Below are 53,960 nucleotides of genomic sequence, written 5' to 3'. Positions count from 1 at the left end.
CGGGCACCACCTTGGCAATGGCATCGATGGCATTGCTGAAATGCATGGACCTTTCCCTGTCAGTGTACCTGACAGGGAAAGGTCTCATGATCAGCTTATTGAAGGTAGGCTTAACTGACTGGCATTAGAGCATATGCCCGACTTTTCAACGTTCGAAGAGGGAGATAACTCAGCCGCTGACGATGACCTGCTCTCTCAGCTCCTTCGGCATGGAGAAGGTAATGTTCTCCTCGCGGCCCTCGAGTTCTTCCGGGACTTCGGCGCCCAGCGCGCGCAGCCGCTCGATCACGCCCTTGACCAGCACCTCGGGGGCGCTGGCGCCGGCGGTGATGCCGATGCGCGCGACACCCTCCAGCCACGCCGGCTCGATCAGGCTGGCGTCGTCGATCAGCCTGGCCGGCGTGCCCATGCGCTCGGCGAGTTCGCGCAGGCGGTTGGAGTTGGAGCTGTTGACGCTGCCCACCACCAGCACCAGATCCGAGTCGGCGGCCAGCTCGCGCACCGCGTCCTGACGGTTCTGGGTGGCGTAGCAGATGTCGTCCTTGCGCGGTCCCTGGATGGCCGGGAACTTGTCGCGCAGGGCATCGATCACCCGCGCGGTATCGTCCATCGACAGTGTCGTCTGGGTGACGAAGGCCAGCCGCTCGGGGTCCTTGACCTCGAGGGCGGCGACATCGGCCTCGTCCTCGACCAGGTAGACGGCGCCGCCGTGCGAGGTGTCGTAGCGGCCCATGGTGCCCTCCACCTCGGGGTGGCCGGCATGGCCGATCAGAATGCACTCCTGGCCGCGCTTGGCGTAGCGCAGGACTTCCATGTGCACCTTGGTGACCAGCGGACAGGTGGCGTCGAAGATCTTCAGCCCGCGGCGCTCCGCTTCCTGCTGGACGGCGCGCGACACCCCGTGAGCCGAGAAGATCACCGTGACGTCGTCGGGCACCTCGTCGAGTTCGTCGACGAAGATCGCCCCGCGCTCGCGCAGCGAATCGACCACGAAGCGATTGTGCACGACTTCGTGGCGCACGTAGATGGGCGGGCCCAGCACGTCGAGCGCCCGGTTGACGATATCGATCGCCCGATCGACGCCCGCGCAGAAGCCGCGGGGATTGGCCAACTTGATCTGCATGTCTGCCTCGCTCGATACGCGCGGTATCAATGGCGGTGTATGTCTATGAAAAGCGCTACGCGACGGTTCAGTGGGTCGTCGCCGGCCGCACCTCGATCACCTCGACGTCAAAGGTCAGGGTACGCCCCGCCAGCGGGTGATTGAAGTCCACCTCGACGCGCTTGTCGCCGATCTCGGCGATCACCCCCGGCAACTCGCCGCCCGCCGGGTCGGCGAACGACATCACCAGGCCCTCCTCCAGCTCGTCGGTGCCTTCGAAACTGTCGCGCGGCAACGACTGGATGTTCTGCGGGTTGTGCTGGCCGAAGGCGTGCTCAGGGGAGATCGTGTAGCTGCCGGTCTCGCCGTCGGTCAGGCCCGTCAGCGGCGCCTCGAAACCCGGCGGCAGGTTGCCGTCGCCGACCTGAAACGTTGCCGGCTGCTTGTCGCGGGTGGAATCGACCACCGTGCCGTCCTCGAGCTTTAGGGTGAAGTGCAGGGTGACTTCCATGCCCTCGCCGATCCGGTATTCACTCATCTCATCGCGCTCCGCTTTGCATATTCGGCCACATTGGGGAGTATCAGGCCTTTTGACGCCGGGCATCACGCAGGGTTTCGAGAATCAGCCCGATCGCCCCCAGGGTGATGGCCGTGTCGGCCAGGTTGAAGGCGGGGAAGTAGTTGTTTCCCCAGTGGAAGGAGAGAAAATCCACCACGTAACCATGCACCAGGCGATCGTAGAGATTGCCCAGCGCGCCGCCGATGATCAGCGCCAGCGAGCCGGCCAGCAGCACCTCGCCGCTTTTCAGCCGGGTCAGCCAGATGCTCAGGCCGACGCTGGCGCCCACCGCGAGCAGCGCGAACAGCCAGCGTTGCCAGCCATCGTGGGTGGCCAGAAAGCTGAACGCCGCGCCCATGTTGTGCAGCAGCGTCAGGTTGAAGACCGGCAGCACCTCCACCGGCTGGCCGTAGCTCAGCAGGCTGCTGGCGAGCGCCTTGCTGCCCAGGTCGAGCACCACGACCAGCAGCGACAGCCACAGCCAGCGCAACGGCCGGCGCATCGGCGCCGCCTGCTGGTCGCCCTCGGCCGTATCCGGCTCAGGCCGCATGTCAGGCATAATGCCGCGCCTCCCCGGGGCCGTCCGGCAGGTTGCTGATGCAGCGACCGCACAGGTCCGGGTGCTCGGCGTGGCTGCCGACATCCGGGCGATGCTGCCAGCAACGCTCGCACTTGGCGTGGGCGCTGGGCGCGACCGCGACCCGCAACCCCTCGAGTTCGCTGGTCTCGGCCTGCGCCGCGCCGCCAGCGTCCCGGGAGGCCAGATGCACCTCGCTGGTCAGCAGCACGAAGCGCAGTTCGTCGCCCAGCCGGCCCAGCGTCTCTCGCAGCTCGTCGCTGGCGTAGAGGGTGACCTCGGCGGCCAGGCCGTTCTTGATCTGCTTGGCGTTGCGCGCGTCCTCCAGGCACTTGTTGACCGCCTGCTTGACCTGCAGCACCCGCTCCCAGAAGTCGCGGCCGAACTCGGCGCCCTCGTCGAGCGTGGCCAGCCCGGTGTAGAAGCGCTCCAGCAGCACGCTGTCGCGGCGCTCGCCGGGGATGTGCTCGTAGACCTCCTCGCCGGTGAAACTCAGGATCGGCGCGATCCAGCGGGCCAGCGCCTCGACCACGTGATAGAGCGCGGTCTGGCAGCTGCGCCGGGCCAGGGAATCGGCCTGGGTGGTGTACTGGCGATCCTTGATCACGTCGAGGTAGAAACCGCCCAGCTCCCGCGCACAGAAGGTGTGCACCTGCTGATAGACATCGAGGAAGCGGTATTCCTCGTACGCCTGCTCGATACGCACCTGCAACTGGGCGGCCCGATCGACCACCCACTGATCCAGCGCCAGCATGTCGCCGAAGGCGATGGCGTCGCGCGCCGGGTCGAAGCCGTTGAGATTGGCGAGCAGGAACCGCGAGGTGTTGCGGATGCGTCGGTAGACGTCGGCGGTGCGCTTGAGGATCTCGTCGGAGACCGCCATCTCGCCGGAGTAATCGGTGGAGGCGACCCACAGCCGCAGGATGTCGGCGCCGAGCTTGTCCATCACTTCCTGCGGGGCGATCACGTTGCCCAGCGACTTGGACTGCTTGCGGCCCTTCTCGTCCACGGTGAAGCCGTGGGTCAGCAGTTCCTTGTAGGGCGCATGACCGTCGATAGCGGCACCGGTGAGCAGCGAGGAGTGGAACCAGCCGCGGTGCTGGTCGGAGCCTTCCAGGTACAGGTCGGCGATCGGTCCTTCGGCGTGGCCGTGAGGGTGCGAGCCGCGCAGCACGTGGCGATGGGTGGTGCCGGAATCGAACCACACGTCGAGGGTATCGGTGACCTTCTCGTAGTCGCCGGCCTCGGCGCCCAGCAGCTCGACGGGGTCGAGACGGAACCAGGCGTCGATGCCCTCCTGTTCTACGCGCTTGGCGGCTTCCTCCATCAACTCGAGAGTACGCGGGTGCAGCTCGCCGGTAACCTTATGCAGGAAGAAGGGAATCGGCACGCCCCAGTTCCGCTGGCGCGAGATACACCAATCCGGGCGGTTGGCGATCATGCTGTGCAGGCGCGCCTTGCCCCAGGCCGGGGTAAAAGCGGTTGCCTCGACGCCCTCCAAGGCCTTATCGCGCAGCGTGCGGCCGTCCTTGCCCGCCACGTCCATGCCCACGAACCACTGGGCGGTGGCGCGGTAGATCACCGGCGTCTTGTGCCGCCAGCAATGCATGTAGCTGTGGGTGATCTTGTGGTGGGCCAGCAGCGCACCGGCCTCCTCGAGCTTGGCGACGATCTGCGGATTGGCCTTCCAGATCATCTGGCCGCCGAAGAACGGCAGATCATCGACATAGACGCCGTTGCTCTGTACCGGGCTCTCGATCTCATCGAAGCTCATGCCGTGGGCACGGCAGGTCACGAAATCGTCCATGCCGTAGGCCGGTGCCGAATGGACGATACCGGTGCTGCCCTCGTCGGCGCCCACGTAATCGGCCAGGTAGACCGGCGAGCGGCGATCGTAGAAGGGGTGGCGGAACTCGATCAGGTCCAGCGCCTCGCCCTGGGCAGTGGCGATCACTTCGCCATGCAGACCGAAGCGCTCCAGGCAGCTCTCGACCAGATCCTCGGCCAGCAACAGCAGGCGATCGCCGACATCGACCAGCGCGTAGCTGAACTCCGGATGCACGTTGAGCGCCTGGTTGGCGGGGATGGTCCACGGCGTGGTGGTCCAGATCACCGCCGCGGCGGGCTTGGCCAGCGCGCTCAGCCCGAACGCCGCGGCCAGCTTGGCGTCGTCGGCACTGGCAAAAGCCACGTCGATGGCGTCGGATTGCTTGTCGGCGTACTCGACCTCGGCCTCGGCCAGCGCCGAGCCACAATCGAAGCACCAGTTGACCGGCTTGAGGCCCTTGAAGACGTAGCCCGCCTCGACCATGTCGGCCAGCGCGCGGATCTCACCCGCCTCGTTGACGAAGTCCATGGAGCGGTAGGGGTTGTCCCAGTCGCCGATCACACCCAGCCGGATGAAACCCTGGCGCTGATCCTCGATCTGCGCGGCGGCATACTCGCGGCACAGCGCGCGGGCCTGCTCGGGCTCGAGATGTTTGCCGTGGGTAGTCTCGACCTTGTGCTCGATGGGCAGGCCGTGGCAGTCCCAGCCCGGCACATAGGGTGCATCGAAGCCGGCCAGGTTCTTCGACTTGACGATGATATCCTTGAGAATCTTGTTGAGCGCATGCCCCAGATGAATGCTGCCGTTGGCGTAGGGAGGGCCGTCGTGGAGCACGAAGGATTCGCGCCCCCGGCCGGCCTCGCGCAGCCGCTGGTAGAGATCGAGCTCCTGCCAGCGCGCGAGGCGCGCCGGTTCCCGCTTGGGCAGATTGCCGCGCATCGGGAAATCGGTTTCTGGCAGGTTGAGGGTGTGCTTGTAGTCGCTCATAGCCTTGGAGTCAGCCGTCGTCGTTGTCGGCGGCTCCGGCCGCCGGGGATTCGGAATTCGCCGGCATCGCCGCCAGCGGCGCCGATGCCAGAAAGGAGTGCCACGTCGCGTCGTCCGCCGCGCCCGGCGAGGCGTCGCCCGGCAGCGCGATGTCGCGGAAATAGTCCCGCGCCCGCGCCTGGTCGCGATGAATCTGGCGCTTGAGCGCCTCGAGCCCATCGAAGGTCAGTTCGCCGCGCAGTCGCGCGCAGGGCACCACCGAGATGCGCTGGCCGTAGAGATCGCCATCGAAGTCGAACAGATGGACTTCGAGCACCGGGCGCGGCGTGCCCACCGTCGGCCGCCAGCCGATATTGGCGACGCCCGTGAACTCGCGACCATCGGCGAGCCGGGTGAGCACGGCATACACGCCGCGCAGCGCCATCGGCCCGGGCAGCAGCGGCAGGTTGGCGGTGGGCACGCCGATCGTGCGACCCAGTTGCCGGTCGCGCACCACGCGCCCCGCCAGCCGATAGGGCCGCCCCAGCATGCGCCGGGCCTGGGCGAAGTTGCCGCTGGCCAGCAGCGTGCGTACCCGCGAGCTCGATACCCGCTCGTCGTCGAGCGCGAAGGTGCGGGTATGCTCGACGGCGAAGCCGCGTGCCTCGCCAACCTCGCGCAGCAGCGCGAAATCGCCGACCCGGTCGCAACCGAATCGAAAATCGTCGCCCACCACCAGATGACGGACGCCCAGCCCGCCGATCAGCACGCGATCGATGAACTGATGCGCGGTGAGACTCCTCAACGCCTCGTTGAACGGCAGGCAGACCACCCGCTCGGCACCGTACTCGGCGAGCAGCCGCACCTTGTCGCGCAACCGGGTGAGGCGCGGCGGCGCCTGATCGCCGGCGAAATATTCGCGGGGCTGCGGCTCGAATATCACCACCGTCACCGGCCGCCCCAGCGCGGCGGCGCGATCGCGCAGCTGATCGAGGATCGCCTGATGCCCGCGGTGCACGCCATCGAAGTTGCCGATGGTCGCCACGCTGCCCCGGTGCTCCGCCGTCAGGTTGTGCAAGCCGCGAATCAGTTCCATAGGTCCTTCAATATTCCGAGAGAGGTCCGTCACGCACCGGGAAAGCCTTCGATTATAACGAAGGGGGGTGGCCTTGACAGCCGCCGCGCCGCAGATCGACTGCACGGTCAATGCCGCGCATCATCCGCGCAGCCGGAAGTGGCGCAGGCGCACGCCGGTAGCCGCCAGCCAGGCGAAGTACACCGCGGCTCCGCCCGCCACCAGCGCGGCCAGCGTACCGGCGCGACGCCACACGTCCCATTCCAGCCAGACCTGCCAGTCCGGCGCGAACCACCACAGCGCCAGGGTCATCAGCGCACAGCCCCCCAGCAGCTGCAGCGCATAGCGCCCCCAGCCGGGCTGAAACACCAGCACCCCGCGGCGGCGCAGCCCGCGCGCCAGCAGTCCGGCATTGAGAAACGCCGACAGCGCGGTGGCCAGCGCCAGCCCGGCGTGGGCCAGCGGCAGGATCAGCGCCAGGTTGAAGACCATGTTGGCGACCATCGCGACCACCCCGATCTTGACCGGCGTGGCAGTGTCCTGGCGAGCGAAGTAACCCGGCGCCAGCACCTTGATCAGCATGAAGGCGACCAGCCCCAGGGCATAGGCACGCAGGCTCATCGCCGCCATGGCGATATCGCGATCGGTCATCGCGCCGTAGTGGAACAGGCTGACCAGCAGCGGTTCGGCGAGCACCTCCAGCGCCAGCGCCGCCGGCAGCCCCAGCAGCAGCACCGCGCGCAACGCCCAGTCGAGCATCTGCGCGAAGTGCTCGGGCGAGCGTTCGGCGTGACGCTTGGACAACGCCGGCAGGATCACCGTGCCCAGCGCCACGCCGAACACCCCCAGCGGCAGCTCCACCAGGCGATCCGAATAGTAGAGCCACGACACGCTGCCGTCGGCAAGCAGCGAGGCCAGCACGGTGTCCAGCAGCAGGTTGATCTGCGATACCGAGACGCCGAACAGCGCCGGCGCCATCAGCCACAGGATGCGCTTGACGCCGGGGTGGCGGAAGTTCGGCCAGGGCCGCGGCAGCAGCCCCAGCCGGGCCAGGAACGGCACCTGGAACGCCAGCTGGGCGGCGCCGGCGATCAGCACGCCCCAGGCCAGCGCCATCGACGGCACGCTCATCCAGGGCGTCAGCGCCACCGCCGCACCGATCAGCGCGAGATTGAGCAGCACCGGGGTGAACGCCGGCACGGCGAAGCGATTCCAGGTATTGAGCACGCTGCCCGAGAACGCCGTCAGCGAAATCAGCAGCAAGTAGGGAAAGGTCAGCCGCAGCATCTCGGCGGTCAGCGCCAGCTTGTCGGGGTCGCGGGCGAAACCCGGGGCGAAGACCAGCGCCAGCCAGGGCGCCAGCACGATCGCCAGCGAGGTCATCAACGCCAGCACCACCGCCAGGCTGCCGGCCACGGCGTCGAGCAGTTCGCGAACCTCGGCGCGGGTGCGCTGGGAGGCGTACTCCGAGAGCACCGGCACGAAGGCCTGATTGAACGCGCCCTCGGCGAACAGCCGGCGCAGGAAGTTGGGGATCTTGAAGGCGACGAAGAACGCATCCGCGCCACTGCCGGCGCCGAACAGCGCGGCGATCGTCACGTCCCGCGCCAGGCCCAGCACCCGCGACAGCATGGTCATCGCACTGACCACCATCCCCGAGCGCAGCAGACCGCCGCTCGCCGGCGTCGCGCGACCCGCAACGACGCCCGGCGCCGCGTCGCCGGGCGCGGCATCGCCACCCGCCGGGGCGTCCAGCGAGGCATGATCGTCCTGCGCATCCTGCGCCGCTCTATCGGCGCCGGGCTCGTCGTCGGGCTGCACCGCGCTATCCCTTCCCGTGTCCTGGCTCGCCATGTGCTGGCCCCATCACGCTTGTTCGGTAAACGGCATGCACAAAAAAACCGGCCGCAGCCGGTTTTTCTCGGTCCCCGCCGCCCGTTCGGGCCGGGCGGGGCACCTCAGCGACGTCCGGCTTACGCAGCCAGCGCCTTGACCCGCTTGTTGAGGCGGCTCTTCAGGCGCGCGGCCTTCTTCTTGGAAATCGCGTCCTTGTCGGCGATGCGGTCGATGACCGGCTGCGCCGCCTTGAAGGCGTCCATGGCCTGGGCATGATCGCCGCCCTGCACCGCCTTGATCACGCGCTTGATGTAGGTACGCACCATCGAACGCTGACTGGCGTTGTGCTTGCGACGCTGTTCGGCCTGACGGGCACGCTTCTGTGCTTGCTTGGTATTCGCCACCGTAATCTCCTTGGAGAACCATAAAATGCGGTGTAAGTGTTTGATCCGATTCGGTAATCAGATGCTTCCAAACCGGTCTGGCCATGCAGCAACGAACGCGTTGGTCACGGGCCATGTCTGAGAGGATGCGATATTCTAGCACGCGCTGCCGGGGCTTGCCACAGGGCGCGTGACGGCTGGCCTGCGGAGGCTAGAGGACCACCAGGTTGTCGCGGTGAATCAGCTCCGGCGCCTCCATGTAACCGAGGATCGCCTCGATCTGGTGGCTCGGCTGACCGACGATGCGCGCCGCCTCTTCGCTGCCGTAGTTGACCAGCCCCTTGGCGACCCGCTCGCCCTGCTCGTCGATACAGACCACCATGTCGCCACGCACGAAGGCACCGCTGACCGCCTTGACGCCCACCGGCAGCAGGCTCGAGCCGCGATCGCGCAATACGCTGACCGCGCCGGCATCCAGCGTCAGGCTGCCGCGCACCTGCAACTGCCCGGCCAGCCAGCGCTTGCGCGCCGCCAGCGGCGCACGCTCCGGGCGCAACAGGGTGCCCAGGCGCTCGCCGTCGATCAACCGGGTCAGCACCGCATCCTGGCGACCACTGGCGATCGCCGTGACCGCCCCTGAACGCGCCGCCAGCCGCGCCGCGCGGATCTTGGTGGCCATGCCGCCGCGTCCCAGTGCGCCGCCGCCGCCGGCGACCGCGGCCAGCTGCGGATCGCCGGCACGGCCTTCGCGGATCAGCCGCGCCGACGGATCGTGGCGCGGATCGGCGTCGAACAGGCCCTCCTGGTCGGTGAGGATGATCAGCGCCTCGGCCTCGAGCAGGTTGGCGACCAGCGCGCCCAGGGTATCGTTGTCGCCGAAGCGGATCTCGTCGGTGACCACGGTGTCGTTCTCGTTGATCACCGGCACCACGCGCAGGTCGACCAGCGTGCGCAGCGCCGAGCGGGCGTTCAGGTAGCGCTTGCGATTGGACAGGTCGTCGTGGGTCAGCAGCACCTGGGCGCTGCGCAACCCGTGGCGCGCTAAATGACCCTCGTAGCATTGCGCCAGGCCGGTCTGGCCCACCGCCGCCGCCGCCTGCAACTCGTGCACCGCCGACGGCCGCACGCTCCAGCCCAGCCGGGCCATGCCCGCCGCCACCGCGCCGGACGACACCAGCACCACCTCGATGCCACGCGCGTGCAACGCGGCGAGCTGATCGACCCAGCCGCCGATGGCGGTTTCGTCGAGGCCGCGGCCGTCGTTGGTCAACAGCGCGCTGCCGATCTTGACCACCACACGGCGCGCGCCGGTCAGCGCCTCGCGTCCCGGCGCCTGCTCGTTGCTTTCCATCCTACCCTCCGCTCAGGGGGCGTACTCGACCTCGACGTCGTAATCGTCGTCGTCGAAGTCGTCGTCATCGTCCTGGTCTGCCTCGACCGGCTTGCGCTTGCGGCTCAGCCGCGCCTCGGCACGCGCCACCGCCTCGGCTTCCATCCGCGCGCGCATCTCGCGCTCGTGCTCGGCGACCACCTCGTCCTCGGCCTCGAGCCGGCGCTGCTCGGTCAGCCAGCGATAGACCGCCTGGACCAGCGGCGCGGTGCCCTCGCCGGCGATCGCCGAGGTACGAAACACCGGCCCCTGCCAGTCCAGCGCATCGACGATCCCCCGGGCGCGCGACTCGCGCTCTTCCTCATGCAGCAGGTCGAGCTTGTTGAGCACCAGCCAGCGGGGCCGCTCGGCCAGCGCCGGGGAGAACTGCTCGAGCTCCCGGGCGATGGCGCGGGCGGACTCCACCGGGTCCGATTCGTCGAACGGTGCGACATCGACCACGTGCAGCAGCAACCGCGTGCGGGTCAGGTGCTTGAGGAAGCGCAGCCCCAGCCCGGCACCGTCCGAGGCCCCCTCGATCAGGCCCGGCACGTCGGCCATCACGAAGTGCTCGTGGGTGCCCAGCTTGACTACCCCCAGGTTGGGCACCAGCGTGGTGAACGGGTAGTTGGCGACCTTGGGCTTGGCGGCCGAAACGGCGCGAATCAGCGTCGACTTGCCGGCGTTGGGCATGCCCAGCAGGCCGACATCGGCCATCACCTTCATCTCCAGACGCAGGTTGCGGCGCTCGCCCGGCGTTCCCGGGGTGGTGCGTCGCGGCGCGCGGTTGGTCGACGACTTGAAATGGATATTGCCCAGCCCGCGTCGCCCGCCCTGGGCGACCAGGACCACCTGGCCGATCTCGGTGACGTCGGCGATCACCTCGAGGGTGTCCTCGTCGATCACCGTGGTGCCCACCGGCACCTTGACATGCAGCTCGTCACCGGCCTTGCCGCTCATCTGGCGGCCCTGGCCCGGCTGGCCGTTCTGGGCCTTGTAGAAGCGCTGGTACTTGAAATCGATCAGGGTGTTCAGCGCGTCGTCACCGATCAGGTAGACGCTGCCACCATGACCGCCATCGCCGCCATCGGGGCCGCCCTTGGGCACGTACTTCTCGCGGCGGAAACTCAGGCAACCGTTACCGCCGTTGCCGGCTTCCACGATGATCGAGGCTTCGTCGACGAACTGCATCTGGCATTCTCCTGGCGGCGACGGCCGCCATATACGAAAAGGCCCCGCGCTGGCGGGGCCTTTTCAGTGCTCGTTCGAGAGAGGTCTCAGGCGGAGACGACGCTCACGAACTTGCGGTTCTTCGGACCCTTGGTCTCGAACTTGATCACGCCTTCGTCCAGTGCGAACAGGGTGTGATCCTTGCCGATACCCACGCCGGTGCCGGCGTGAAAACGCGTGCCACGCTGACGGACGATGATGTTGCCCGGGGCCACGGCCTGGCCGCCGAACAACTTGACGCCCAAGCGCTTGGATTCGGAATCGCGACCGTTACGTGTACTACCGGCTGCCTTCTTGTGAGCCATTGCAAATACCTCGCAGGTTCAGGGGAGTGCTACCGCTCAGGCGGAAATCCCGGTGATCTTGACTTCGGTGAACCACTGGCGGTGGCCCTGGCGACGCATGGAGTGCTTGCGACGACGAAACTTGATGATGCGAACCTTCTCGCCACGGCCGTGGGAAACGACCTCGGCGGAGACCTTGGCACCATCGACCAGCGGCGCGCCGACCTTGACGTCGTCGCCGTCGGCGACCAGCAGCACCTGGTCGAAATCCAGGCTGTCGCCGGTGGCCACTTCAAGCTTCTCGAGCTTCAGGGTCTGGCCTTCCTGGACGCGGTATTGCTTACCGCCACTCTTGATAACAGCGTACATACTTCGTCTCCGGACACTCATCGGGGATTGGCTCTTCATCGGCCTGCGGCGAGTGGCGCCCCTTCCGGCAGCCATCTGACAGGGAGCATGATGAGTCAGGGTCGCGGATTATAACCACCGGCGCCGGAGTTCACAAGGGGATCGCGCATGTACACACCGCGTGACGCCTCGCCTTGACGCCCCCCACCCCCCCTCATAGCATAGCGGGCAAGCCATGGCCGGCGCCGGGCGTAGCAACGAGTCATTCGGCGCCTCGAAGAAACACCGGATGATCGACGCGCGGGCACGCAAGCATTCCCAGCGGCCACGGCCAGGCACCCAGCCAGCCGCAGGCACCCCGGGCATGTAGCCGGTTCGCACGGATTGCCCGGGTTTCGCCAACTCCCTGACAGACAGCCACTACATGCAACCCAACGCATCGCCTATCCATGCAGCGGTGGCCGAGGATTTCGCCGCCGTCGACCGAACCGTTCTCGCCCAGTTGAACTCGCGGGTTCCGCTCGTCGAGACCATCGGCCACTACATCATCGAGAGCGGCGGCAAGCGCCTGCGCCCTCTGCTGGTCCTGCTCTCGGCGCGCGCGCTCGACTATGCCGGCGACAAGCATATAACGCTCGCCACGCTGATCGAGTTCATGCACACCTCGACGCTGCTGCACGACGACGTAGTCGACGAGTCCAGCCTGCGGCGCGGACGCACCACCGCCAACGAGAACTGGGGCAATGCGCCGTCGGTGCTGGTCGGCGACTTCCTCTATTCGCGCTCGTTTCAGATGATGGTCGAGGTCGGCTCGATGCACGTCATGGAAGTGCTGTCGGCGGCCACCTGCACCATTGCCGAGGGCGAGGTGCTGCAACTGACCAATGTCGGCAACCCGGACATCGACGAGGCGGCCTACTTCGATACCATCCACGGCAAGACGGCGATGCTGTTCGAGGCGGCCTCCCACAGCGGCGCGATCCTCGCCGGCGGCAGCGCCGAGCAGCAAGAAGCGCTGCGCCTCTACGGCCGCTACCTGGGGCTCGCCTTCCAGCTGATCGACGACCTGCTCGACTATCAGGGCAATGCCGACACCATGGGCAAGAACGTCGGCGACGACCTGGCCGAAGGCAAGCCCACCCTGCCGCTGATCCACGCCATGCGCGAAGGCAGCCCCGAGCAGGCCCAATTGATCCGCCGCGCGATCCGCCAGGGCGGCCTCGACAGGCTCGATGAGGTGCTGGCCATCGTCCACGCCACCGGGGCGCTCGAATACACCCGCGCGCGGGCCGAGGAGATGGCCGAGCGGGCACTGGAGCAGCTCGACATGCTGGCGCCGAGTCGCTACCGCGACACCATGGCGGAGCTTGCCCGGCTGGCCGTCGACCGCCAGTCATGAGCGGCCCCGCGGGGGTTGCCAAGCGCCTTGCAATGCGTATAATGCACCTCCGTTGAGGCACACGCCCAACCGCGTCGGAGTATAGCTCAGCTTGGTAGAGCGCTGCCTTCGGGAGGCAGAGGTCGTAGGTTCGAATCCTGCTACTCCGACCAATATTCCATAAAAATGGCCACCTAGCTGAACGGCGGCCGTTTTTCTGCTGTGAGTTTAGGTAGCAGTCAGCAGATGGCATAAGATGAGCCATCGATACGTTTCAGGGAATTGCAGTCATCCGCCCGGCAGGCACTCACGACTCATTGAATCATAAACCGCTCAACGACCATTGAACGCCCCCTCTTTCAGGACTCAAGCCTGCCAAGGTATGCAATTTAATTGCTTAGCAAAAAACCATCCGCACAAGAAATAGAGCTCACCCCTCACCAACAACTAAATATGAACCAAGACCTGATTGCGACCGTTTTTCTTGGCATTATATAGCGCCTGATCGGCACGCTTAAAAACTTGTGAGTATACATCAGCCGTCTGCCATCGAGTAATACCACCACTGATCGTTATATACAAATCAACCTGACTATTAATGGGGATGGGCGTTGATGCGACTGTCTGACGTACACGCTCCATCACATTCCTGGCGACATCAAGTGAAGCGTTGTTTATCATGACAACGAATTCTTCACCACCGATCCTCGCGGCAAAGTCCCCATCTCGGGCACGAAGAACCTTACTCACTGTATCTGAAAGCCAGACGATAACCTGATCTCCCACATCATGGCCATAGGTATCATTAATTGGTTTAAAATGGTCAATATCGACGACAGCAAGACAGATACCCTTATGCTTGACGTCCGGATTGTCGATCAGGGTGCCAACATATTCATTCAGATAAGCACGGTTTGGCAGACCGGTCAACTGGTCCCGCCTTGCTTGCGCGGTCATCTCATCCCGCTCTTTCTTTATTTTCTCCAAATACAGGGCTTGGGTTATAACTTTTTCCACGGCACTCACTATCAAACGAAGCAATTCGATCTCGACTCTACCAAATGGCTTCACCCTCGACAGATGACTCGAGAAATTGACTGTTCCCCAAACCTGTCCATGAATTCGTATTGGCGCCCCAATGTATGTTTCCAAGCCAAATTTTTCATAGCAAGGATGACCCCAAAAGCGAGGATCACTGCCTGCGTCGATTGTATGAAAAACATCCTCATGATCCAGCGTCAACCGGCAATAAGTATCCCCCAGTGTAAAAACCGTACCTTGCTCCAGAGCATTGTCTTTTGATTCGCACCAGACCACAGTGTATTTTTCTTCTTCGACCCGACTGATAATGGCAATATCCTGCACCAGGTACGTCAGAGAGTCTCTCAACAGATTACCAATAACCTCCTGTGTCGTAAGGTCCGTGCGGTTGACTTCAGTATGAACATCCTTGAGGATGTTTATCATCGCCCCATATTCCGAAACATCATTAATGATCGCATAAAACCCCGCCACCTCATCACCAACCAGGTCGGGTATATAGCTAACGTTGAAATAAGCAGCACGACCGTCGACAAGCGTCAACTTGTCTTCATAGTCAACTCTCTCGCCAGCCAAAGCTTTTTTGACTCTTGGAATCAGTTTTTTAAAAGACTCACCCGTGATTACCGAAGAAATCGGTTTTTTATAAAGCTGCTCTCGGCTCAGCCCGATAAAAGCCTCATAGGCTTTGTTATTGAATAGAAAACGCCAGCCTCTATCCACATAGGCGATCATCATTGGCAGGGCATCAGCCAGCTGGTCCACTATCATTTCTTCTGCATCAAGAGTAGCTTCTAGCCTTGACACCTTCGCCACCAGGCGATCGTTTTCTACCTCATAGTACTTCCACTTGAGCTTTTCCAATTGATCCGGATAGACGCCACTCTGGCGACGAGCATAGGGGAGCCCCCCTTCCATCGACCTGTGGCATCTCAAGAAGTCTGATCTTAAAATGTCATAATCATTAATATTGGCACCCAAAAGGTCCTGCACCGGTATCTTTAATAGCTCACTGGCAGAGCCCACAACATCCTCTATGACATTGCCGCTAGAAATCAAAAGATATGCATCATCCGAGTCATGCATGACTTTTCCCAACCACATTCGCTCCGACACACATCACCTCCAGCTCAGGGCCACCAGCTATTTACCTAGATCTTACGCTCCCTTTTGCTAAAAAACAGAGCCGTTGCAAAGTTTGACAATCTGCAGCGCAGACCAAACTTGACGAAGCGGATTCCAGACAATGAATAATTACGCGCGCATGCACTTATAGCGTAGAGCGGTTAAACTCATGACCACCGGAATTTCAACACCTATAAAAACAAAAGTCTCATCAAGACACAGATGCCTTGCAGAAGCCTAAAACCCAATCACATTACACACAGCTGGCTCTTCTCAAACTCCCATGCGTCCTTAACCATATCCGACAACGATAGCCGAGGCTGCCATTCAAGATGCTTACACGCCTTACTTATATCAGCCACCAAAATGTCGGGATCTCCGGGGCGCCGCTCACATTCGTCATAGGCAATATCTTGCCCGGTCACCTGTCTGGCCTTTTCGATGACTTCCATCACGCTATACCCTGTTCCACAGCCCAAGTTGAAAATATCGCTTTCACCACCCTCGAGAAGTCGCCTAAGCGCTTTCTCATGAGCAATGGCAAGATCTTGGACATGTACGAAATCACGAATACAGGTTCCATCGGGTGTAGCGTAGTCCGCCCCGAAAACCTTGATCGACTCCCTTCGCCCAGAGGCGACCTGCAGAACCAGAGGCAACAAATGAGACTCGGGGTCGTGTCGCTCGCCGAGCTCTCCCTCTGGATCCGCGCCCGCCGCATTGAAGTAACGAAGGCAAATCGATTTGAGGCCGTAGGCAGAGCCATAATCCCTTAATATGCGCTCCACCATATATTTTGTATTGCCGTAGGGGTTAACCGGCACACAGGGAGAGTCCTCACGAATCCCTGCTCCTTCGGGAACGCCATATACCGCAGCCGTCGAGGAAAACACCAGCTTGTCCACGCAGTGCTTGCGCATTGCATTCAGTAACGTCAGTGTCTGTACAAGATTGTTCTGGTAAAATGTCGCCGGATCGCTGACCGATGGCCCGACCTCGATCAGCGCCGCGAAATGCATGACGGCGCCAAAAGAAGCCTTCCCGAATAGCTGGTCGAGCAACACCGAATCGCCGACCGAGCCTTCGACAAAATGAACATCTCGCACCGCATCTCGGTGACCATTCGACAGATTGTCCAGCACAGTCACCTCATAGCCCAGGCGCTTCAAGTACTTGACCATGTGAGAGCCGATGAAGCCGGCCCCACCCACCACGAGAATACGAACGGAAGGATCAATCGCCATCGTTACGCTCCCCTGCAGGCCCAAAGAGTATAAATTCCAACGAATCCTCCGCCACGGGACGGAAAACCTTCATGCAAGTCATGACGACCAGCGCTCGAGCTTGCGATACAAGGTCGAGGGGCTGACTTCCAGACTTCTTGCGGCTCCTGGCACGCTACCGCCATTGCGGGATATTGCCCGCTCCACCACCCAGCGCTCGATCTCCGCCAGCGTCATGCCGTCAATGAACTCTTCGCAAGCCTGCTGGCTCGTTAACATCGATGAGCCATGACTTATACCGCTCCATGCAACAGTCGATATATCCGTTGATGCTTCCAAGCTCGAGGAGGTAGTACCCGCACCACCGGTACCTTGCATGGAAGGTTTTGACGCCACTTTCTCGCGCCCCCCGGGAAGAGGAAGAGAAAGCTCGGGCCCAGCGCTCATCACAACGGCACGCCGAATAGTGTTCTGAAGCTCTCGAACGTTTCCCGGCCAACTATGGCCTCTCAGTTGAGTGACGGTCACGGCGTTTAGAGGCGCAAAAGACTTGCCCTCCTCCTCGGCGAAACGGTCGAGGAACTCTTCGGCCAGCATAATGACGTCGTCACCTCGTTCGCGCAGAGGCGGAAGTTCGATGGGGAGCACGGAAAGGCGGTAGAAGAGATCCTCCCGAAAACGCCCTTCCTGAACCTCCTTTGCTGGATCACGGTTGGTCGCACAAATCACGCGAACATCAACCGCCTCGGGCCGACTGCTACCCACACGCTGAATCGTCCCCGTCTGCAGAAAGCGTAGCAACTTGACCTGGAGCTTTAACTCCATCTCACAGATTTCATCGAGGAAAAGCGTGCCGCCATCCGCTTCCCTGGCAGCACCCGTACGGTTTTCAAGCGCTCCTGTGAAGGCCCCTTTTACATGCCCAAAAAGCTCGGACTCGAGAAGGTTCTCGGGAATCGCACCACAGTTTATTGCCACAAAGCGACCGTTTCTCCGATCACTGGTCAGGTGGATCGCTTCCGCAGTCACTTCCTTGCCCGTCCCGCTCTCTCCGGTAACGAACACGGTAGCTCTGGAACTGGCGACGTTCTCTATGGCTCGGTAAACCACCTGCATAGCATCCGAACTACCAATGAACCCTTCGAACTTCCCGCGCTTTTTCAGCTTGCGGGCGACCTGGACTTCCCGTTCCAGTATGCGTCGCTCACCGGCACGCTGAACCGTGGTAGTGAGGCGCTCGGGAGACACCGGCTTGACCAGAAAGTCATAGGCGCCGGACCGCATGGCCTGGATGGCCCGATTGATGGAGCCATCCGCCGTGATCACGACGACGCTGGTGTTGGCTGTAAACTCGGGGGTGTTCTGCAGTAACTCGAGGCCATCGCCATCGGGTAGATTGAGATCCAGAAGAATCACATCGAAAGAAGCGTGCGGATCGGCAAAGAAATATTGCCGTGCCTCTTCTCCGCTGCCAGCGATCTCCGCAGTGCACCCCGCCTTCTCCAGCTGGCCGGCATAGGTCAATGCAAGAGAAACGGTGTCTTCGACGATCAGAACCCGAAGCTTGTCATTCATGCAGCGCTTCCTGTGCGGGGGTGATTAGGAACCGGGCTTCGCTGCCCCCCTCATTCTCGCACCAGGTGACTTCACTGTCCTCACCATAGAAAACGATGCACTGCTGCACCAACCCGAAGGCGATGTGTGCAAACGCCCGGTGGGAGCGGTATACGACCCGATAGCCTTGCGCGCAATCCTCCGTGACGACACTGGGCGGGGTCGCTCCCGGGTAGATCACCCGGACTTCTTCATGGATATGGCTCTGTACATGATCGAGCAACTCACGGGCCGACGGGTAGCGGCTTAACAGATCGGGAAAACGGATTTCGAAGCGCTGGAACAGGTAACGGCCGAACGCCTCGCAGACATCGCTCGCATCCGCTGAAGCCATTCGCGACGCCACTTCCACCAATCGACCGGCATATTCACTCGGGTACGTTCCAATGGCGGTGAAGACCGCGCCGTTGGGCAATTCAGCCTCGTCGATAAGCCGTTCCGTGAAGTCTCCACCAAAGGTGTCATCCATGAAACTCATCAGTTCGACAAAGATCAGGCCTTTCATCGTCGGTCGCTCTCCAAACGGCTTGCGGAATCGATAAAGGGGCGCTCCGAGAACGAAGATCACTGGATACCGTACGAGTGACCTGCCCCAGGCAATGGCCAGATAAATCCGCCATTCCCCTGCCATTATGGAAAGCAATAAACATGCCAGGTTTTTAGGCCGAGAATAGCGCCATTGGGCAGCCGCAGCTTCGCAAAATGCAAAGATCCTCGCAAAATGCAAAAATTCCTTTGCATTTTGCGAAATAACCACCGGGCAGCAGGCTTTTGACCCCGAGACGAACACCCACCTTCTCTCGCGTCCTTCGATGAGAGGAGGCCAAACGGCGTACACGCCACAGCCGACCGACGAGAGTTCCTATTGTCTCCAGTACTAGACGTTGAAAGCACGTCATGCTTTTGGCCCAATTCTTGTATTAGCTCCGCTACACTAGCCTGCTGATATCAGGAGGAGGCAGATTCATGGGTCGATACGTTAGCCACCTCACCAGACAACTCTCCCAGCTCACACTGGCGATAGTGCTTACGGCCTGCGCCTCCGCCCCCGAGCCTGAAAACCTTGCCGGCGCCATCTGGATGCCGCAGCAGGGCAGTTTGACCACTCATCAGCAGGCGTGCCTGCCCGAAACGGAGGCTCCCGCATTCCCTCAGGCCAATTTCGTCCCCATGGCGCTAATGCAGGCTGAAAAGGCCCATCTCGCACCGGGCGATAGAGTCCGCATCGCAGTCATCGGAGATGACGAAACCCTGTCCGGCACTTATATCGTGGACAACCTCGGCGAACTGGCATTGCCGGGTCTGCCCGCCATCGACACCAAGGGCAAGACACGGGATGAAGCGAGGCAGCAGTTACGCGGCTTGCTGATCGACCAAGGCCTGGTCAGGGATCTGCCGCGAGTGGTGGACATCAGCCTGCTCGAGAGCGCCGGCGTGTCGATACCGGTCACTGGCGCCGTCTTCAATCCGGGCACGGTCAGAGTTGGGGAGCGGGCCGTCGAGGCAAGGGTCGGACAGATCGAAGGGAACGCGGGCGGTGATGCCAATACCGAACGCAGCCTGAGTGCGGCACTTCGCGCAGCCTCCGGGGTCCGGCCGGATGCCGCCATCGACGCGATTCTGCTAGTCCGCGGCGAGCGCTGGACCCAGGTGGACATGTCCGGGCTGCTCGACGGCACCCGTTTCACGGATATACACCTGTCCCCGGGAGACCGCATAACCGTGCCCAGCACGGGTTGCTTCGACCCCCGCCTGGTGAGGCCCAGCGCCCTGACCCCGCCGGGTGTCAGGGTCTACATGTCGAACCTGTCACGTCCCGCCGCGAGCAATTCCAACGCGGCCATCAACAAGGACGCCACAAGCCTGCCCTATGGAACTCGTCTGTTGCAGGCCCTGGTGTCCGCCAACTGCGTGGGGGGAGCGGCCATGAACGCCCGCCGCCAGGCCATTCTGATCTCCACCAATCCGGTCAACCAGACGAGCGTGGTCATCAAGCGTGATATAGAGGGCATGCTGACCAATGCCCGGCGTGACAGCATCAATCCCTACCTCATGCCGGATGATGCCATCGCCTGCTATGACAGCCGAACCATGAACTTCCGCGACGCCATTTCTCTGTTCGGAGAAGCATTGGGGACCGCCGCGACAGTCATCCTGATAGATGATGTGGCCAAATGAGAGAATCCGCGACAGCCGCCCCCAGGCGCCTGCGGCGCCTGTGGTATTTCATCCGCGATGGGCTGCCATCGGAAGGGCGTTACTTTCGCTACGCCCTCTCCATGGCCCCTTTCCTGGTGGGGATCTGGGGGTTGGTAGCCGTTTATCTGGCTCTCGCGCCAGTGACCTACCAGAGTACCATGACCCTGATACTCCCGGGTTCGGGCGTCGGCGGTTCCATCAATCTTGAATCGATCGGCCAGGCGACCTCGCAGACGTCCTCGGCATTTTCGAGCCCCCGTCTCAGCCCAACGGAAAATTACAAGCGACTACTCTCTGCCGACTTGACCCTGCGCCGGGGGGCCGAACGCCTGAACGATGGCAGCGACAGACTGCCCGGACCGTCCGTCAAGCTCGTCGATCAGACCAATCTGATCATGGTTTCGATGTCGGGAAGCACGCCCGAGCAGGCCCAGTCCCGGCTCGAGGCCCTGCAACGGGCCTTCCTGTCGATACTCGAACACTTGCGCAAAGGCGAGGCCGCCCGGCGCGAATCGGAGGACTTGCAGCGGCTCGACGGGCTGCAACAAAAGCTCCAGCAGGCCCAGCTCAGAGTCATCGAGTTTCAGGGGGACACGGGGCTGGCTACCCTGGATCAGTTCAATCAGCGCATCCGCATCGTCGACGACTTGCGCGCCAAGGCAAGAGAGCTTCAACAGCAGTTGACCGAAAGCCAGGCGACGGCAGCCGCTCAGGGCGAACTCCTCGGCCTGGATGCCGATCAGGCAAGTGCCGCGCAACGGCTCAAGGCCGATCCCTTGTTTCAATCGCTGCTGGCACGCTATGCGCTCACGCTATCCGACTGGACGGAGTCCCGGGCGACACTTGGTGACAATCACATGAAAATGGCCGAACTGGACGCGCGACTCTCGAGTCTGCGACAAGCGACCTTGCAACGCGGCCACCAACTGACCTCGCTATCCACCCAGGAACTGGCCGACTTCGTCGATCTGTCGGTCAGCGACAGCCGCGAGCGGATGCTGGACGCTTTCCTGTTTTCGACATCCGCCGTCAGAGGCATGCAATCCACGCTGGCACAAATCCGTGAGCAGATCGCCAAACACACCAAGGAAATGACGGGCCTAGTGCAGACGGCCGCGACCCTTTCCGACCTCCTGAGGGAGCAGCGCGTGGCCCAGGCGGTCTTCTCGTCGGCCCTGGCCCGGCTCGATACCAACAAGTCGGACCCGTTCGCCTCATACCCCCTGGTCCAGACGTTCGAATCCCCCTCGCGCCCCGACGCGCCATCATCACCGTCAACGCTTCTGGCCATCGCCGGGGGCATCGTCAGTACCCTACTCGTCATCATGGGCTTCTTGCTGCTATGGCTGCGCCAACCCATCATCCAGCTAATGCTGCCGAAAAACTGATCTCCGTCGCCATCCAGAGCACCTGGCTGCTCTGGATGGTTGGAGGTCTCTACATCGCCGGCCCGGCCCTGGCCTGGATACTGGCGCTGATGGCAGCCGTGACGCTGTACGTGGCGCCGGCCCTTCCCGCGCATCAACGCCCACCTCCTCTGCATCCCTGCATTCTGCTGTGGTTGGCCGGCATGCTGGCCATGCTCTTGATCCTCATCGCCGGCCACCTTCTCAACGATCTCGGCATCGCCAGGACCATCAAGTCCTCGATCGGCTGGGCCAAGGGTTGGGCACTCATCGCGTTGTTTCCCTTCGCCGGCGCCGTGCTCTCCATCCGGCCGGAAATCATCTACCGAGCGGTATGCCGGCTTGGCCTGCAGACGCTGCTGCTGCTTCCCCTGTTTCTGGTCGCGCCCTTCATCGGGCTGCCCGGCCTGCTCTATGTGTCGCCCTTGAAGGTCGTGGGAGGCTCGGGGCCGGAGTACTTCGCGGTGATTCTCTACACGCTCGAGCCGGGATCCGGCATTCCACGCTGGCAGTTCTTTGCTCCCTGGTCACCCGCCGCGGGTATGATCGCCATCATCCATGTTCTCTGTGCGCTGGAAGAAAAACAGTGGAAATGGAAGATCATCGGCGTTAGCGCCGCCTTGCTGGTTGCCCTCTTGTGCCAGTCCCGCCTGGCCTTGGTAGCCCTGGCGATCGTCTGGCCAACGGCCTTTGGCATCAGTCAGCTTCGCAAATCCTGGATCTGGTTCAGTGCCGCCATCCCGGTACTGGTTGCCGGCTTGCTCATGCCCCAGTTAATGGCGCTGATGGACCACGCGATCGACCGCTTCACTGGCGCGCGTGCCGATTCGAGCCGCGTCCGCGCGGCACTCGGCAGGATCGCCGTCGAGCGCTGGAAGAATGAAGCACCGTGGTTCGGTCACGGCGTCGTGGAAAGGGGGCCGCACCTGGTGGAATACATGCCAATCGGCAGTCATCACAGTTGGTACGGGCTGTTATTCGTGAAGGGGATCACCGGTGCCTTCGCACTCGCTGTTCCTCTATTCGCCACGATCCTGGTCGTGGCACGCCTGTCCCTGTACGAGCCGATCGGCCGGGTCGCGTTTTCGCTGCTTCTCCTGCTGACGTTGTATACCTTCGGCGAGAATCTCGAGATCCTGAGCTATCTTTATTGGCCGGCACTGGTACTCGTGGGGATCGCCTGCCGCACCGCCACCCAACGCCGTCTCAAGCATGCCGAGCGACGCTCATAACCGACACGCCATGGTCTTCTCCATGCCCAAGAATCGCCGCCAGGCGAGCACTCGTTCCTGTTGCAACCCCTGAACCGAATGCCGAGCGCCCATACGAAGCGAGTGCAGCAAGGCTGGCGTCAGCGCTTCGAGCGCATCGCGCAGGCCATCCGGTGACTGAAAATCGACGATCATGCCGGCTCGCCCCGCGCAGGTCTGTTCGGGAAGCCCATCCACATCCGCGACCATGATCGGCCTGCCCGCCTGACGCGCCTCCGTCGCCACCAGTCCATAGGCTTCGTAACGGGAGGGCACCACGATGACATCGCAGCGAGCGAGAAAATCGAGCCGGTCGGTCACCTCGCCACAGAAATTCACCTGCGGCACGCCTTCCGCCAACGCATGCAACCACTCCTCCTGCTCACCGAAGCCGCCCAGCAACAGCTGGTAACGGGTTGGCGGCAGGCCCCGGAACAACGTCACGAGTCGGTCGAAGCCCTTCTGTTCCGAGAAACGCCCATAACTGCCCACGACAAGAGGCCGCTGGCCACTCCAGCCGGGAGCGGCCAGCGAGTCGATACCGGGCACCACGCTCAACGGCGGGATCACCGTCAGCCGCCGGGCACCGGGCCGTGCCACCCGATCGAGCCACTCCGCCTGTCCGTGCGACACGGCGACCACCCGATCGAAGAGCCGGTAGACCAGCCTGAGCATGCAACGAAAGCGTAAACGCCTCGGGACATACAGCGCCTCCCAGCAACCGGTATAGCTGTGCTCGATATGGACCAGACGCGCCCGAGGATTACGCGACTTCAGGGCTTGCAGGTAAGGCAAGGCCCGCCACCGCGGCGGGAAATGCGTCACGATGATATCGGCGTCGAGGGCAGGCGCCCGGTCGCGGTCGGGATCGACCTGCAGAGTACGAGTCTCCAGGTTTTCTGCCAGGCCAGGCAGCGTGAACACGGCCAAGGCCTGAGTTACGCCCCCTTGGGCGACATCGTCCAGCAAGTGAACCATGGACAGCCGGGTCATGCCGGCAGCCCCGTGCCAAGACGCCAGGCGGCCAGTTGGTTCAGGACACGCCGGCCCATGAAGCGGGCCGCCAACGCTGCCAACCCCGTCTCCAGAGTCTTCAATGGCTCTTGAAGCAAGATGGTTACGCTGGTCGATATGGCCTCCCTGAACAGCGACACGGCAAAGCCCCCGTCCCCCACCTGAACCGCACGCCTGGCAAGGTAGCGCAGTTGGTAGGCACGGGCCACGGCCCCGTGGCGCCGGATCAGCTCGGGGGCATAACCACGCGCCTTGTCGATCACCCGCTCCCAGCTCTCGAACTGCCGGACCATGTTCGCCGACAACCCCCCACCCACGATGCGATACTCGGTCAGCAACCCCTCGATCCCCTCGAAGACGCACCCGAATTCGGCACTCATTCTCAACCAGAGCTCGATATCCTCGGATTGACGAAAGCTTTCATCGAACCAGCAGATACGGTCGTCTTCCTGCGGATGAACGCAGGCGACCCTATCCAGCGCGCGACGACGAATGACGGCCGCGGACCCATTGCCGACCGGGTTACGCAACAGAATGTGTCGGGGGGCGACATCCGCCAGGCGCGGTGACTGCGTCACTCCCATCGCCTCACCCCGCTCGTCGATCAGACGCGAGCCGCTGTAGCTGACATCGACGCGCGAACTGGCCATCAAGTGAATGTAATGCAGGGCCAGCTTGGTCGGATGCCAGCGATCGTCCGAATCGAGAAGCGCCACGAATTCACCCCGCGCCGCCGCGATCCCGGTATTCCTGGCCCCGGCGAGTCCACGGTTTTCCTGGGTGACGATCCGGATCCGGGGATCCGTATAGGACCGGCAAATAGCCATGCTGCCATCCAGGCCCCCATCATCGACAATGATCAGTTCGAAATCGGTGAACGTCTGAGCCAGCACCGTATCGATCGCTTCGGCGACATAGGTTTCGACATTGTAAACGGGCATCACGACGGAAAAGACGGGCGTATTCATGAGGTTTCCTCTTGGTGGATGAACAGCTCACCAATACTAAGCACGCATCGTGCCAACTAATTTAATTTATTAAAAAACAATAAGATAGGCATTAAAATAGAAACCCGAAGCAATCCTGAAACACCCGCCATCGCATCCTGCAATCCTTTGCACCAACGCGCATTTGCATTTCGCGAATCCCGCGAAGCGCCCCTTCCGGTGGGCAGACAGCAGCACTTTCCCTGCCGAACGACAGGGAAAGCATTTTGGAAAATAACCGGATACCACGGGGAGGAACCGAAGCGCCACTCCGGCACGAGAAGGCTGGATCGATGGCTCAGGAGAACAGACGACAGCGCCACTGGCGAGACAGCAACGGGCTAACCAAGACCCCCACAAGCGTCAGAATACCTCGCCGATGATCGTCGAGAAAGCCGCGGGGCGAACTCCTCAGCCCTGCCAGCGCATAATATCTGGCGCAGGCTGGATCGAGCCCAGCCCGGAGCGCGCGTCTCGCGAGATAACGGCAATAAATGGCCTTCGCTCGCGGAAGATCGCAATTCGCTTCGTGGTGCCTTGCCAGATCCCACCAGCCGGCAAACATTGCCTCCAGATTGACCGACAGGCCCCCTCCCGACATGCGGTAACCCACCAGCGCCGACGAAAGCCCACGCAGTACCATGCCCCGAGCGACACACCGGGCAAGCCACTCTTGGTCCTCGGCATGGTTCATGCCCTCGACGAACCCCCCGCTGGCAAGCCAGGAGCGCTTCCTGACCACGATATTGGAGCTGGTGCAGACCGGATTCTCGCCCAGGACACATTCGAGATCGACCACGCCTTTCGGCACGCGTGAGAACGTCTTGGCCTTCTCCGACCCCGACGAAGGAATAAACGCCACTTTCGCGAAGCTGATATCCACATCTGGGTGCCGCTCATGAAAAGCCTGGTGTTCCTGGAGCTTATCGGGGTGCCAGAGATCGTCGGCATCCAGGAAGGCAATCCATTCACCGCTGGCCCTGGCCGCACCGGCATTGCGTGCCGCGGAGACCCCGGCATTCGCCTGGTCGATGACAACGAGGCGCCGGTCCCGCCGCTGCCAGCTGCGCAGCAGGGAAAGGCTGCCATCCGTCGAACCATCGTCGACCAGCACCACCTCGAAATTCTGCAAGCGTTGCAAGAGTACCGACTCTAGCGTCGCTTCGATCGTCGCCTGCGCGTTGTAAACCGGAATCACGACCGAGAACAAGGGATCGTTCATGCCAGCACCTCCCGAGCCAGGACCGTGTCCACCGCCTTTCCCGCCGTCAGCAGACACCAAAGCACCACGGGAATGAATACCAGAGCCATCCCCCCGACATAGCCGAGTGCCGAGGCCTCCAGTCCGAACGGCGAGAACACGACGAGCGCTCCCAGGGCCAGCCCGGTGGCGATGGAATTGCACACCGCTTCCGAAACCGGGCGGTTATCGGCTCGCCACCAGGCACTGGCACAAGCCGCAAAGATCATGGGGATGCCACCCAGGGCCAGAATGGCCACCAACGGCGCCGCTTCCACCCATTGCTCACCGAACACCAGGGGGACGTACCAGGAAGCCATTCCCACCTGGAAGGCAAGCAAGGGCAAAAAGATCAGAATGCCCGCGAGCAGGCCCAGCCAGCACCGGCGCAGCCGCTCGCGGGGCTGCTTGACGGCACACAGGTAGGGAAACAACACCTGGCCCAGCGCCATGATGAAGGACGTGGTAATGCCCAGCCCGGCGTTGAAGGCAAAATAGTAGATCCCCAGTGCCTGAACGCCGAACAGCCAGCCGACCACGACCTTGTCGAGCTGGGCTCTGGCCACGGCGACCATTTCCGAAGCCAGCACACCGAAGGCGAAGCCGGTAAAGTCACGCCAAGGCGTATATCCCGCCGATTCATCAGGTTTCCAGAAACGCGCCCGCCGAACGAGAATCAGCCACAACGGCGCGGTGATAAGCTTGGGCAACACGATCGCCCAGGCGCTCGGCCAGACCAATACCAGCACCAGCGTCAGCAGGTGATCACAGATGGTCTGGGCGGCCCCGATGGTTGCGATGACCGCGAATCGGCGCTCCCGCATCAGTAGGAATACCTGCACCAGACCGCCGGGCATGAAACAGTAGACACCGGAAAGCACCAACAACATGGCGGCGATGTCGGCCATCCCGCACAGCAGCAGGACCCCGGCCACGCTGGCCTGGATTGCCGCCACGACCAGACACCAGCCCCAGAAGAGCCGATGGGCCGTATTGCATGTCGCCTGTAGCGCCTCGTCGGATTCGGCAATGATGCGTTGCCCGATGCCGGCATTCGCCAGCACCCGGACCATTTCAAAGATGCTCAATACCAGGGCGGCAAGCCCCATGATCTGTGGAGAGACCTGACGCGCGATGACCACGATGACGGCGATTCGCACGATACGGGTCAACGCTTCGGCGCTGCCGAAGTAGGCCAGCCCCCTGATGAGCTGATGGGTCTCGCCTCCGAGAACACGTGAAAACAGGTTGGCCACTCGCATAGTCGACTCCGGACCGTGGATTGTCATTAGCTAACACCTGACAAGCGATAGTCGGGCCAACCTCCTAAAATCTATTATTTTTCAAAAATATAAGCGAATATCGCGCATCACGACTCAGAATATCGTCGCTTTTTGCAAAAGTCGTTTTGCATTACGCATCGAATACGCCGAGACAAAACCGTCTCCTGGGAAGCATGCCATCCACAATCCACCACAAGTCATTGATTTTTATTTATTAAAAATTAATGGCACGGTTTTTGTAGTGCCTTGGGCAAGAGGTCGACTCACGACCAATACCGAGGACATTAACCATGAACGCTATCAACCACGCCCTGCATGCTCCTCTCACCACGCGACTCTTCGATTTGCCGCTGGTATCGGCCACTCGCATCGAGGCAATCAGGGATATCCTCAACTTGACCCGGCTGCGCAATAAGTCGACCGTCAACTTCGTCAACGCCCACTCCATCAACATTGCAAAACGCAATCCCGAGTTCCATCGCATCCTAGGCGAGTCGGACCGGCTGCTGCCCGACGGCTCCGGCATCCGTATCGCCTCACTGCTGGCGGGCGCTTCGCTGGGCGACAACCTCAACGGAACCGACCTGTTCCCGGCCATCTGCGAACAGGCCGCCCACCGCGGGCTATCCATCTTCCTGCTGGGTGGCAGCCCCGAGACGGCCGATCGCGCGGCGGCCTGCATGCGCGAACGCTATCCCTCGCTGCGGATCGTGGGTACCCACCATGGCTATTTCGATGCCAGCGAAAGCGCCGCTGTCATCGAGCAGATCAATAAAGCCGAACCCGCGCTCGTCTTCGTCGGCTTCGGCGCGCCGCGTCAGGAACAGTGGATCAGCGAACATCGTGAGGCCATGAACGCCCCCGTCGTTCTCGGCGTCGGTGGGTTGTTCGACTACTACGCGGGTAACGTGCCACGTGCACCGCGCCTGATGCGCCGGGTGGGATGCGAGTGGATCTGGCGCTTGATACAGGAACCACGGCGGCTGGCCAGCCGCTACCTCATCGGCAATGTCGTGTTCCTGATGTATGCGCTGATACACGCCCTGGCCGTCCACCACCCGATGGATGCCCTGCAGGCGATGCTCAAGCGCATCCTGGACATCGCCATCGCGGGCAGCGCCCTGCTTCTGTTCGCGCCATTCATCGCCATCATCGTGGCGGCGATTCGGCTCGAGGACAACGGCCCCGTGCTATTCGCTCAGCGCCGCATCGGCGCTCAGGGAAGGCCCTTCATGATGCTGAAGTTTCGCTCGATGATACAGAACGCGGAAGCAAAACGCGCCGAACTGCTGGCCCAGAGTGAAAGAAGCGGTGCTTGTTTCAAGATGAAAAAGGACCCCCGAATCACGCGGGTGGGCAGCTGGCTTCGGCGTACGTCGCTTGATGAGCTTCCCCAGTTGCTGAATGTCCTGCGCGGCGACATGTCCATCGTCGGGCCTCGCCCGGCACTGCCGGACGAAGTCATGACCTACAGCGGACAGAGCTGGCAGCGCCTGATGGGCAAGCCGGGCATCACCTGCATCTGGCAAGTTTCCGGGCGGGCCAACATCCCTTTCAACCGCCAGGTGGAGATGGACATCGAGTACTTGAACAACCCCACTGTCTGGCATGATCTGCGCCTTATCCTGAAGACCGTGCCGGCGGTTCTCACGGGAAGGGGCGCCTACTGAAACCTGCGATCTCTAGATACCGGTGTTGATTCCCTCGAACAGGGCGCGAGAGCGAGCGATCACTCTCGCGCCCTGATGGCTTATCTGCTCCAGAAAGATATCGGCCTGGGGAGGACGGGATTCACGGAATCGCTCGATACACGCCAGTAGCGAGCCGGATCCCAGATTGCCTGCCACACCTTTCAGGCTATGCGTGACCTGGCGCACGGTCTCGTCGTCATCGGCCCAGTAGGCACTCGTGAGCTGACAAGTCAGTCTTTCAATATCATCTACCGCCGCATCCAATAGCATCTTCCGACGATTTAGTGGCAACGACTCGAAAATGGCCCTGAAATGGCCTTCATCCAACAATGTGGATTCCTGATCATCAACTTCGCTGGCCATGGCATGCCCGGAAACCGGCCCGCCTTTCTGATCGGCATCCAGTGCCGTCCTATCCGAAGCTTCACGATCACCGGCACTGGAAGTCTCGATGGATGCGTCAGCACTTGGTGTCGATGACAGGAACCTGGGAATGTGTCTTTCAAGCATTTCGACCAGGACCTGACGCTTCAATGGCTTGGTCAGGGCACCGGTAAACCCCTGCTCCATGAAACTGGCAAGCTCTTTGCGATTGGCATAGGCCGTGACGGCAATGATAGGCAGTCCCGCGAAGCGGCGAAACTGACGAATCTGGCGAGTCGCCTCGAGGCCTGACATCCGGGCCATCTGAATATCCATGAATACCAAGTCATGGTTCGCCTGTGTGACGCGCTCGATTGCCTCATCGCCGTCACTGGCGAGATCGACCCGACACCCCAGGTATTCGAGCATCTTCAACAGCACGATACGATTTGTCTCGATATCGTCCACGACCAGAACGCTCGGAGGATACCCTTCATGAACACGACAAGCCTGCCGCTCTGCCCCCTCCTCGGCGACGCCATCTTTCGAGCGTGCGCCTTGCACGTCCCCCCGAGGCTCCTCCAGAGGAATCCTCAGCTCGATGCCCGAGTTGGTCGAATCCTGCCAAGGTTCGATCACTGCCTCGATTGAATCCGCGATACGCCTCAGCCACCGGTCCCTATAATATCCCAAGGCAGTGAGCGGTCCTGCGTCGATATCGCACGACAACCGGGTCACCAATGCCCCGCCATCCCTGAATACCTGTGCATCGACACGCGCATGCCCTTGCGAGAGGCGACCGATCTGGGCATCCAGTATCTGCTTTAGCCTGACGGGATACAGATAAAGACGAGAAGGCACATCGGCATCGATTGTCAATACTGGGCGACTATCGGCTCGTCCTGCGAAATGCCCCCAGAAACTGAACAATGTACTGAAGAAACGTTCGATATCCACGCTTTGTGCCGATGATTCCAGGCCTTCGCCTTCGTCTTCGGCATTGGCCATCTCCACGATATCTTCGATATGTCGCTGAAGCTCTTCGGCCGATCGCTTGGCAATTCTCAATCGGTCAGCCTGTTCATGGTCAACCTCTTCCAGTGAAAGCAGGTCGAGCATGCCCATAAGGCCATTCATGGGCGTTCGAACGTCATGACTCATGGCAGACAGAAACCGGGTCCTGGCAAGGTACGCTTCCTCCGCTGCATACCGACTCACTTCCAGCTCCTCGCTCAACCGAACCAGTTGTTTGACACGGCGATCGGCAATCAGGGCTAACGCCCTAGCCTTGCGGTCCGCGGCACGCTGCTCGGTGATATCCTGTACCGTCCCCAACAAGGACTGAAAGCCCTCGTGTTCATCATTTTCACGCCTGATGACCCAGCGCAGCCAACGCACGTCGCCATCGCGCCTGATACGAAACTCATAGGTGAGATCCTTCCCCGGCTCCCCGGTCTCGTAAAATGCCGCTTCCAACTTTTTGACTCGGTCGCGATCGAGAGGATGGATCCTCTCTAGCATGGCGCTTTCGTCGACCTTGACCCCCGGAGCAAGGCCCAGCAGTCGATAAAACTCCGGCGAGGTCGAAAGGGCCTTTCCGCGGTCACGATGAAAGCTGGCAATACGAGCAGTACGCTGCGCTCTGAGCAAATACAGGCTTTCCCGGTCGAGGCGCTCTCGCAACTGCGACTCACGCTCCATGAGTTGCTCATTGGCCTTGATCAGCTCTCGCCCGCGACGCTCCAGTATTTGTTCGGCTTCCTCCCGCGCCAGTTCCGCACGCTTTAGACGACGACGCAGACGCTCGATAGTCTGTTGAGCGTTCTGGTCTTCAGATGACCGGCTCATGATTTTGGCCCCTGTAAGCTATCGGAGTGCGATGACTGTCGTGACGTCTCTTGCTGGCTCAATGCACACAGCAATGAATGGACATGCGTCATACTCAGCAAAGCAAGACTTTCTCGAAGGAAAATACAAATAGCGTGCAAAGTTCCATTATCTTCCGCCTCTGCCTTCGCATAAAGAGTCTCCAAGATCCTCTCGACCGCTTTCCTGTCGCCGGTGAGCATCCTATCTTCCAGACGCTCAAAAACCATACCGATAGACAGCAGGAATTCAAAATTAGACGACTTGACCTCCCCATCACCCCGCCGCTCATCGAGGACTCTCTCCAGCGTGGTGAACAGGGTTTCACGATCGAGTGGCTTCTCGATTATGTCATCGAACCCCACCGAATCGAACTCGACCTGTACGTCGACTCTGCGCTCTGCCGTGTAAGCGATGACGGGCACATTGCAAAGCGGCGGGGGTAACAAGCGAATAAGGCGGACACAATTCAAGCCATTCAAGATCGGCATTTTGCCATCCATGAGTATGGCATCAAAGGTCGAAGCCAGTAACTCTTGCAAGGCTTCAAATCCGTTTCCCGCCTCGACACAAGCGGCTCCTAGCAAACGCAACTGCCCCTCGGCAATCAGCACATTGGTTTTCGTGTCGTCAACGATGAGAACATGAGGCTCTCTCTCTTTTATACGGGGAAGGGTATCAACTACCCCACCCCCCTTATCTCTATCCTCTTTATCATCGACCCGTGGCAATGAAACGCTGAACCAGAAGCGGCTGCCCACGCCGGGCTCACTGATAACACCTATTTTTCCGCCCATGGCTTCGGCAAGGCGACTGCAAATGGACAGACCCAATCCTGTCCCCCCAAAGCGGCTGGCTATTGATTTTTCAGCTTGCTGGAAAGGCTTGAACAGTTTTTCCTGATCCTCTACGGCGATACCTATACCGGTGTCAGAAACCTCTATCAACAGGTCTTGACACTCTGAACTGAGTGAGACTTCGACGCCTCCACGTACGGTAAACTTGATTGCATTGCTTACAAAATTGGACACTATCTGCTGTATCCGAACGGGATCACCTTTAACCCATAGAGGTCCCGCCACAATGCGCTTTAGACCAATACCCTTATCCCTAGCAGCCGACTGAAAGAGATCGGTCGTGCCTATAACGATTTCACTCAGATCGAATCTGCACGGATCAAGATGAAGGTTTCCACTCTCTATCCGAGTATGGTCAAGCACATCGTTGAGCGTTGACATAAGGGCCTGCGAGGCGGTTCGAATAGTGTTGAGCACCGACACGTTCGGACGAGCGTCGATCCGTTGGTTTTTAGCTTTTTCCTCCACCAACATTTCGTCCAACATGCTTATTACACCACTGAGCGGCGTACGGATCTCGTGGCTCATGGTTGCCAATAGCATTCTATTGGCTTCCGATTCTGCAACGGCATCGTCACGAGCAACGATAAGCTGCCTCGCTATCTCATTTTCAGCAGTGCAGTCATGTATAACGCCAAACAGTGATACAGGCACTCCCTCTTCGTTTAGCTCGACATCACCCCTGACATCAACAGTGCACAAGTCACCATCTGGATGCTTCAATGATGCCTTAAAATAAAAACCTTCTTTATTGGCCAATGCCTCAGCCATTACTCTTTCAATCCGCTCTCTATCTTCAGGAATATAGGAATTTATAGCATCGTCCAGCGTAACGTAAGCACCTTCTTCAAAACCATGAATGTGGTAAACACCACGTGACCATTGGATTTCCTGAGTCTCAAGTGAAAGCCGCCAATGACCTAGCCCAGCTTTCTGCTCAGCCTCATTCAACATCCTGAGACTTTCTTTGAGCTGGTCTTCTATGTGTGGAAAATTTTTCATTGGCGCCAGCGAAACTATAAACCCCTTACCGCCTTCCCCAGCAACATTTACATACTCAACATTAACACTTATACAAAAACCTTCTTCCTCGAAACTGCTCCAAAGAATCTCCCCCTCGACGGCCATGCCTTTTTTACGAGCGATCTCGAGAATTTCACGACTCTCCCCCCCTTCTAGACTGGCGGGGTTGGTCACGACATCATAGAAACTCCTACCTACCGCGTAGCCTTCGGACACCCCCAGCAACTCCCAGACACCTTGCGTCCCTAAGCAAATGACACCTCGATCATCAAGTATCATTAACGCATGGGAGGTAGCCCCCTTAAACAGGCTTTCCAACACTCCACCATTTTCATACACCATGCGCCTTCCCCATATCTAAAAACAATCTAGAGACAAAAACACTTATCACCATCCCGCCATTCAACAAATACTTCTTAACGACCACACAACAGCCAATGAGCTTTTGAAACAATCTAAAACGCCCCAACTCAACCAACATTATTTATTTTCCACATTTCACGCCGCCACCGTCACATGCTCACTCGAGGCTCATCAGCAACCATAATGCATCTTGATTTCATATACTACGCGTGTGGTCCCGTTCTTCTGATACACGCTTCAAATCAACCTTCAAGCACCGGCTCTCAATTTGAAGGTCAGTGTTCTGCTGCTGATGCTCTTCCGGCTTGGCGTAGCGCTTTATTCACTAATACAGGCTGTAGCCCGAAACGCCCAACCGGGCGGCAACTTCGGCGACGGGATGCCCTCGCTCCGTCAGCTGTTCTGACGGCCTCTATCTTGAATTCTCGGTGTATCGTTGACGGCTCATAAAACCTCCTAGCGCCTTCAGTATAATGCCTGGAAGTGTCTACGAAACACGGGGCGCTTCATCTCATCGCTCAAGCCCGCCGCTCATCTCGGACTTGGCACCCGCGGCGTTGAGTTGGATCAAGGTCACCGCGCCTTGGTGCGCTAATCTGTTACTAGGCATGGTACCCACGGATGAGGCATCCAGGGAACGTTGACTAGGGGATGCACCGGCGAGGGTGTCGGTGGAAGTTGTTCAGGAACGTAAACCATTAACTCGGCCTCATGGGCGGGTTTTGTTTTGCCTGGTGATCGGTCAGGCCGGCTCGAGGCTGGGTAGAGCCTCCGTCAGTGAGGGGTTGAGTTGGTCCGTCAGCTTCATGGGGTCGAAGGCGGATATCTCAAGCAGCCGGTCGAGGTCCTGGATCTGAATGGCCTGGCGTGTCTTGCGCAAGAGGCCTTGGGCTTCCATTTCACGAAGGGTGCGACTGACGTGCACGGTGGTCATTCCGAGTAGCTTGCTGAAATCCCGCTGTAGCAACGGTACCGAGAAATCCCGGGAGACGGAATCGTCCACGCGCTTGAGGCGGAAAAACAGCTCGAGTACGAAGTGAGCGATTCGTGCTCGGGCGTCATGGCGCAGGATATTGACCAGACGTTCGCTGATGATGGCTTGTTGCCGGGCGGCGGCGGCATGTATGGCCAAGGTGAGCGAGGGGGATTGCTGGAAGATGTCGAGCAGGCGCTCGGTGGGGAAGGGACAGACGACCCCGCTGGTCAGCATGACGACATCGGTCGAATGAGCCGGGAAGGTGAGCTCGCGAATGCCTAACAGGTCCCCGGGTAGGAAGACGTCCAGCACTTGGGCCTCGCCACTCTCGGACTGGTGCATGCTATAGGCCCAACCGCAGCGCAAGGTGTACAGGGTGCGAGGCTGTTCCGTAGCTCGCCAGAGCATTTGACCCTGGGCGACCCGTTGGGTTGACTGTTCCAGTTCGGCCAACAGGTGCTTGTCGTTATCTGAAAGCGCCAGGAAGTGCATGAGGTTGTCTGAGACGCAGACTTCATGAGGGGCCGTTACCATGGGATCTCCGTTCCGTGGACTGCGGGTTGCAATGTAGGTGGATGCCCGAGGCGTTGCAGCGCCGGGTGGTGGCTCCACACCCAAACCATGGACCCTGAGCGAGAGGTTGGCAAATGGCTTAAGAGCACATTTCAAAACACTAATAGTGCGGATGCCGGGGAGGTTGAAGCAAGGGTCTTTCGCCAAGGCCGGGAAGTAATCCTGTCCATTCCGGCATTTCCGCCATCCCTGGCAGTCAGATGGAGAAAGTAGCGCCCAAGGAAGGGTTTACAGCGCCCTTGCGAAAACCTGCCCCGGCAGCAGCACGCGGTTGTGAAACGCGTTCTAAATCGATCGACATCACCGTTACGTGTGTGGTCCCGGGAAGTTACCGCCTCGCATGGTCAACGATGGGAGCTTGGCATAGGAGGAATGACGATGCCAATCTTCGGATGCATTATCGAAGACTTCACCGGCGTTCCGGACAAGGGGGAAAATGCCGATCAGTGCCGGCATTCGCACCCTGTCCACCGACGACAGGGCAAATTCTACTTCAAGTACTGCTCGACCTTCGATTCCATGCCCAAGATAACATCTTCCCGGTAACCGACACGCTAGTGGAGGCGTTGGCGAGGTGGAAATCGATGAACGATGACAAACCTTCGACACCCCGCTGGTAAGCCTTGCCTGAAGGAGAGTTACGCATGCCCCGCTTTGCCGCCAATCTGTCGATGATGTTCAACGAGGTGCCCTTCATGGGGCGCTTCGCAGCAGCTGCGCGAGCGGCTTCGAAGGAACCGGGTTCCTGTTGCCGTACGATTTCGCACCCGAAGCAATCGCCCACGAGCTGAAATATCATAGTCTTCAGCAGGTCTTGTTCAATCTTTCGCCGGGAGACTGGAAGGCTGGCGAGCGCGGGATCGCGGCCTTGCCCGGACGTGAGATCGAATTTCGCGACAGCGTCGAGACTGCACTGCACTATGCGACCGCGCTCGGCTGTCCTCGCGTGCATGCCATGGCCGGGCTTGCGCCGGAAGATGTCCCGCCGGAGACGCTACGCACCGTCTACCTCGACAACCTACATCATGCGGCTCGCCGCTTCGCCGAATACGGCATCGAGCTGCTGATCGAGCCCATCAACACCGGCGACATGCCAGGGTATGTCCTCAACCACCAAGCCGAGGGCCGCGCTATTCTTGCCGAGCTAAACGAGCCCAACGTCAAGGTGCAGATGGACTTCTACCACGCCCAGATTATGGACGGAGATATCTGGACAACCTACCAGCGCCATCACGCGGACGTGGGACATATTCAGATTGCCAGCGTCCCCGAGCGCCACGAACCCGATACCGGCGAGGTTAATTATCCCTGGATTTTCGCGCAGCTGGATGCAGAGGGTTTTGATGGCTGGGTCGGCTGCGAGTATAAGCCACGTGCCGGGACACAAGCGGGGCTTGGATGGCTTGAGGCGTGGAAGCGTCAATAGAGCTGAATGCTGTTCCTGAGTGCATCACGCTCATTGAATTGATGATGGTCAGAATCAACGTAGCGAAAACTCACCTTGGAGGCCAGCCGGTTTCTGGGGAAAGTCATCAGAAGCGGCGGCCGCCTTCTCCGAGGCAGATTCATCTCGAAGCTCCGGGCAGGCGATAACGTCTGACGCACCGTCGCAATCAATCCGCTGCGTGTCGAAAGCTTACTGTCTCGGTGTTGTAGTCTTGTGACCGTACCTTGGTTGTGAACCCAGCCAAGAGGAACGCTGCAATGACGTTTTCCACAGCCAAGGCGATGATGGCCGCCGCGCTGGCATTGCCACTGATTGCCCAGGCCGATGAAACGCTGGTGCTCTATACCAGCCAGCCCAACAGCGATGCCCAGCAGACCGTGGACGCATTCGAGCGAGCCCATCCGGACATCGACGTCGAATGGGTCCGTGATGGCACCACCCGCCTGATTGCGCGCCTGCGCTCGGAACTGGCCGCCGGCCTGGTCAAGCCGGATGTGCTGCTGATCGCCGACACGGTCACCATGGAATCGCTGAAGCAGGACGGCTACCTCCAGGCGTATCTGAGCCCCGAACGGGAAAGCTATGACCCTTCGCTCTACGATGCCGAAGGGTACTACTACAGCACCAAGCTGATCACCACGGGCATCGTTTACAACACCGGCGCCGAGTTCCAGCCGACCCGCTGGACAGACCTGGTCCGCCCCGAGCTCGAAGGTCAGGTCACCATGCCGAGTCCGCTGTATTCCGGCGCGGCCCTGGTGCACATGGCGACCCTGATGGAGAACCCGGATCTGGGCTGGTCCTACATCGAGCGGCTCGAGGAAAACGGTGCCGAAGCCCAGGGCGGCAACGGCGGTGTCTTCAAGGCCGTTGCCAACGGCAGCAAACCCTACGGCGTCGTGGTCGACTTCCTGCCCATCCGTGAAGCCGCCAAGGGCTCGCCGGTGGAGTTCGTCTTCCCGGAAGAGGGCGTCAGCGCGGTAACCGAGCCGGTGGCGATCATGAAGGGGGCGTCGAACCCGACCGCCGCCCAGGTCTTTGTCGACTTCCTGCTGTCCGAGCAAGGCCAGACGCTGGTGCAAGTCCAGGGCTACCTGCCGGCAAGCGACCGGGTGGCGCCTCCCGCGGGGTTTCCGCCGCGCGACAGCATCAAGCTGATGCCGCTGGACGCCGAAACCGCCCTGGAAGAGGCGGAAGCCAACAAGGCCCGGTTCAGTGAACTCTACGGCAACTGATCATGCGAATTGCGCTATCCAGAGGCAGCCAGCCGAACTGGCTGCTTTCACTGTTGCTGGTGACGATCACCCTGCTGAGCCTGACGCCCAGCCTGCGCCTGGCGGTGTCGGCGATGTCGCAACTCGGTCTGGGAGAGCAGTCGCCCTTTTGGCAAGTGATGAGCGCCGCCTCGACCTGGCGCGCGCTGGGCAACAGCCTGTACACCGCCACGCTGGGCGCGATGGTGTCGCTGCTTCTGGGCGCGATATTCGCCTACGGCATTACGCTCACCAACGTGCGCGGCAAGCAGTGGCTGGTGTTCTGTTTCATGTTGCCGATGATGATCCCGCCCCAGGTCACCGCGCTGAGCTGGTTGCAACTGATGGGGCCGGCGAGCCCGCTGCTGAACACGCTGGGCATCGCCCCACCGCTGGGAAGCCCGCAGCCGCTGTATTCGCCGGAAGGCATTATCGTGCTGCTCGGGATCCAGAGCGCACCGCTGGTATTCCTGGCAATGCGCACCAGCCTGATCAACCTGCCGGCCGAACTGATCGAAGCCGCACGGATCAGCGGCGCCTCCAGCCGCCGCGTGTGGCGTGACATCGTGCTGCCGTTGAGCCGGGGCGGCATGCTTGCCGGCGTGTTCATGGCTTTCGTGTCGAACCTGGGCAACTTCGGCATCCCGGCGATGCTCGGCATTCCGGACGCCTACTACGTGTTGCCGACACTGATCTATCAGCGCATGGCCGGCTTTGGCCATTCGGTCCTGCAGGAAGTCGCCAGCCTCTCGGTGCTGATTGGCGCGCTGGCTTTGCTGGGTGTCGCGCTGCAACAGCGCATGCAAAGACACAGCCGCTATTCGTTAACCGGGCACGGCGGCAAGGCGCACGATCTCGACCTTCGACAATGGCGTCCGCTGGTGGAGGCCGCGTTGGCGACGGTCCTGTTGATCATACTGGTGTGCCCCTTTCTGGCCCTGGTCGTCAGTTCCCTGGTACCCGCGGTCGGTGTGCCGTTGACGCCTGGCAGCGTCACATCCGCGGCCTTCGATGAGATGATCAACCATCAGGGCGCCACCCCGAGAGCCGCTCGAAACAGCCTGATGCTGGCCGGTGGCGCCGCCCTGGTCATCATGGCCTGCGCGCTGCCGTTGGCCTACCGGCTGAAGCGGTTGCCCGAGCGCATCCAGACGCTGGTGGTGACGCTGATCGAAATCCCCTACGCCCTGCCCGGCGTAGTGCTGGCCATAGCCTGCATCCTGTTGTTCGCCCGGCCGCTGCCGGTCATCAATGTGGTCGTCTATGGCTCATTGTGGATCATTTTTCTCGCCTATCTGGTGCGCTTTTTGGTGCTGGGTCTCCGGCCCGTGATGGCAAGCCTCGGGCAGTTCGATGGCGCTCTGGAAGAAGCGGCCCAGCTGGCAGGAGCCGGCACGCTACGTCGTCTGGTCGATATTCTCCTGCCCTTGCTGGCACCCGCGGTATTTGCCGGCGGATTGCTGGTTTTCCTGGTCGCCCTGAACGAGATCACCGTCTCGGCACTGCTATGGAGCGCCGGCAATGAAACCCTGGGCGTGCTGATCTTCAACCTGGATGAAGGCGGCGAAAGCGTGCTGGCGTCGGCCATATCGGTACTGGTGGTGGTGTTCGTGGCCCTGTTGATGGCGCTGCTGAACCTGCTCGCACCCAGACTGCCAAGAGGGGTGATTCCGTGGAGAACCTGACCCTGGATCGTCTAGTGAAGCGATTCGGCAATGAAACCGCCGTCGACGGCCTATCGCTGACCATTCCCGAGGCGGCCTTTGTCGCCCTGCTGGGGCCGAGCGGGTGCGGCAAGACGACGATACTCCGTCTGCTGGCCGGCTTCGAAAAGCCGACCTCCGGCTCGATTCACCTGGGCGATCGGCGGCTCGCCGACGCGCGAACGCAATGCCCGCCGGAGCAACGCAACATGGCGATGGTGTTCCAGTCTTACGCGCTCTGGCCGCACATGAGCGTGGCCGAGAACGTGGGTTACCCGTTGAAAGTACGGGGCACATCCGGCAACGAAGCGGCTGGGGCGGTGCGCGCCGCCCTGGCGCAGGTGGAAATGGAACGCATGGCCCAGCGCCGGCCGGCGGAGCTCAGCGGCGGCCAGCGTCAGCGCGTGGCGCTGGCTCGCTGTCTGGTGGCAAAGCCCCGGGTGGTACTGCTGGACGAACCCCTGGCCAACCTGGACCGGAACCTTCGCGACACGATGGAAGGCACCTTCCGGGAATTTCATCGCCAGACCGGTGCGACCCTGGTCTATGTCACGCATGACCAGAGCGAAGCCATGTCGATGGCGGACTACATCGCCGTGATGCGCGATGGCCGGCTGGCGCAGTGGGCGACACCGGAACAGCTGTACCAGCAGCCGGTGGACGACTGGGTAGCCCGGTTCATCGGCCAGGGCGCCGTAGTGCACATTGCCGATGCGGAACCCTCGGGCTGGCTGGATGGCCACGTCATCATGCAAGCCATGGAGACGAGCTTGCCCAAGATCAGGCCCGTCCTGCTGCGTCCCGAGCACATCCGGATAGGCGCCGATGGCTTGAGCGCCGAGGTAAGGCAGTGCGTCTACCGGGGGGAACGCTATGAACTGACGCTCAGCCTGCTGGATGGCCAGCCCTTGAGGGCCTGGCATCATTCGGCGCTGGCGACGGGGCAATCGGTCCGGGTCCGGTTCGACAAGGGCTGGTCCTTGCAGAGGGCCGCCTGATGAGTCAGGTGGATATCCTCAGCGGACTGGGGGGCAAGTCCAGCGCGGCGATTCGTGTGCGGCACCAAGGGCGCTCATTGTTGATGGATGCCGGCGGTCCGCTTCACCCGCAGGAGCGTTGCGACTGGGTCCGAGAGACGGGGCCGCTCGATGCCATACTGATCAGCCACGACCACCCGGACCATATCGGCTCCGTGGCCAGGCTTCCCTGGGGGATCCCCCTGTACTGTACCCCCGAAGTGGCCACCGCCCTGCCACCCGGCAGAAGCTGGCGGCCGCTGCCGAGGCAGGGTTCCCGCTCTATCCTGGGCATCGAGGTGACAACGGGCAGGGCGGGACACTCCCATGGCGGGCTCTGGTTGCATCTGGACGTGGGCGACGGCCTGTTCTATTCCGGCGACGCATCGTTCGAATCCCTGCTGTTTCCTTTCGATCCGCCGCCGCCGGCCGGCACGCTGCTGCTCGATGCCTCCTATGGCTTGTACGACACCGGCCAGCGCCAATGCCAGCAGGCCCTATGGCAACAGCTGACACGCCCGACGGTACTGCCGTTGCCGCTTTCGGGCCGGGCGATCGAGCTGGCCTTGTGGCTGTTGCGGATGGAAAAGACCCAGCCCATCGACTGGACGATGGATCGCCATTGCCACCAGATGGTATGCCGCTGGACCCAATGCGACCCGGATGCTTTTCGGCCCGGGCTCCCTGACGCGCTGCAGCGATTGGCAGACCGCAGATGGCCCGAGCACGCCCCGACCATGCTGGTCGCCGACCGGAACGATGGCCATTGGGATTGGCCCGGACGCCGCTTGCTGCACACCGGCTACCTGACGCCAGACCGGCGAGAGCGGGTCGCCGCCGGACTGGAGCATTGGCAACGCTGGAATGTCCATCTGCGTGCCGGTGACCTGGTCCGGTTGCGCGACACGCTGGGCGCCCGACGACTGGTGCCCCTGTTTACATCGCTGACACAGACGGCGGCCTGGCGTGACCGGCTCGGCCCCCAGTTGCACACCGACTCGGTCCTGGAATTGAACGATGCCGTTGAGACGAAGCCCTTTCATCTTTCTGCGCCACGGTGAGACCGAGTGCAATGCGCGCGGGGTCATCGCCGGCCGAACGGACAGCCCGTTGACCGAGACCGGCCGGAACCAGGCCCGCATGGCGGCAGAGCGGTTGCGACACCAGACATGGGGCCGAGTCGTCTGCGGCTCACTGTCGCGGACCCTGGACACCGCCATGTTGGCCGTACCCGGGTCCGAGCCCTTGGTCACGCCCGGGCTGAACGAACGAGACTGGGGCGAGCTCGAGGGCCGGCCTCTTGCGCGACTCGTTTCCTACACGGACACGCCTCCCGGCGGGGAGCCATGGGCCCCGTTCGAGCGGCGAGTCACCAAGGCCTTGAACGATATCCTGGACGAGTGGGATACGCCCCTCGTCGTGGCGCATTCCGGCGTCTACCGGGTCATCTGCCGACACCTCTTTGGACGACCGGACGGGCCGCGCATTGCCAATGCCGAGCCGGTCGTCATTCGGCCCGGCGTATCGGGATGGCAGCTCACCGCCCTGGCTTGTTCTCCTCGGCTTCGGCCAGCGCCGCCTGCCGGCGATCCAGCCAGTTCATCAGCGCCGCCGACAGTATCCCGTAGGAAAAGACCGACATCAGGACGATAAAACTGACCAGGGCCCAGGCCGTATCGATCTGGGCGAAGTTGCCGGCATTGGTCGCGTAGGCGAGATAGAAGAACGAACCGACCCCGCGGATACCGAACAGGCTGACGATGATCCGTTCGCAGCTGCGCAGGCGGGTACCGAGCAGGCTGAGCAGGCCGGCCAAGGGGCGAATGATGAACAGCACGACGAGCGTCGCGATGACCATCGGCCAGGTCAACTCCTCGAGCAGCGGTCCGGCGAGACTGCCGCCGAACAACACCAGCAGTGTCATCATCAGCAAGTGCTCGGCCTGTTCGATAAAGCCGTGTAGCCGCAAGTGGTAGCCATGCCGGTCGTCGTGGCGGCGCAACACCATCGCCGCCACGAAGACAGCGATGAACCCGTAGCCATGGATGAGTTCCGCCACGGCGTAGACCACGAAGATAATCCCCAGCGAAGCGAAGCCCTGCCCGGTCCGCGCGATCGTGCGCTTGCCGATACGGAACACCACCGCCCCCAGCAGGCGCCCCATCAGCCAACCGGCCGCCAGGCCCGCACCGCAGCGCCACAGTCCGTCGACGGCCAGCCAATGCCAGGTCCAGTCGCCCAGCGCGCCGTGCGCGGCGAGACCGAGCGCCAGCATGGTGAACGGGAATCCCAAGCCATCGTTGAGGCCGGCTTCGGAGGTCAGGCTGAAACGCACCTCGTCTTCGGTAGCCTCGCGGGGTGGCCCCACGCGCACGTCGGCGGCCAGCACCGGGTCGGTGGGCGCGATGACGGCCCCGATCAGCACGGCTGTCGCCCAGGGCAGACCGAGATAGACCGCCGCCAGCATGGCGCAAGCGGCAATGGTCAGCGGCATGGCGATGCCCAGCAAACGCCAGGTATTCGTCCATCGCCGCCAGGCCCAGGACTTGTCGATACTCAGCCCCGCCCCGGCCAGCGAGACGATGATGGTCAGCTCGGTCAGCACCGACAGCGTGGCCGGGTACTCGCGCGGGCTCAGCCCGTCCTCGCCCAGTAACATGAATCCGCCGAAGCCGATCGCCACGCAAAGCATCGGCAGGGTCAGCGGCAAGCGCGATATGAAGATCGGGAACCACGCCACCAGCAGAATCAGCAGCCCGAAACTTCCCATGATGAGGATCTGTGCGTCCATGCGTGTCCTTCGAATGACAGGGCTCGTGCACGCCTTCCTGGCGCACCCGACAATCTCTGCGCGGCCATGGCCTGGCCCCCTGGTGCACCGCCAGCGGGCGGCTGCAGGAAAACGTCCGGCTCCACGCCCGACCGGCGCCGACGATCGCCCGCTTGCAGATGTCGTGCAGGATCAGAAAACCGATGCTTTGCGGCCCATTCTCCTGATCGGCAGCCCCCTATTTTTCAGGGTAAAAACCATGTTTCCCAAGAAACGTAACTCTTCCATTCTGATTGTGTACTTATGTAATCGAGATGGAGGCTGTCATGGCCAAGCGAAGCTTCAAGATCACTCCCGCCACGCTCGGCCCCCGCGGTCGCCTGCAGCAGCCGGACTACTGGCTGCTGCTGGAAACCACCGGCGGCAAGGTCAGGGAGGTCGATCGCTACCCGACCTACCCCGAGGCGGTCCAGGCCAACCGGGAAGTCGAACGCCTGCTGCACTAGCCGGTCCGGCGCGATAGGCATGCCCCGCGGCCCGATGAGGCGCGACTACACCAGATCGCGGGGTATTTCCTCGTCCCAGCTCTTGGCGAACACCCGGCTGTCGCCCTCGTAGGCATCGAGCGTGGCACGCAGCCGGAAGTTGTCGGCGTCCGAGGTCATCAGCGTACGAGTCACGGTGCGCACCTGCCAGTCGCCGCGCCGGAAATGGCGCTCCCACTCGGTCCAGCCACTGAGGCTGTCGTAGTTGCCGTAGGCATAGCTGTAACGCTCGGTGACGCGCACGGCGAGTTCGAGATCGATGTCGTCGAGGCGATAGACGCCCTCGTCGTTGACCACTTCGAGGGTCGTGCGATCGTTGGCCAGGTCGCGGATCACGCACCAGGCCTCCTGGCTCGGCTGGATCAGCGTACGCGCCAGCGGCGGCGCGCCTTCCGGCATGCCGAATGGCGGCAACGCCGCCTCCTCGCTCGGATCCGGCGTGCGGCACGGCAGGATCAGCCGGCTGGAAGCCGGATGCAGGGTCAGCCGTACCGGCCTCGGCGAGGGCCAGGCCAGCGGCCAGTAGCTGGTCGACAGCGACAGCCGCAGGGCATGCCCCACCGGAAACTGCTGGGCGATATGCTTGAGCGGGATGCGCACCCGGTAGCGCTTGCCCGGCTCGAGCGGCTCGGGGTGCTCGTCGCTGTCGCGATGGGTGAGGTTGAGCAGGCCATAGGAGACCCGGGTGGCCTTGTCGTCGACGGCGATGTCGTTCAGCCGCAGGGCGATCATCGCCACCGGCTGGTCGGCCTCGAGCTCGAGTTCGGCCACCGGCTGGCCGCAGATCTCGAGCGTCTCGCCGAGCGGCTGGGTCTGGAAGATCAGCGCGCCGCCATCCTCGTCGCGCTGGTCGTGGGGCAGGTCGGGGGGCGCATTGTAGGAACACCACTTGCCGGCGTAGAGGCCGACGAACAGCGGCGAACGGATCGTCAGCAGCACGGCGGCGCCCGGCACGGCAGCGACCCGGGCGACCTCCGGGACCAGGTCGTGGCCGCTGGTCAGGCGAAAGGGTCGCGGCTCGATCGTCGGCGACGGCCAGCTCGGCTCGCTGACCCAGCGCCCGGGACGTACCTCGTAGCGCGCCGAGGGCGGCACGGAATCCTGCATCCAGACCCGCAGCATCGGCTCGTCCATGATCCCGGTTTCCCGGCCCTTGAGCCAATGATCCCACCAGCGCAGCGTTTCCTGCAGAAAGCCGATCGCCGGGCCCGGCACGCCGAGGTGCGGATACTTGTGCGCCCAGGGCCCGACAAGCCCCTTGCGTGGCACGCTGAGCCCCTCCAGCAGGCGGAACACGGCGTTGCAGTAGCCGTCGGCCCAGCCGCTGACGGCGTAGACCGGGCAGCGGATCCGCGTGAAGTCCTCGCCCACCGAGCCGTGCTTCCAGTAGGCGTCGCGGCGCTGATGTTCCAGCCAGGTCGCCAGCCACAGGCCGCTGCCCTCCAGGCGCTGCTGCCACATCTCGCGCCAGCGCTCGCCGACCAGCGCCGGGTCGGGCGGGCTGGCGTTGGCATCGAACATCGTCGAGGCCCACGACAGGTTATCGCCGAGCAGGCAGCCGCCCATGTGGTGGACATCGTCGGCGTAGCGGTCGTCGGTGGAGCACAACGTGATCACCGCCTTGAGCTGGGGCGGCTGGAGGGCGGCGATCTGCAGGCCGTTGAAGCCGCCCCAGGAGATGCCGATCATCCCCACATTGCCGTCGCACCAGGGCTGGCGCTCCAGCCAGTCGAGAATCGCGACGCCGTCGTCGAGTTCCTGCTGCAGGTATTCGTCGGTCAGCACGCCGTCCGATTCGCCACTGCCGCGAATGTCGACCCGCACCCCGGCATAGCCATGACCCGCCCAGTAGGGGTGGGTCTGGGCGTCGCGCAGCGCGGTCAGGTCACGCTTGCGGTAGGGCAGGTATTCGAGGATCGCCGGCACCGGGTCCCGCTCGGCATCCACCGGCCGCCAGATGCGTACCGCCAGCCGACAACCGTCGGCGAGCGTGATCCAGGTCTCCTCTTCGTGAACCCGGCGTGGAAAGTCGCTGACGATGCGCATGGCGGCCCCTTAATCGTGTCGTTGTTCTTTCAGGGTAGGCGAAGAGCCGCGCGGCGTTCAGCCGATGATCTCCTCGAATTCGAACGTCAGTGATTCGGCAAGCGCGGTGTAGTCGGCGAGCAGCGCCTCGTCGCTGTCGGCGCCCATCCAGATGTGCGCCAGCGCGAAGCTGTAGCTGTCCTGCTCGGGCAGCGTGGAAAGCCGGGTGCCAGGGGCGACCTGCAGGGCGATCACGCAATCCGGAAAGCGCTGCCGCAACGCCTCGAGTTCCTCCATGCCGGGTACCCGGGTAACCATGGCATCGACGAAGAACACCCGGTAGAAGAATTTTCCCGCCACCCTGTAAGCGCCCTGCGCCGAGGGCATGTCGGGACGCTGGCCCAGCGCCAGGTCGACGCTGACCTGCTGATGGCTGACCCCGTCGACCTTCTCGAACAGGTCGCAGTGCGACTGGGAAATGCGCGTGTTGATCTCGAGCAGCCAGATGCGGTTCTGCACTTCGTCCCAGTAGAACTCGACGTTGAACGCGGCGTTGTCGTAGCCGATATGGGTCATGATGGTGGTGGTCAACTCGCGCATCTTGGCCTGGATATGAGCCGGCAGGTGCGAGGGGTAGCGGTAGTAGAAGAAGCTCAGCACCTGCGGGTAGCGAATCGAGTCGACGATGCCGTAGGACACCACCTCGCCCTGGAAGACGTAGCCTTCGACCGTGCACTGCCAGCCGCCGATGATCTCCTCGGCCATGCAGAAGCCGCCGTCCACCGCGCGCACCGCGTCGGGCAGGTTGGCCTGTTCGAGAATGAAGTTGAACGGCTCGGAAATCAGCCCGATATCCTCGCGCAGCCGGGCGATCGCGGCACTGAAGTCTTCGGGGCTGTCGATGCGAAAACCCAGCCGCGAGCCCGACGACTTGATCGGCTTGACGAAGAACGGGAAGTACAGCGCCGCCTCGCCGATACGCGACAGGGCGCCGTCGTCGAACGGGTCGAAGGCGGTGAAGCGAGGGATGTAGTTGCCGATCACCTCGCGCTGGCTCAGTCGGCTCCAGTACTTGTGCTCGCACTTGAGCAGGCTCTCCAGGCTGGTGGTGCGGGTGCCATAGCGCTCGCAGAGCAGCGGCAGCATGGTCGAGACGGGAAAGTCCATGTAGCCGACGATGGCATCGACGCGGCCATCGAAGGCATCCAGTTGCGCCGCGGCCTGGTTCAGCATCTCCTCGATGGGAAATATCTCGGTGTCGTAGACCGCTTCCGGTTCGATCACGCCGTGAAAACGATATTCGCTGGCGCCGCGAAGATGCTCGAGACGCTCGCGATTGAACGCATTGAGCCCGACGACGAAGACGTTGCGCGGATCCATCGCTGCCTCCTCGGCATCCCGAACGGGTCGCCTGTAGTGGTGCCTGAATGATCTCGTGCGAGAACGGAACACCGCCTCGCGGCCACGCTCGCCAAGCGGCCGCTCCTCCCTTCGCCGGCCCGTCGCCTGCGACATCCGTACCAGCAGCGTTATGCTCAAGATAGCCGCTGGCAGCGAGGCAAAAGCATGAAAATCGTCATGCTCCCGGCGGGCAAGTGCGGCGACGATGCGCGTGCTATCGTGCCGTCATCGCATGAACCGATCTGGAAAGCAGGCCATGACACTACTCAGGCTCTACCCCCCACCGGCACAGGCGTGTTCGCTGGAAGGACTCTATCTCGACACGCCGCTCGCCCATGCCACGCCCGACGCCCCCGTCGTCTACAGCAATTTCGTCACCAGCCTCGACGGCCGGGTCGCCGTCGAGAACCACGAGGGCCACGACGAGGTACCCGCGAGCGTGGCCAATCGCCACGACTGGCGGCTTTACCAGGAACTCGCGGCACGCGCCGACGCCCTGCTGATCGGCGGACGCTACTTCCGTCAGCTGGCGAAAGGGCACGCCCAGGCCGCACTGCCGGTGGCCGACGAGCCCGCCTTCGGCGACCTGCTGGAGTGGCGCCGCGACCGGGGCTCGAGGCCCCAACCCGACGTGGTGGTGCTCAGCAACACGCTCGACTTTCCGCTGCCCGGGTCGCTGATCGAGCAGGGCCGGCGGGTGCTGATCTTCGTCGCCCGCTCGTTGATCACCGCCGAGCGCCGTGACCGCCTGGTCGCCCAGGGGGCCGAGGTGATCGGCCTGGATAGCGAGCCGGACGCCGCCAGCGTCACCCACGAACTCGACGTGCGCCAGGTCGTGCGGCGGCTCGGCGAGCGCGGCTATCGGCGGATCTATTCGGTCGCCGGCCCCTACTCGCTGCACTCGCTGCTGCGCCATGGCGTGGTGGACACCCTGTTCGTAACCCAGCGCCTGTCGCTGATCGGCGGCGAGCGCTATCAGGGCCTGCTCGAAGGCCCTTCGCTCGCCTCCCCCGTCGGCTTCTCGCTGGCCAGCCTCTACTACCAGGAGGCCGTCGACGGGGGGGCCGGGCAGCTATTCGCCCGCTACGACCGGCGCTCATGTGGCGACGCAACAAGCCGATAGCCAAAACCGATCGACGGCTTGCAACGATTCAAACGGCATCCACGAGGGGTTTAAACCAGACTGAAGGGACATAACAAGACTCGAGGAGTGCGTCATGCAACGCCTGTCACTGGGCAAGTCGGTCCTGCGCGTCAAGGACCTTGCCGCCATGCGGGAATTCTTCACCCACGTGCTGCGCCTGCCGATGCTGCTGCAGTCGACGACCACGGCGGTCTTCGAACTGGGCACCGACATCCGCGGCCATACCCAGGTGCTGATGCTGATCAGCGGCGATGGCGCCGATGCACCCCAGCACCTGACGCTCGAGGTCAGCGACGACCAGTTCCCCGCCACCTGCGAGCATCTCCGCGCGCAGGGCGCGGCGCTGTTCGAAAGCGACAACAGCAGCGCGCCGGGCTGCGCCTGGCGCATCCTCGCCTGCCAGGCACCGGAGGGCCATCGCCTGCAGGTGGTGAGCATCGATCCCGGGCGCTGCGCACCGGCCTCGGCGTTCCCTTCGGCGGCGGCCAACCCTTGAACCCAAGCACCGCGCTTCGCGCCGTCGCTTGCCAATTGCCGAATGCCGATTACCTTGCAGGAAAGCAATGACAGCCTGAGAGGAGGATCGGAGATGTCGCGCACCGTCCCATTGCCGGCCGGCATGCTCGCCGCCGCGCTGATGACACATGCCTCGGCGAGCCCGGCACAGCAACCTCCGGCCAGCGTCGAGACGCAGGCCGGCAGCATTCGGGTCGAAGCGCTGGCCCGGGGCCTCGTCCACCCCTGGGGGATGGCCTTCCTGCCCGATGGTCGGGCGCTGATCACCGAACGCCCCGGGCGGCTGCGGATCCTCGCCACCGACAATACCCTGTCCGAGCCGCTGGCCGGCGTTCCCGAGGTCTTTGCCCAGCGCCAGGGCGGCCTGCTGGACGTCGCCCTCGATCCCGATTTCGCGAACAATCGCCAGGTCTACCTGTCGTTCGCCGAACCCGGCGACGGCGGGGCTTCCACCGCGCTCGGTCGCGGCCGGCTGGACGACGGCCGGATCGAGGATTTCCGGGTGATCTTCCGCCAGCAGCCCAAGGTCGGCGGCGGCAACCATTTCGGCGGGCGGATCGTGTTCACCGACCAGGGCACGCTGTTTCTGACCCTGGCCGAACGCTTCAAGTTCGAACCGGCCCAGGACACCGGTAACCATCTGGGCACCGTCGTGCGCCTCAAGCATGACGGCAGCGCGGCAGCGGACAACCCCTTCGTCGGCGACGACCAGGCCCGCGACGAAATCTGGTCCTACGGCCATCGCAATATCGAAAGCGCGGCGCTGCACCCCGACACGGGCCAGCTGTGGGTCGCCGAGATGGGCCCGCGCGGCGGCGACGAACTCAACCTGCCCGAGCCGGGCGGCAATTACGGCTGGCCGGTGGTGAGCTGGGGCGAACACTACGACGGCAGCGACATCCCCGACCCGCCGAGCCACCCGGAGTTCGCCCGATCGATCAGGCACTGGACGCCGGTGATCTCGCCGTCGGGCATGGCCTTCTACACCGGCGAGGCGTTTCCCCAATGGCAGGGCAGCCTGCTGATCGGCGGGCTGACCAGCGAAGGCCTGGTACGCCTGGAACTCGATGGGCAGACGGTGACCGATGAAGAACGCATCGACTTGGGCGCGCGGATCCGCGACATCGAGCAGGGTCCGCAGGGTCGCGTTTACGTGCTGACCGACCACCAGGATGGCGGCGTATGGCGCCTGCAGCCCGCGGATTGATCGTCGGCTGGGTGGGCGCTCAGTCCGCCGACTCGCGCTCGCGTTCGGCCCTCGCCTTGCGCGCGCGGTTGTAGCGATACTGACGCACCAGGGCGATGCTCAGTGCGGCGAATAGCATCGCCGCCAGCGTCGCGCCCTGCCAGGGCCTGGCGGCGTCGCCGAGCACGGTTTCCAGGGTAATGATCAGGATGAAGCCCAGCGCCTGACTGGCGATCGCCAGTGCGCGCAGGGCATCGTAGCGCTTGGCCATGGCGGCGGCTCCGGCGACGCGACGCGTCGGCTCGATGGTGGTACAGGACGGATGACAGCGGGACCGCGGCCCCGTAGGCTGGCCATTGTAGCCTGCCAGCGCCGCGCTGACGACGCACCGCGCCACCCTACGGAACGCCCGCCGCTCATGGATGCCATCGCCCTCGGCCCGCTGCTCATCGCCCTGCCGCACCTCTATGTCTTCGTCACCGCCCTGGCGCTCCTTGTCGCCGGCGCGCTGCTGCTGCGCCTGACCGCCACGCAACATAGCCGCTGGTTCAACGGCCTGTTGGTCGCATCCCTGCTGGGCGCGCGCCTGGGCTACGTGCTGCTTCACGCCGACAGCTATCGCGCCGCGCCGCTCGATGCGCTCAGGCTGTGGCAGCCCGGCTACCTGCCGCTCGCCGGCTTGTTGGCCGGCGCGGCCTGGACGCTGTGGTCGCTGCGCCGGCAGCCCCGCCAGGCATTCGTCGCCCAGGGCCTGCTGATCGCCGCCGCCGGGTTGTGGCTGGGGTTGATGGCCTGGCAACCGCTCGGCCATGAAGCCGCCCCGCAACGCCTGCCCGCCATCACCCTCGACGACCTGGACGGCAACCCGGTGACGCTGGCCGCGCTCGATGGCAAGCCGCTGCTGATCAACCTCTGGGCCAGTGGGTGCCCGGCGTGCCGGCGCGAGCTGCCACTGCTCGCCGAGGCGGCGCGGCGCGACGACGTGCGGGTGGTGGCGGTCAACCAGGGCGAGAGCCTGCTCGAGGTCGCTCGCTTCCTGGACCGGCGGGGCCTGGATCGGCCATTGACGCTGCTCGATCCGCACCAGAGTCTGATGGCGCTGAGCCACGCGCCCGGACTGCCGACGACGCTGTATTTCGATGCCGACGGCACGCTGCTGACCCGCCATGTCGGCGCAGTCGGCCGCGCCCGGCTCGAGACCTGGCTCGACCGTTGAGCGCTTAATTGCTGCCGGCGATTGCTGTACCATACGCGCCCGTCGCCGGCCGGGCGCCTTGCCGCCGCCGCCGACCTGGGCGCAACGCACCGTATTCCTGAGCATCCGAGGCACCATGAGCGAATTCATTCCCGGTCAGCGCTGGATCAGCGACGGCGAGGCCGACCTGGGCCTGGGCACCATCCTCAACGTCGATGCGCGCAGCGTCACCGTGCTCTTCGCGGCCAGCCAGGAGACGCGCACCTACAGCGTGCGCCAGGCACCGCTGACCCGCGTGATGTTCGGCAGCGGCGATCGTATCGAGTCCGCCGACGGCAGCCAGCTGACCGTCGACGACACCAAGGAGCACGACGGCCTGGTGGTCTACATCGGCGAGGACGACGCCGGCGAATGGCACGAGCTTTCCGAGGCCAAGCTGTCCGATCGCATGCAGTTCAACCAGGCCCGCGATCGGCTGCTGACCGGTCAGGTCGACCGCAACGACTGGTTCGACCTGCGCTTTCGCACCCTGCACCACCATCATCGCATCAGCCAGAACCCGGCACTCGGCCTGGCCGGGCCCAAGATCGACCTGATTCCCCATCAGCTCTACATCGCCGACGAGGTCTCGCGGCGCCATGCCCCGCGGGTGCTGCTCGCCGACGAGGTCGGCCTGGGCAAGACCATCGAAGCCGGGCTGATCCTGCACCGCCTGCTGCTCAACGGGCGTGCCGAGCGGGCGCTGATCCTGGTTCCCGACAGCCTCACCCACCAGTGGCTGGTCGAGCTGCTGCGGCGTTTCGCCCTCGATGTCACGCTGCTCGACGAGCAGCAGAGCCAGGCCCACGGCGAGGCCAATCCGTTCGAGGCCGGCCAGCTCATCCTGGCCAGCCAGCAATGGCTGTTCGCCAACCCGCATCGCCAGCGCCAGGCCGAGGCCTGCGCCTGGGATCTGCTGATCGTCGACGAGGCCCACCATCTCGACTGGTCGCCGGCGGCCAGCGGGCCCGGCTACGACTGTGTCGAGCGCCTGGCGCGCGCCGTCCCCGGACTGCTGCTGCTCACCGCCACCCCCGAGCAGATGGGCGTGCAGAGCCATTTCGCCCGGCTGCGCCTGCTCGACCCCGACCGCTACCACGACCTGGCGCGGTTCCGCGCCGAAGAGGCCGGCTACGTGCAGGTCGCCGAGGCGATCGATGCGCTCGAGCGGTTGCCCGGCGACGCCGCCGCGCTGGCCTGCGTCGGCGCGGCGATCGACGACGCCGACAGCGCGGCGCTGCTCGAGACCCTGGCCGACCCCCAGAGCGACAGCGCCCAGCAGCGATCGGCCCGCGACCAGCTGCGCGAGCAGTTGCTCGACCGCCATGGCACCGGCCGGGTGATGTTCCGCAACAGCCGGCGCCACGTCGGTGGCTTCCCCGAGCGGCACCTGCACGTCGCCCGGCTCGAGGCGCCCTCGGCCTATCGCCGGGTGCTGCGCAAGCTCGAGCGCGACGAGGACTACCTCGACGAACTGCTGATCGAGACCGGCCTCGACCACCCCGATGTCATGCTCTATCTCGACACCACCTACCGCGCATTGAGCGACGATCCTCTTAACGCCGAGCCCTGGTGGCAGATCGACCCGCGCGTCACCTGGCTGCTCGAGCACCTCACCGGGGTCGGCCGCGACAAGACCCTGGTGATCGCCCACGACCGGGCCACCGCCGTCGATCTGGCCGAGGCGCTGCGCGTGCTCGGCGGCATCCATGCGCCGGTGTTCCACGAGGGGCTGACGCTGGTCGAGCGCGACCGCGCCGCGGCGTCCTTCGCCGACGAGGAGGACGGCAGCCAGGTCATGGTGTGCTCGGAGATCGGCTCGGAGGGGCGCAACTTCCAGTTCTGCCGCCATCTGGTGATGTTCGACCTGCCCCAGCTGCCCGATCAGCTCGAACAGCGCATCGGCCGCCTCGATCGCATCGGCCAGCGCCATGCCATCGAGATCCACGTGCCGGTGTTCGCAGGCAGCCCCGGCGAGCGGCTGTTGCGCTGGTATCAGGAGGGTATGGACGCCTTCGACGCACCCCACGGGGTGGGCAGCGAGCTGTACGCGGCCTTCGGTGACGAACTGGCCGAGGCGATGCTCGACGACGACGCGCTCGAGGCGGTGATCGGCGAAACCCGCGCGCTGTTCGAGGCTCGCCTGGCCGAGCGCGATGCGGGACGCAACCGCTTGCTCGAGCTCAATGCCTGCCGCGGCGAGCGCGCCGCGACGGTCGCCGAGGCGATCCGCGCACTCGACGAGGACCGCGCATTGCCGCGCTACCTGGATCAGGCGCTGGATATCTTCGGTGTCGACAGCCAGGACCTCGGCAACCAGCTCGTCCACCTGCGCGCCGGGGCGCACATGCTCGACGGCCTGCCCGGCCTGGCGAAAGGCGAGGAGGGCTTCACCGCGACCCGCTCCCGCGAGCGGGCGCTGGCCCGCGACGATGTCCAGCACCTGTCGTGGGAACATCCGCTGGTCCGCGAAATGATGGGCCGGATTCTCAGCGGCACGCTGGGCAACACCGCCCTGGCGCTGCTCGATCACCCGTCGATCCCCGCCGGGCGACTGATGGCCGAACTGGTCTTCGTCACCGACTGTCCGGCGCCCAGGCGCCTGCATGTCGACCGCTTCCTGCCGCCCACCGCGGTGCGCGTGCTGCTCGACGAGTCCGGCGCCAACCTGTCCGCCAAGGTCTCCTTCAGC

Annotated in this window: 43 protein-coding genes, 1 tRNA gene and 1 pseudogene (1 of these 45 only partly in view); 18 read left to right on the top strand and 27 right to left on the bottom strand. The window is 62.8% G+C overall.

Features of this window, described 5'->3' with window-relative positions:
* Positions 1 to 169: 169 nt before the first annotated feature.
* The 11 genes from ispH to rplU form a co-directional block, all read right to left on the bottom strand.
* Positions 170 to 1,123 carry a 4-hydroxy-3-methylbut-2-enyl diphosphate reductase gene (gene ispH, locus HR9077_RS16960; RefSeq protein ID WP_136068402.1) on the bottom strand — a complete coding sequence of 318 codons (954 nt, stop codon included), beginning with the start codon at positions 1,121 to 1,123 and terminating at the stop codon, positions 170 to 172.
* A 67-nt stretch (positions 1,124 to 1,190) separates the two neighbouring features.
* A complete protein-coding gene (fkpB, locus tag HR9077_RS16955; protein WP_136068400.1) occupies positions 1,191 to 1,640 on the bottom strand; it encodes an FKBP-type peptidyl-prolyl cis-trans isomerase in 450 nt (149 codons plus the stop codon).
* 43 nt (positions 1,641 to 1,683) lie between these two features.
* On the bottom strand, positions 1,684 to 2,211 hold the full coding sequence (lspA, locus tag HR9077_RS16950) for a signal peptidase II (protein WP_458692928.1): 528 nt from the start codon (positions 2,209 to 2,211) through the stop codon (positions 1,684 to 1,686).
* 1 nt (position 2,212) lies between these two features.
* Positions 2,213 to 5,053 (bottom strand): isoleucine--tRNA ligase, encoded by a 2,841-nt coding sequence (ileS, locus tag HR9077_RS16945; protein ID WP_136068398.1) that lies wholly within the window; start codon positions 5,051 to 5,053, stop codon positions 2,213 to 2,215.
* A gap of 10 nt (positions 5,054 to 5,063) precedes the next feature.
* Entirely contained in the window at positions 5,064 to 6,128 is a 1,065-nt protein-coding gene (gene ribF, locus HR9077_RS16940; protein ID WP_136068396.1) for a bifunctional riboflavin kinase/FAD synthetase, read from the bottom strand.
* 120 nt (positions 6,129 to 6,248) lie between these two features.
* Positions 6,249 to 7,961, bottom strand: a complete 1,713-nt coding sequence (gene murJ, locus HR9077_RS16935; protein WP_280178452.1) for a murein biosynthesis integral membrane protein MurJ — start codon at positions 7,959 to 7,961, stop codon at positions 6,249 to 6,251.
* Positions 7,962 to 8,080: 119 nt separating this feature from the next.
* Complete coding sequence (gene rpsT / locus HR9077_RS16930; RefSeq protein WP_136068395.1) at positions 8,081 to 8,347, bottom strand: 30S ribosomal protein S20; 267 nt, start codon at positions 8,345 to 8,347, stop codon at positions 8,081 to 8,083.
* Between the two features lie 190 nt (positions 8,348 to 8,537).
* Positions 8,538 to 9,677 carry a glutamate 5-kinase gene (gene proB, locus HR9077_RS16925; protein ID WP_136068393.1) on the bottom strand — a complete coding sequence of 380 codons (1,140 nt, stop codon included), beginning with the start codon at positions 9,675 to 9,677 and terminating at the stop codon, positions 8,538 to 8,540.
* A 12-nt stretch (positions 9,678 to 9,689) separates the two neighbouring features.
* Entirely contained in the window at positions 9,690 to 10,886 is a 1,197-nt protein-coding gene (gene cgtA / locus HR9077_RS16920) for an Obg family GTPase CgtA (RefSeq protein ID WP_136068391.1), read from the bottom strand.
* 86 nt (positions 10,887 to 10,972) lie between these two features.
* Complete coding sequence (gene rpmA, locus HR9077_RS16915) at positions 10,973 to 11,230, bottom strand: 50S ribosomal protein L27 (RefSeq protein ID WP_031382440.1); 258 nt, start codon at positions 11,228 to 11,230, stop codon at positions 10,973 to 10,975.
* 36 nt (positions 11,231 to 11,266) lie between these two features.
* The gene (gene rplU / locus HR9077_RS16910; RefSeq protein ID WP_136068389.1) at positions 11,267 to 11,578 is read right to left on the bottom strand and encodes a 50S ribosomal protein L21; all 312 of its coding nucleotides are present in this window, start codon (positions 11,576 to 11,578) and stop codon (positions 11,267 to 11,269) included.
* A 403-nt stretch (positions 11,579 to 11,981) separates the two neighbouring features.
* On the opposite strand from rplU, the gene ispB reads away from it, so the two are divergent.
* A complete protein-coding gene (gene ispB / locus HR9077_RS16905; RefSeq protein ID WP_136068387.1) occupies positions 11,982 to 12,956 on the top strand; it encodes an octaprenyl diphosphate synthase in 975 nt (324 codons plus the stop codon).
* A gap of 75 nt (positions 12,957 to 13,031) precedes the next feature.
* Positions 13,032 to 13,108: transfer RNA gene (locus HR9077_RS16900), tRNA-Pro, on the top strand.
* A gap of 274 nt (positions 13,109 to 13,382) precedes the next feature.
* Here HR9077_RS16900 and HR9077_RS16895 read toward each other — a convergent pair.
* The 4 genes from HR9077_RS16895 to HR9077_RS16880 all read right to left on the bottom strand — a co-directional run bounded on the left by HR9077_RS16895 (position 13,383) and on the right by HR9077_RS16880 (position 18,443).
* Positions 13,383 to 15,062, bottom strand: coding sequence for a sensor domain-containing diguanylate cyclase (locus HR9077_RS16895; RefSeq protein ID WP_168380980.1), 1,680 nt, complete (start codon positions 15,060 to 15,062; stop codon positions 13,383 to 13,385).
* 287 nt (positions 15,063 to 15,349) lie between these two features.
* Positions 15,350 to 16,345 carry a UDP-glucose 4-epimerase GalE gene (galE, locus tag HR9077_RS16890; protein WP_136068383.1) on the bottom strand — a complete coding sequence of 332 codons (996 nt, stop codon included), beginning with the start codon at positions 16,343 to 16,345 and terminating at the stop codon, positions 15,350 to 15,352.
* Between the two features lie 78 nt (positions 16,346 to 16,423).
* Entirely contained in the window at positions 16,424 to 17,899 is a 1,476-nt protein-coding gene (locus HR9077_RS16885; RefSeq protein ID WP_210725952.1) for a sigma-54-dependent transcriptional regulator, read from the bottom strand.
* A complete protein-coding gene (locus HR9077_RS16880; RefSeq protein WP_168380979.1) occupies positions 17,892 to 18,443 on the bottom strand; it encodes a heme NO-binding domain-containing protein in 552 nt (183 codons plus the stop codon). Before HR9077_RS16880 ends, HR9077_RS16885 begins: the two co-directional genes overlap by 8 nt.
* Positions 18,444 to 18,904: 461 nt before the next feature.
* Here HR9077_RS16880 and HR9077_RS16875 point away from each other — a divergent pair, with 461 nt between their 5' ends.
* The 3 genes from HR9077_RS16875 (at position 18,905) to HR9077_RS16865 (ending at position 22,775) form a co-directional block, all read left to right on the top strand.
* Positions 18,905 to 20,116 carry a polysaccharide biosynthesis/export family protein gene (locus HR9077_RS16875; RefSeq protein WP_136068379.1) on the top strand — a complete coding sequence of 404 codons (1,212 nt, stop codon included), beginning with the start codon at positions 18,905 to 18,907 and terminating at the stop codon, positions 20,114 to 20,116.
* A gap of 179 nt (positions 20,117 to 20,295) precedes the next feature.
* On the top strand, positions 20,296 to 21,525 hold the full coding sequence (locus tag HR9077_RS16870; RefSeq protein WP_244613318.1) for a GumC domain-containing protein: 1,230 nt from the start codon (positions 20,296 to 20,298) through the stop codon (positions 21,523 to 21,525).
* The gene (locus tag HR9077_RS16865; protein ID WP_136068375.1) at positions 21,480 to 22,775 is read left to right on the top strand and encodes an O-antigen ligase domain-containing protein; all 1,296 of its coding nucleotides are present in this window, start codon (positions 21,480 to 21,482) and stop codon (positions 22,773 to 22,775) included. Before HR9077_RS16870 ends, HR9077_RS16865 begins: the two co-directional genes overlap by 46 nt.
* Here HR9077_RS16865 and HR9077_RS16860 read toward each other — a convergent pair.
* From HR9077_RS16860 to HR9077_RS16845, 4 genes are all read right to left on the bottom strand, one after another.
* Complete coding sequence (locus tag HR9077_RS16860) at positions 22,770 to 23,786, bottom strand: glycosyltransferase family 4 protein (protein WP_136068373.1); 1,017 nt, start codon at positions 23,784 to 23,786, stop codon at positions 22,770 to 22,772. The two genes, HR9077_RS16865 and HR9077_RS16860, sit on opposite strands and share 6 nt — an antisense overlap.
* Positions 23,783 to 24,775, bottom strand: a complete 993-nt coding sequence (locus HR9077_RS16855; RefSeq protein ID WP_210725951.1) for a glycosyltransferase family 2 protein — start codon at positions 24,773 to 24,775, stop codon at positions 23,783 to 23,785. Before HR9077_RS16855 ends, HR9077_RS16860 begins: the two co-directional genes overlap by 4 nt.
* 316 nt (positions 24,776 to 25,091) lie before the next feature.
* Positions 25,092 to 26,015 carry a glycosyltransferase family 2 protein gene (locus tag HR9077_RS16850; RefSeq protein ID WP_136068372.1) on the bottom strand — a complete coding sequence of 308 codons (924 nt, stop codon included), beginning with the start codon at positions 26,013 to 26,015 and terminating at the stop codon, positions 25,092 to 25,094.
* Positions 26,012 to 27,295: an oligosaccharide flippase family protein gene (locus tag HR9077_RS16845; protein WP_136068370.1), complete on the bottom strand. Its 1,284-nt coding sequence runs from the start codon at positions 27,293 to 27,295 to the stop codon at positions 26,012 to 26,014. The genes HR9077_RS16850 and HR9077_RS16845 overlap by 4 nt, the downstream gene beginning before the upstream one ends.
* Before the next feature lie 311 nt (positions 27,296 to 27,606).
* Between HR9077_RS16845 and HR9077_RS16840 the strand changes: the two genes are divergently transcribed.
* Positions 27,607 to 28,986: a WecB/TagA/CpsF family glycosyltransferase gene (locus HR9077_RS16840; RefSeq protein WP_136068368.1), complete on the top strand. Its 1,380-nt coding sequence runs from the start codon at positions 27,607 to 27,609 to the stop codon at positions 28,984 to 28,986.
* A 12-nt stretch (positions 28,987 to 28,998) separates the two neighbouring features.
* Here the strand turns inward: HR9077_RS16840 and HR9077_RS16835 are convergent, their stop codons facing one another.
* From HR9077_RS16835 to HR9077_RS16825, 4 genes and pseudogenes are all read right to left on the bottom strand, one after another.
* On the bottom strand, positions 28,999 to 31,218 hold the full coding sequence (locus tag HR9077_RS16835) for a response regulator (RefSeq protein WP_136068366.1): 2,220 nt from the start codon (positions 31,216 to 31,218) through the stop codon (positions 28,999 to 29,001).
* Entirely contained in the window at positions 31,215 to 33,458 is a 2,244-nt protein-coding gene (locus tag HR9077_RS16830; RefSeq protein ID WP_136068364.1) for a hybrid sensor histidine kinase/response regulator, read from the bottom strand. Before HR9077_RS16830 ends, HR9077_RS16835 begins: the two co-directional genes overlap by 4 nt.
* A 235-nt stretch (positions 33,459 to 33,693) precedes the next feature.
* Positions 33,694 to 33,927 (bottom strand): annotated as a pseudogene (locus HR9077_RS22505) (transposase); the annotation flags it as partial.
* Positions 33,928 to 34,221: 294 nt separating this feature from the next.
* Complete coding sequence (locus tag HR9077_RS16825; RefSeq protein ID WP_136068362.1) at positions 34,222 to 34,989, bottom strand: Crp/Fnr family transcriptional regulator; 768 nt, start codon at positions 34,987 to 34,989, stop codon at positions 34,222 to 34,224.
* A 787-nt stretch (positions 34,990 to 35,776) separates the two neighbouring features.
* On the opposite strand from HR9077_RS16825, the gene otnI reads away from it, so the two are divergent.
* From otnI to HR9077_RS22500, 6 genes are all read left to right on the top strand, one after another.
* Positions 35,777 to 36,454 carry a 2-oxo-tetronate isomerase gene (otnI, locus tag HR9077_RS16820; protein ID WP_348532935.1) on the top strand — a complete coding sequence of 226 codons (678 nt, stop codon included), beginning with the start codon at positions 35,777 to 35,779 and terminating at the stop codon, positions 36,452 to 36,454.
* Between the two features lie 278 nt (positions 36,455 to 36,732).
* Complete coding sequence (locus HR9077_RS16815) at positions 36,733 to 37,710, top strand: ABC transporter substrate-binding protein (protein ID WP_136068359.1); 978 nt, start codon at positions 36,733 to 36,735, stop codon at positions 37,708 to 37,710.
* A gap of 2 nt (positions 37,711 to 37,712) precedes the next feature.
* Positions 37,713 to 39,413, top strand: coding sequence for an ABC transporter permease (locus HR9077_RS16810; RefSeq protein ID WP_136068357.1), 1,701 nt, complete (start codon positions 37,713 to 37,715; stop codon positions 39,411 to 39,413).
* Positions 39,401 to 40,429: an ABC transporter ATP-binding protein gene (locus tag HR9077_RS16805; RefSeq protein ID WP_136068356.1), complete on the top strand. Its 1,029-nt coding sequence runs from the start codon at positions 39,401 to 39,403 to the stop codon at positions 40,427 to 40,429. Before HR9077_RS16810 ends, HR9077_RS16805 begins: the two co-directional genes overlap by 13 nt.
* Positions 40,429 to 41,508 (top strand): MBL fold metallo-hydrolase, encoded by a 1,080-nt coding sequence (locus HR9077_RS16800; RefSeq protein WP_244613316.1) that lies wholly within the window; start codon positions 40,429 to 40,431, stop codon positions 41,506 to 41,508. The genes HR9077_RS16805 and HR9077_RS16800 overlap by 1 nt, the downstream gene beginning before the upstream one ends.
* The gene (locus HR9077_RS22500; protein ID WP_136068352.1) at positions 41,465 to 42,100 is read left to right on the top strand and encodes a histidine phosphatase family protein; all 636 of its coding nucleotides are present in this window, start codon (positions 41,465 to 41,467) and stop codon (positions 42,098 to 42,100) included. Before HR9077_RS16800 ends, HR9077_RS22500 begins: the two co-directional genes overlap by 44 nt.
* Here HR9077_RS22500 and HR9077_RS16790 read toward each other — a convergent pair.
* Positions 41,985 to 43,238: a cation:proton antiporter gene (locus tag HR9077_RS16790; RefSeq protein WP_136068350.1), complete on the bottom strand. Its 1,254-nt coding sequence runs from the start codon at positions 43,236 to 43,238 to the stop codon at positions 41,985 to 41,987. The two genes, HR9077_RS22500 and HR9077_RS16790, sit on opposite strands and share 116 nt — an antisense overlap.
* A 305-nt stretch (positions 43,239 to 43,543) precedes the next feature.
* Between HR9077_RS16790 and HR9077_RS16785 the strand changes: the two genes are divergently transcribed.
* Positions 43,544 to 43,723: a hypothetical protein gene (locus HR9077_RS16785; RefSeq protein ID WP_136068348.1), complete on the top strand. Its 180-nt coding sequence runs from the start codon at positions 43,544 to 43,546 to the stop codon at positions 43,721 to 43,723.
* Between the two features lie 45 nt (positions 43,724 to 43,768).
* Here the strand turns inward: HR9077_RS16785 and HR9077_RS16780 are convergent, their stop codons facing one another.
* Positions 43,769 to 45,808: a CocE/NonD family hydrolase gene (locus tag HR9077_RS16780; protein ID WP_136068346.1), complete on the bottom strand. Its 2,040-nt coding sequence runs from the start codon at positions 45,806 to 45,808 to the stop codon at positions 43,769 to 43,771.
* A gap of 57 nt (positions 45,809 to 45,865) precedes the next feature.
* Positions 45,866 to 47,167, bottom strand: a complete 1,302-nt coding sequence (locus tag HR9077_RS16775) for an ATP-grasp domain-containing protein (RefSeq protein WP_136068344.1) — start codon at positions 47,165 to 47,167, stop codon at positions 45,866 to 45,868.
* Positions 47,168 to 47,444: 277 nt separating this feature from the next.
* Between HR9077_RS16775 and HR9077_RS16770 the strand changes: the two genes are divergently transcribed.
* From HR9077_RS16770 to HR9077_RS16760, 3 genes are all read left to right on the top strand, one after another.
* Entirely contained in the window at positions 47,445 to 48,311 is an 867-nt protein-coding gene (locus HR9077_RS16770; protein ID WP_168380978.1) for a RibD family protein, read from the top strand.
* 94 nt (positions 48,312 to 48,405) lie between these two features.
* Positions 48,406 to 48,828, top strand: a complete 423-nt coding sequence (locus HR9077_RS16765; protein WP_136068341.1) for a VOC family protein — start codon at positions 48,406 to 48,408, stop codon at positions 48,826 to 48,828.
* A gap of 93 nt (positions 48,829 to 48,921) precedes the next feature.
* Positions 48,922 to 50,055: a PQQ-dependent sugar dehydrogenase gene (locus HR9077_RS16760; RefSeq protein ID WP_136068339.1), complete on the top strand. Its 1,134-nt coding sequence runs from the start codon at positions 48,922 to 48,924 to the stop codon at positions 50,053 to 50,055.
* A 19-nt stretch (positions 50,056 to 50,074) separates the two neighbouring features.
* Here HR9077_RS16760 and HR9077_RS16755 read toward each other — a convergent pair whose 3' ends face one another.
* A complete protein-coding gene (locus HR9077_RS16755; protein ID WP_136068337.1) occupies positions 50,075 to 50,305 on the bottom strand; it encodes a hypothetical protein in 231 nt (76 codons plus the stop codon).
* A 147-nt stretch (positions 50,306 to 50,452) separates the two neighbouring features.
* On the opposite strand from HR9077_RS16755, the gene HR9077_RS16750 reads away from it, so the two are divergent.
* Together HR9077_RS16750 and rapA are read left to right on the top strand one after the other, a co-directional pair.
* Positions 50,453 to 51,250, top strand: coding sequence for a TlpA disulfide reductase family protein (locus HR9077_RS16750; protein ID WP_136068335.1), 798 nt, complete (start codon positions 50,453 to 50,455; stop codon positions 51,248 to 51,250).
* 115 nt (positions 51,251 to 51,365) lie between these two features.
* A protein-coding gene (gene rapA, locus HR9077_RS16745) for an RNA polymerase-associated protein RapA (RefSeq protein ID WP_136068333.1) crosses the window boundary here: on the top strand, positions 51,366 to 53,960 show its 5' portion. 342 nt of this gene lie beyond the right edge of the window; 2,595 of the gene's 2,937 nt are visible here — the first part of the coding sequence; it begins with the start codon at positions 51,366 to 51,368; its stop codon lies beyond the right edge, outside the window.

Origin of the sequence: Modicisalibacter radicis, assembly GCF_900961225.1 — a bacterium.
In the GTDB taxonomy this organism is placed as follows: Bacteria; Pseudomonadota; Gammaproteobacteria; order Pseudomonadales; family Halomonadaceae; genus Modicisalibacter.
This window is presented reverse-complemented; position numbering and strand designations above follow the sequence as displayed.

Coding starts and splice junctions, on each gene's coding strand:
- ispH (WP_136068402.1), bottom strand. CDS start 1,123: ATGCAGATCAAGTTGGCCAATCCCCGCGGCTTCTGCGCGGGCGTCGAT.
- fkpB (WP_136068400.1), bottom strand. CDS start 1,640: ATGAGTGAATACCGGATCGGCGAGGGCATGGAAGTCACCCTGCACTTC.
- lspA (WP_458692928.1), bottom strand. CDS start 2,211: ATGCGGCCTGAGCCGGATACGGCCGAGGGCGACCAGCAGGCGGCGCCG.
- ileS (WP_136068398.1), bottom strand. CDS start 5,053: ATGAGCGACTACAAGCACACCCTCAACCTGCCAGAAACCGATTTCCCG.
- ribF (WP_136068396.1), bottom strand. CDS start 6,128: ATGGAACTGATTCGCGGCTTGCACAACCTGACGGCGGAGCACCGGGGC.
- murJ (WP_280178452.1), bottom strand. CDS start 7,961: ATGGCGAGCCAGGACACGGGAAGGGATAGCGCGGTGCAGCCCGACGAC.
- proB (WP_136068393.1), bottom strand. CDS start 9,677: ATGGAAAGCAACGAGCAGGCGCCGGGACGCGAGGCGCTGACCGGCGCG.
- cgtA (WP_136068391.1), bottom strand. CDS start 10,886: ATGCAGTTCGTCGACGAAGCCTCGATCATCGTGGAAGCCGGCAACGGC.
- rpmA (WP_031382440.1), bottom strand. CDS start 11,230: ATGGCTCACAAGAAGGCAGCCGGTAGTACACGTAACGGTCGCGATTCC.
- rplU (WP_136068389.1), bottom strand. CDS start 11,578: ATGTACGCTGTTATCAAGAGTGGCGGTAAGCAATACCGCGTCCAGGAA.
- ispB (WP_136068387.1), top strand. CDS start 11,982: ATGCAACCCAACGCATCGCCTATCCATGCAGCGGTGGCCGAGGATTTC.
- HR9077_RS16895 (WP_168380980.1), bottom strand. CDS start 15,062: ATGCATGACTCGGATGATGCATATCTTTTGATTTCTAGCGGCAATGTC.
- galE (WP_136068383.1), bottom strand. CDS start 16,345: ATGGCGATTGATCCTTCCGTTCGTATTCTCGTGGTGGGTGGGGCCGGC.
- HR9077_RS16885 (WP_210725952.1), bottom strand. CDS start 17,899: ATGAATGACAAGCTTCGGGTTCTGATCGTCGAAGACACCGTTTCTCTT.
- HR9077_RS16880 (WP_168380979.1), bottom strand. CDS start 18,443: ATGAAAGGCCTGATCTTTGTCGAACTGATGAGTTTCATGGATGACACC.
- HR9077_RS16875 (WP_136068379.1), top strand. CDS start 18,905: ATGGGTCGATACGTTAGCCACCTCACCAGACAACTCTCCCAGCTCACA.
- HR9077_RS16870 (WP_244613318.1), top strand. CDS start 20,296: ATGACCCTGATACTCCCGGGTTCGGGCGTCGGCGGTTCCATCAATCTT.
- HR9077_RS16865 (WP_136068375.1), top strand. CDS start 21,480: ATGGCTGCGCCAACCCATCATCCAGCTAATGCTGCCGAAAAACTGATC.
- HR9077_RS16860 (WP_136068373.1), bottom strand. CDS start 23,786: ATGACCCGGCTGTCCATGGTTCACTTGCTGGACGATGTCGCCCAAGGG.
- HR9077_RS16855 (WP_210725951.1), bottom strand. CDS start 24,775: ATGAATACGCCCGTCTTTTCCGTCGTGATGCCCGTTTACAATGTCGAA.
- HR9077_RS16850 (WP_136068372.1), bottom strand. CDS start 26,015: ATGAACGATCCCTTGTTCTCGGTCGTGATTCCGGTTTACAACGCGCAG.
- HR9077_RS16845 (WP_136068370.1), bottom strand. CDS start 27,295: ATGCGAGTGGCCAACCTGTTTTCACGTGTTCTCGGAGGCGAGACCCAT.
- HR9077_RS16840 (WP_136068368.1), top strand. CDS start 27,607: ATGAACGCTATCAACCACGCCCTGCATGCTCCTCTCACCACGCGACTC.
- HR9077_RS16835 (WP_136068366.1), bottom strand. CDS start 31,218: ATGAGCCGGTCATCTGAAGACCAGAACGCTCAACAGACTATCGAGCGT.
- HR9077_RS16830 (WP_136068364.1), bottom strand. CDS start 33,458: ATGGTGTATGAAAATGGTGGAGTGTTGGAAAGCCTGTTTAAGGGGGCT.
- HR9077_RS16825 (WP_136068362.1), bottom strand. CDS start 34,989: ATGGTAACGGCCCCTCATGAAGTCTGCGTCTCAGACAACCTCATGCAC.
- HR9077_RS16815 (WP_136068359.1), top strand. CDS start 36,733: ATGACGTTTTCCACAGCCAAGGCGATGATGGCCGCCGCGCTGGCATTG.
- HR9077_RS16810 (WP_136068357.1), top strand. CDS start 37,713: ATGCGAATTGCGCTATCCAGAGGCAGCCAGCCGAACTGGCTGCTTTCA.
- HR9077_RS16800 (WP_244613316.1), top strand. CDS start 40,429: ATGAGTCAGGTGGATATCCTCAGCGGACTGGGGGGCAAGTCCAGCGCG.
- HR9077_RS22500 (WP_136068352.1), top strand. CDS start 41,465: ATGCCGTTGAGACGAAGCCCTTTCATCTTTCTGCGCCACGGTGAGACC.
- HR9077_RS16790 (WP_136068350.1), bottom strand. CDS start 43,238: ATGGACGCACAGATCCTCATCATGGGAAGTTTCGGGCTGCTGATTCTG.
- HR9077_RS16785 (WP_136068348.1), top strand. CDS start 43,544: ATGGCCAAGCGAAGCTTCAAGATCACTCCCGCCACGCTCGGCCCCCGC.
- HR9077_RS16780 (WP_136068346.1), bottom strand. CDS start 45,808: ATGCGCATCGTCAGCGACTTTCCACGCCGGGTTCACGAAGAGGAGACC.
- HR9077_RS16775 (WP_136068344.1), bottom strand. CDS start 47,167: ATGGATCCGCGCAACGTCTTCGTCGTCGGGCTCAATGCGTTCAATCGC.
- HR9077_RS16770 (WP_168380978.1), top strand. CDS start 47,445: ATGACACTACTCAGGCTCTACCCCCCACCGGCACAGGCGTGTTCGCTG.
- HR9077_RS16765 (WP_136068341.1), top strand. CDS start 48,406: ATGCAACGCCTGTCACTGGGCAAGTCGGTCCTGCGCGTCAAGGACCTT.
- HR9077_RS16760 (WP_136068339.1), top strand. CDS start 48,922: ATGTCGCGCACCGTCCCATTGCCGGCCGGCATGCTCGCCGCCGCGCTG.
- HR9077_RS16755 (WP_136068337.1), bottom strand. CDS start 50,305: ATGGCCAAGCGCTACGATGCCCTGCGCGCACTGGCGATCGCCAGTCAG.
- HR9077_RS16750 (WP_136068335.1), top strand. CDS start 50,453: ATGGATGCCATCGCCCTCGGCCCGCTGCTCATCGCCCTGCCGCACCTC.